This window comes from Microvirga arabica (assembly GCF_016811235.1).
Lineage (GTDB): Bacteria > Pseudomonadota > Alphaproteobacteria > Rhizobiales > Beijerinckiaceae > Microvirga > Microvirga arabica.
In genome coordinates this window covers 1-57,218 of record NZ_JAFBID010000029.1, presented here as the reverse complement: position 1 = coordinate 57,218, position 57,218 = coordinate 1, and the positions used below count along the sequence as shown (strand labels likewise).

Annotated in this window: 50 protein-coding genes, 1 tRNA gene and 4 pseudogenes (1 of these 55 running past the window's edge); 34 read left to right on the top strand and 21 right to left on the bottom strand. The window is 60.5% G+C overall.

Annotated elements, in window-relative coordinates; translation table 11 throughout:
* The 3 genes from JQC81_RS15930 to JQC81_RS15920 all read left to right on the top strand — a co-directional run.
* Positions 1–632: the 3' portion of an Ldh family oxidoreductase gene (locus tag JQC81_RS15930; protein WP_203272783.1), read on the top strand. Its footprint begins 397 nt before the window's first position; the window shows 632 of its 1,029 coding nt (coding positions 398–1,029); the start codon falls outside the window, past its left edge; the stop codon is at positions 630–632.
* A 51-nt stretch (positions 633–683) separates the two neighbouring features.
* Positions 684–1,400 carry a sulfite exporter TauE/SafE family protein gene (locus JQC81_RS15925; RefSeq protein ID WP_203272782.1) on the top strand — a complete coding sequence of 239 codons (717 nt, stop codon included), beginning with the start codon at positions 684–686 and terminating at the stop codon, positions 1,398–1,400.
* A gap of 189 nt (positions 1,401–1,589) precedes the next feature.
* The gene (locus JQC81_RS15920) at positions 1,590–2,288 is read left to right on the top strand and encodes an IS6 family transposase (RefSeq protein WP_203272781.1); all 699 of its coding nucleotides are present in this window, start codon (positions 1,590–1,592) and stop codon (positions 2,286–2,288) included.
* Positions 2,289–2,320: 32 nt separating this feature from the next.
* Here JQC81_RS15920 and JQC81_RS15915 read toward each other — a convergent pair whose 3' ends face one another.
* Entirely contained in the window at positions 2,321–3,076 is a 756-nt protein-coding gene (locus JQC81_RS15915; RefSeq protein WP_210347183.1) for a competence protein CoiA family protein, read from the bottom strand.
* A gap of 199 nt (positions 3,077–3,275) precedes the next feature.
* Here JQC81_RS15915 and JQC81_RS15910 point away from each other — a divergent pair, with 199 nt between their 5' ends.
* The gene (locus JQC81_RS15910; RefSeq protein ID WP_203272779.1) at positions 3,276–3,431 is read left to right on the top strand and encodes a hypothetical protein; all 156 of its coding nucleotides are present in this window, start codon (positions 3,276–3,278) and stop codon (positions 3,429–3,431) included.
* Positions 3,432–4,060: 629 nt separating this feature from the next.
* Here JQC81_RS15910 and JQC81_RS15905 read toward each other — a convergent pair.
* The gene (locus JQC81_RS15905; RefSeq protein ID WP_203272778.1) at positions 4,061–4,954 is read right to left on the bottom strand and encodes a LysR family transcriptional regulator; all 894 of its coding nucleotides are present in this window, start codon (positions 4,952–4,954) and stop codon (positions 4,061–4,063) included.
* A gap of 384 nt (positions 4,955–5,338) precedes the next feature.
* Here JQC81_RS15905 and JQC81_RS15900 point away from each other — a divergent pair, with 384 nt between their 5' ends.
* Positions 5,339–6,193, top strand: a complete 855-nt coding sequence (locus JQC81_RS15900) for a D-amino-acid transaminase (RefSeq protein ID WP_203272777.1) — start codon at positions 5,339–5,341, stop codon at positions 6,191–6,193.
* Positions 6,194–6,240: 47 nt separating this feature from the next.
* Here JQC81_RS15900 and JQC81_RS15895 read toward each other — a convergent pair whose 3' ends face one another.
* Together JQC81_RS15895 and JQC81_RS33170 are read right to left on the bottom strand one after the other, a co-directional pair.
* Positions 6,241–8,553, bottom strand: a complete 2,313-nt coding sequence (locus JQC81_RS15895; protein ID WP_376772413.1) for a serine hydrolase — start codon at positions 8,551–8,553, stop codon at positions 6,241–6,243.
* A pseudogene (locus tag JQC81_RS33170) lies at positions 8,550–8,666 on the bottom strand (ABC transporter ATP-binding protein); the annotation flags it as partial. The gene JQC81_RS15895 and the pseudogene JQC81_RS33170, both read right to left, overlap by 4 nt.
* 274 nt (positions 8,667–8,940) lie before the next feature.
* On the opposite strand from JQC81_RS33170, the pseudogene JQC81_RS15885 reads away from it, so the two are divergent.
* The 7 genes and pseudogenes from JQC81_RS15885 to JQC81_RS15855 all read left to right on the top strand — a co-directional run bounded on the left by JQC81_RS15885 (position 8,941) and on the right by JQC81_RS15855 (position 17,425).
* Positions 8,941–9,940: pseudogene (locus JQC81_RS15885) on the top strand (dipeptidase).
* Between the two features lie 52 nt (positions 9,941–9,992).
* On the top strand, positions 9,993–11,024 hold the full coding sequence (locus JQC81_RS15880) for an asparaginase (RefSeq protein WP_203272775.1): 1,032 nt from the start codon (positions 9,993–9,995) through the stop codon (positions 11,022–11,024).
* Between the two features lie 292 nt (positions 11,025–11,316).
* Positions 11,317–13,161 (top strand): ABC transporter ATP-binding protein, encoded by a 1,845-nt coding sequence (locus tag JQC81_RS15875; protein ID WP_203272774.1) that lies wholly within the window; start codon positions 11,317–11,319, stop codon positions 13,159–13,161.
* Positions 13,162–13,184: 23 nt separating this feature from the next.
* Positions 13,185–14,711: a glutathione ABC transporter substrate-binding protein gene (locus tag JQC81_RS15870; protein ID WP_203272773.1), complete on the top strand. Its 1,527-nt coding sequence runs from the start codon at positions 13,185–13,187 to the stop codon at positions 14,709–14,711.
* A gap of 53 nt (positions 14,712–14,764) precedes the next feature.
* The gene (gsiC, locus tag JQC81_RS15865) at positions 14,765–15,685 is read left to right on the top strand and encodes a glutathione ABC transporter permease GsiC (protein ID WP_203272772.1); all 921 of its coding nucleotides are present in this window, start codon (positions 14,765–14,767) and stop codon (positions 15,683–15,685) included.
* Positions 15,682–16,575, top strand: a complete 894-nt coding sequence (locus JQC81_RS15860; RefSeq protein ID WP_203272771.1) for an ABC transporter permease subunit — start codon at positions 15,682–15,684, stop codon at positions 16,573–16,575. The genes gsiC and JQC81_RS15860 overlap by 4 nt, the downstream gene beginning before the upstream one ends.
* A gap of 31 nt (positions 16,576–16,606) precedes the next feature.
* The gene (locus tag JQC81_RS15855) at positions 16,607–17,425 is read left to right on the top strand and encodes a M55 family metallopeptidase (RefSeq protein ID WP_203272770.1); all 819 of its coding nucleotides are present in this window, start codon (positions 16,607–16,609) and stop codon (positions 17,423–17,425) included.
* A 321-nt stretch (positions 17,426–17,746) separates the two neighbouring features.
* Here JQC81_RS15855 and JQC81_RS15850 read toward each other — a convergent pair whose 3' ends face one another.
* Genes JQC81_RS15850 through JQC81_RS15820 form a run of 7 tightly spaced genes read right to left on the bottom strand, consistent with a single transcriptional unit; the run spans position 17,747 to position 24,375 of the window.
* The gene (locus JQC81_RS15850) at positions 17,747–18,799 is read right to left on the bottom strand and encodes an ABC transporter substrate-binding protein (RefSeq protein WP_203272769.1); all 1,053 of its coding nucleotides are present in this window, start codon (positions 18,797–18,799) and stop codon (positions 17,747–17,749) included.
* Positions 18,796–19,971 (bottom strand): NAD(P)/FAD-dependent oxidoreductase, encoded by a 1,176-nt coding sequence (locus tag JQC81_RS15845; protein WP_203272768.1) that lies wholly within the window; start codon positions 19,969–19,971, stop codon positions 18,796–18,798. Before JQC81_RS15845 ends, JQC81_RS15850 begins: the two co-directional genes overlap by 4 nt.
* Complete coding sequence (locus JQC81_RS15840) at positions 19,968–21,344, bottom strand: FAD-dependent oxidoreductase (protein WP_203272767.1); 1,377 nt, start codon at positions 21,342–21,344, stop codon at positions 19,968–19,970. Before JQC81_RS15840 ends, JQC81_RS15845 begins: the two co-directional genes overlap by 4 nt.
* A complete protein-coding gene (locus JQC81_RS15835) occupies positions 21,341–21,631 on the bottom strand; it encodes a (2Fe-2S)-binding protein (protein ID WP_203272766.1) in 291 nt (96 codons plus the stop codon). The genes JQC81_RS15840 and JQC81_RS15835 overlap by 4 nt, the downstream gene beginning before the upstream one ends.
* Before the next feature lie 10 nt (positions 21,632–21,641).
* A complete protein-coding gene (locus JQC81_RS15830; RefSeq protein WP_203272765.1) occupies positions 21,642–22,436 on the bottom strand; it encodes an ABC transporter permease in 795 nt (264 codons plus the stop codon).
* A gap of 4 nt (positions 22,437–22,440) precedes the next feature.
* Positions 22,441–23,301 (bottom strand): ABC transporter permease, encoded by an 861-nt coding sequence (locus tag JQC81_RS15825; RefSeq protein WP_203272764.1) that lies wholly within the window; start codon positions 23,299–23,301, stop codon positions 22,441–22,443.
* A gap of 9 nt (positions 23,302–23,310) precedes the next feature.
* A complete protein-coding gene (locus tag JQC81_RS15820) occupies positions 23,311–24,375 on the bottom strand; it encodes an ABC transporter ATP-binding protein (RefSeq protein WP_203272763.1) in 1,065 nt (354 codons plus the stop codon).
* Positions 24,376–24,556: 181 nt separating this feature from the next.
* On the opposite strand from JQC81_RS15820, the gene JQC81_RS15815 reads away from it, so the two are divergent.
* From JQC81_RS15815 to JQC81_RS15775, 9 genes are all read left to right on the top strand, one after another.
* The gene (locus tag JQC81_RS15815; protein ID WP_203272762.1) at positions 24,557–25,369 is read left to right on the top strand and encodes an IclR family transcriptional regulator; all 813 of its coding nucleotides are present in this window, start codon (positions 24,557–24,559) and stop codon (positions 25,367–25,369) included.
* Positions 25,370–26,007: 638 nt separating this feature from the next.
* A complete protein-coding gene (locus JQC81_RS15810; RefSeq protein WP_203272793.1) occupies positions 26,008–27,300 on the top strand; it encodes an alanine racemase in 1,293 nt (430 codons plus the stop codon).
* Between the two features lie 7 nt (positions 27,301–27,307).
* Positions 27,308–27,973, top strand: coding sequence for an amino acid ABC transporter permease (locus JQC81_RS15805; RefSeq protein WP_246520453.1), 666 nt, complete (start codon positions 27,308–27,310; stop codon positions 27,971–27,973).
* A 12-nt stretch (positions 27,974–27,985) separates the two neighbouring features.
* Positions 27,986–28,636 carry an amino acid ABC transporter permease gene (locus JQC81_RS15800; RefSeq protein WP_203272761.1) on the top strand — a complete coding sequence of 217 codons (651 nt, stop codon included), beginning with the start codon at positions 27,986–27,988 and terminating at the stop codon, positions 28,634–28,636.
* Positions 28,623–29,351, top strand: coding sequence for an amino acid ABC transporter ATP-binding protein (locus JQC81_RS15795; RefSeq protein WP_203272760.1), 729 nt, complete (start codon positions 28,623–28,625; stop codon positions 29,349–29,351). The genes JQC81_RS15800 and JQC81_RS15795 overlap by 14 nt, the downstream gene beginning before the upstream one ends.
* Before the next feature lie 51 nt (positions 29,352–29,402).
* Positions 29,403–30,191 carry a transporter substrate-binding domain-containing protein gene (locus tag JQC81_RS15790; protein ID WP_203272759.1) on the top strand — a complete coding sequence of 263 codons (789 nt, stop codon included), beginning with the start codon at positions 29,403–29,405 and terminating at the stop codon, positions 30,189–30,191.
* A gap of 64 nt (positions 30,192–30,255) precedes the next feature.
* Entirely contained in the window at positions 30,256–31,290 is a 1,035-nt protein-coding gene (locus tag JQC81_RS15785) for a succinylglutamate desuccinylase/aspartoacylase family protein (RefSeq protein ID WP_203272758.1), read from the top strand.
* Positions 31,291–31,316: 26 nt separating this feature from the next.
* The gene (locus tag JQC81_RS15780) at positions 31,317–32,372 is read left to right on the top strand and encodes a LacI family DNA-binding transcriptional regulator (protein ID WP_312887529.1); all 1,056 of its coding nucleotides are present in this window, start codon (positions 31,317–31,319) and stop codon (positions 32,370–32,372) included.
* A 46-nt stretch (positions 32,373–32,418) separates the two neighbouring features.
* Positions 32,419–32,880 (top strand): RidA family protein, encoded by a 462-nt coding sequence (locus JQC81_RS15775; RefSeq protein WP_203272756.1) that lies wholly within the window; start codon positions 32,419–32,421, stop codon positions 32,878–32,880.
* A gap of 185 nt (positions 32,881–33,065) precedes the next feature.
* On the opposite strand, the gene JQC81_RS15770 is transcribed toward JQC81_RS15775, so the two are convergent.
* Positions 33,066–33,142 (bottom strand) — tRNA-Trp (locus tag JQC81_RS15770).
* Between the two features lie 512 nt (positions 33,143–33,654).
* Between JQC81_RS15770 and tnpC the strand changes: the two are divergent.
* A pseudogene (tnpC, locus tag JQC81_RS15765) lies at positions 33,655–34,922 on the top strand (IS66 family transposase).
* 361 nt (positions 34,923–35,283) lie between these two features.
* Here the strand turns inward: tnpC and JQC81_RS15760 are convergent.
* Positions 35,284–36,012 (bottom strand): TetR/AcrR family transcriptional regulator, encoded by a 729-nt coding sequence (locus tag JQC81_RS15760; protein WP_203272755.1) that lies wholly within the window; start codon positions 36,010–36,012, stop codon positions 35,284–35,286.
* A gap of 50 nt (positions 36,013–36,062) precedes the next feature.
* On the opposite strand from JQC81_RS15760, the gene JQC81_RS15755 reads away from it, so the two are divergent.
* From JQC81_RS15755 to JQC81_RS15730, 6 genes are read left to right on the top strand one after another with little or no spacing between them, the layout of a single operon-like run.
* The gene (locus JQC81_RS15755) at positions 36,063–37,157 is read left to right on the top strand and encodes an ABC transporter ATP-binding protein (RefSeq protein WP_203272754.1); all 1,095 of its coding nucleotides are present in this window, start codon (positions 36,063–36,065) and stop codon (positions 37,155–37,157) included.
* A 38-nt stretch (positions 37,158–37,195) separates the two neighbouring features.
* Positions 37,196–38,242 carry an ABC transporter substrate-binding protein gene (locus tag JQC81_RS15750; protein ID WP_203272753.1) on the top strand — a complete coding sequence of 349 codons (1,047 nt, stop codon included), beginning with the start codon at positions 37,196–37,198 and terminating at the stop codon, positions 38,240–38,242.
* 28 nt (positions 38,243–38,270) lie between these two features.
* The gene (locus JQC81_RS15745) at positions 38,271–39,107 is read left to right on the top strand and encodes an ABC transporter permease (RefSeq protein WP_203272752.1); all 837 of its coding nucleotides are present in this window, start codon (positions 38,271–38,273) and stop codon (positions 39,105–39,107) included.
* Complete coding sequence (locus JQC81_RS15740) at positions 39,104–39,913, top strand: ABC transporter permease (RefSeq protein ID WP_203272751.1); 810 nt, start codon at positions 39,104–39,106, stop codon at positions 39,911–39,913. The genes JQC81_RS15745 and JQC81_RS15740 overlap by 4 nt, the downstream gene beginning before the upstream one ends.
* Complete coding sequence (locus tag JQC81_RS15735) at positions 39,906–41,525, top strand: class I adenylate-forming enzyme family protein (RefSeq protein WP_203272750.1); 1,620 nt, start codon at positions 39,906–39,908, stop codon at positions 41,523–41,525. Before JQC81_RS15740 ends, JQC81_RS15735 begins: the two co-directional genes overlap by 8 nt.
* Positions 41,526–41,564: 39 nt before the next feature.
* Complete coding sequence (locus JQC81_RS15730; protein WP_203272749.1) at positions 41,565–42,362, top strand: enoyl-CoA hydratase/isomerase family protein; 798 nt, start codon at positions 41,565–41,567, stop codon at positions 42,360–42,362.
* Positions 42,363–42,729: 367 nt separating this feature from the next.
* Here the strand turns inward: JQC81_RS15730 and JQC81_RS15725 are convergent.
* From JQC81_RS15725 to JQC81_RS15690, 8 genes and pseudogenes are all read right to left on the bottom strand, one after another.
* Positions 42,730–43,053 (bottom strand): annotated as a pseudogene (locus JQC81_RS15725) (NAD-dependent dehydratase); the annotation flags it as partial.
* An 855-nt stretch (positions 43,054–43,908) separates the two neighbouring features.
* Positions 43,909–44,361: a lactoylglutathione lyase gene (gene gloA, locus JQC81_RS15720; RefSeq protein WP_203272748.1), complete on the bottom strand. Its 453-nt coding sequence runs from the start codon at positions 44,359–44,361 to the stop codon at positions 43,909–43,911.
* A gap of 135 nt (positions 44,362–44,496) precedes the next feature.
* Positions 44,497–45,504: a Gfo/Idh/MocA family protein gene (locus JQC81_RS15715; RefSeq protein ID WP_203272747.1), complete on the bottom strand. Its 1,008-nt coding sequence runs from the start codon at positions 45,502–45,504 to the stop codon at positions 44,497–44,499.
* A gap of 72 nt (positions 45,505–45,576) precedes the next feature.
* Entirely contained in the window at positions 45,577–45,957 is a 381-nt protein-coding gene (gene gloA2 / locus JQC81_RS15710) for an SMU1112c/YaeR family gloxylase I-like metalloprotein (RefSeq protein ID WP_203272791.1), read from the bottom strand.
* A 257-nt stretch (positions 45,958–46,214) separates the two neighbouring features.
* On the bottom strand, positions 46,215–47,534 hold the full coding sequence (locus tag JQC81_RS15705) for an NAD(P)/FAD-dependent oxidoreductase (RefSeq protein ID WP_203272746.1): 1,320 nt from the start codon (positions 47,532–47,534) through the stop codon (positions 46,215–46,217).
* 48 nt (positions 47,535–47,582) lie between these two features.
* Positions 47,583–48,011 (bottom strand): RidA family protein, encoded by a 429-nt coding sequence (locus JQC81_RS15700; RefSeq protein ID WP_203272745.1) that lies wholly within the window; start codon positions 48,009–48,011, stop codon positions 47,583–47,585.
* Positions 48,012–48,106: 95 nt separating this feature from the next.
* Positions 48,107–49,735 carry a hydantoinase B/oxoprolinase family protein gene (locus tag JQC81_RS15695; RefSeq protein ID WP_203272744.1) on the bottom strand — a complete coding sequence of 543 codons (1,629 nt, stop codon included), beginning with the start codon at positions 49,733–49,735 and terminating at the stop codon, positions 48,107–48,109.
* Complete coding sequence (locus JQC81_RS15690) at positions 49,732–51,780, bottom strand: hydantoinase/oxoprolinase family protein (protein WP_203272743.1); 2,049 nt, start codon at positions 51,778–51,780, stop codon at positions 49,732–49,734. Before JQC81_RS15690 ends, JQC81_RS15695 begins: the two co-directional genes overlap by 4 nt.
* A gap of 439 nt (positions 51,781–52,219) precedes the next feature.
* Between JQC81_RS15690 and JQC81_RS15685 the strand changes: the two genes are divergently transcribed.
* The 6 genes from JQC81_RS15685 (at position 52,220) to JQC81_RS15660 (ending at position 57,008) form a co-directional block, all read left to right on the top strand.
* Entirely contained in the window at positions 52,220–53,233 is a 1,014-nt protein-coding gene (locus JQC81_RS15685) for a TRAP transporter substrate-binding protein (protein WP_203272742.1), read from the top strand.
* A 16-nt stretch (positions 53,234–53,249) separates the two neighbouring features.
* A complete protein-coding gene (locus tag JQC81_RS15680) occupies positions 53,250–53,822 on the top strand; it encodes a TRAP transporter small permease (RefSeq protein ID WP_203272741.1) in 573 nt (190 codons plus the stop codon).
* Positions 53,823–53,845: 23 nt separating this feature from the next.
* The gene (locus tag JQC81_RS15675; protein ID WP_203272740.1) at positions 53,846–55,159 is read left to right on the top strand and encodes a TRAP transporter large permease; all 1,314 of its coding nucleotides are present in this window, start codon (positions 53,846–53,848) and stop codon (positions 55,157–55,159) included.
* A gap of 58 nt (positions 55,160–55,217) precedes the next feature.
* Positions 55,218–56,045: a DeoR/GlpR family DNA-binding transcription regulator gene (locus JQC81_RS15670; protein ID WP_203272739.1), complete on the top strand. Its 828-nt coding sequence runs from the start codon at positions 55,218–55,220 to the stop codon at positions 56,043–56,045.
* A gap of 63 nt (positions 56,046–56,108) precedes the next feature.
* A complete protein-coding gene (locus JQC81_RS15665; RefSeq protein ID WP_203272738.1) occupies positions 56,109–56,531 on the top strand; it encodes a Rid family hydrolase in 423 nt (140 codons plus the stop codon).
* Positions 56,532–56,711: 180 nt separating this feature from the next.
* Positions 56,712–57,008 (top strand): DinB/UmuC family translesion DNA polymerase, encoded by a 297-nt coding sequence (locus tag JQC81_RS15660; protein ID WP_203272790.1) that lies wholly within the window; start codon positions 56,712–56,714, stop codon positions 57,006–57,008.
* Positions 57,009–57,218: the final 210 nt, after the last annotated feature.

Genomic DNA, 57,218 nt, shown 5'->3' with positions numbered 1-57,218 from the left:
TCGTGGCGCTTTTGTTCGCCAACACGCCAGCGGCTATTGCGCCCTGGGGTGGTTCCGTCGGAGTCTTCGGTACGAACCCGATTGCATTCGCGTGCCCGCTGCCGGAGCGCGAACCAGTTGTCGTCGACCTCTCCCTGTCGAAAGTGGCCCGTGGCAATATTCTAGCGGCAAAGCAGAAGGGTGAGCGAATCCCGGATGACTGGGCGCTTGACGCCGACGGTCGTGCAACGACTGATCCCGACGCAGCGCTTAAGGGGACCATGCTGCCCCTCGGCGAGGCTAAAGGGACGGCGCTTGCTCTCATGGTGGAACTGTTGGCGGCAGGTATGACGGGGGCAAACTTCGCTGCGGACGCATCCTCGTTCCTTGATGTAGAGGGGTCCCCGCCGGGCACCGGTCAGCTCCTCCTGGCCTTCAACCCGGCTGCCCTCGGCGGCGAAAGAGTACTCGCTCATTGCGGACGCCTTGCGGCCGCGATCGAGGCTCAGCCGGGGACCCGGCTGCCAGGCTCGCGCCGCCTCGGCTTGCGCAGGAAGAGCCGGCAAGACGGGCTTGCTGTTCCCGACACATTCATCACGAGCATCGAGGAGTTATGTGGCAGTTCCGCAGCGGAGCCGGGGGTACGTAGATAGGCTCGCTAGGCGCTCCTGATGCAGACTAAACCATAAAACCCGATTATTATCATGAGCATGGCCGTCCTCCTCATTGCGGCAGTTACTGTTGCGGCGGCATCGTTCGTGCAGGGTACCATCGGGGTCGGCTTTGCTATGATTGTGGTGCCAGTTCTGGCACTCCTTGCTCCGGAAACCCTTCCAGTCTGCGTGCTCATTCTGATGATCCCACTGAACGTATACGTGGTCTGGCGCGAGCATGGTGCCCTTGATTGGCGCGGCACAGGCTGGATTACGGCCGGCCGGATTGTTGGGACATTCTTTGGACTTGCCGTGCTGCTCACGCTGGCACCGCACCATCTTGGGTTGCTTGTGGGCGCCGCAACCGTTCTAGCTGCGGCTGTGACGCTCTCCCGGCCCGCGTTTGCACCAAGTTCTCGGGCTTTCCTGACCGCAGGGCTCGTCACCGGTGTTACGGAAACCGCCACCGGTATTGGTGGGCCGCCCCTAGCTCTGGTGTATCAGCATCAACCTGGCCCAGTTATACGCGCCACAATTGCCATGTGCTTTCTGATCGGGCAGTTTGTGTCTTTAGGCGTTCTTTTAGCGGCAGGACGGATGAGTTTTAGTCAGCTGTCGAGCGCAGTTTTGCTCGTGCCGGCAGTGATTGTAGGTGCCCTCGCTAGCCATCTCGTCCACCGGCGAGTGGAGGGGGAGATGCTCCGTTTTGCCATGATGGCATTCGCTGTCGTATCAGGCGTAATTCTCGTCGTGCACGGTCTTACCTGAGAGGGTTTGAACGGATCCGCCGCAAACTCTTTGTTTCAGAATTTCAGCTACTGAGGCCGTGGTCACAGTGGCGGATGACGCGGTGTTCAAGGGCAGGCCTTTTGATCGATCCGTGATCCTGCTCTGCGTGGCTCCGTTGCATTAACCCTGGCGGTTTACAAGATGGCGGCCATCTAAGGAGCCGCTCCGTTGTCCCTGTTCAAGCGCCGCCGTTTTCCAGTCGAGATCATCCTGCTGTGCGTGCGCTGGTACTGCAAGTACGGGATCAGCTATCGTGATCTGGCCGAAATGATGCAGGAACGTCATGTCGCCGTCGACCCATCTACCATCTTCCGCTGGGTTCAACGCTATGCCCCAGAGCTTGAGAAGCGGGTGCGACCCTACCAGGGACATCGATCAGGCTCATGGCGCGTGGATGAGACCTATGTGCGAGTGGGCGGGCGCTGGTTGTACTTGTTTCGAGCGGTCGACAAACGTGGTCGTCTGATTGCCTCCATGCTGTCCGGCCGGCGAGATACCGGAGCGGCGTATCGCTTCCTGCGCAAAGCCCTGAGGGTGGTGAGCGACTATCCTCCCTCATCCATCACGACCGACAAACTGGCATCCTATCCGAAGGCCATCCGACGCTTGCAGGACGAAGGGCTGCTGCCGCAGGATGTCGAACATCGCACCTCGAAATATATGAATAACATCATTGAGGCGGATCACGGCGCGCTCAAGCGGATGATCCGGCCGACGCGAGGCTTCCAGACGATGAAAACCGCCGCCGTGACCCTCATGGGCTTCGAAACCATGCGCATGATCCGCCGCGGTCACTGGATCCAGCGAAAACGTCAGGCGACAGGCGAAGTTCGTCTCGTCAATCAGCTCTTCGGTCTAGCACCCTGAATGATCTGATCGACGGGGTTCGGTTTGAAGTTTCAAGTTACTGCAACGGTGCCCACGGTATGAGCCAAGTGACGGCCGGCGATCCGGTCGTACGCCACGCAGGTAGTCCGCATGGAGCGGACCTCCGCACAGGCTGCCAAGTAGGCTTTCCGTAAGGGAGCGGCTGCCCGGGCCAGGACCTGATCGCGCTCACAGGCTCGTCTCTCCCACTCGGCTTGGGCCGCGCGGACCTTGGGGTTGTGCAGCCATTTCCGGGGAGCCACGGTGAGGATGGCCTCTTCGAGGTCCGCGCGGGAGGTGTCCCGAGGCAATCCGGACAAGTCAATCTCGATGGCGGCCACATCCATGGCCGCAATCCTGGCGATCTTCGCCTCATCACAGGCATGCGTGACCAGAAACTCGACCAGGAGGGGACGCTCACCCTTGCGGACAATCACATCGGGAACGATCGCTCCGAGCCTGCTCTCCAGGAGGGCAGCATCGAAGCGGAAAATCCCTCCTGGGTATCCGACCCATTTGCCTGGACCCTCGCCAACCACCAAGGGCGGGAGCTCGAGCTCAAGCCGGCGGGCGAGCACCTCCTTGGCAAACTTGTGCAGAGCCGTTTCCGGCCCGGTCTGGCAGGGCCGACTATCCTCAACCCCATAGTGCCCGAAGTGATGGTCTTGCTTACCACCCTTGCGGGCCACGAGAGGGGTGCCGCATCCTGGGCAGATGCAGCTGCACTCAAGACCGGACGAGACCTCTGAGATGTGAGCCATAGTGCCGTCCGCCCGCTCGCCGAACACGAGGCTCTCCCGCCCGTCACGACAAGCGAAGCTGGTCAGAGGCAGTACCTTGGGAGACGTTGATGACTGCTCTAGGCTCATTGGGCGCGAAGCAAGCTCACAAGGCTTAAGGCGATGGACTGGAAACATAGCGATCGGCGAAACAGTGCCGGACTCTAGCTGGTGAGGGCACACGATGCCAATCGCTCAGGAGAAGCTCATGGAGGAAGCACCCGAGAGCCTGCCCTCCAGCGCCAGCAGCGTCGCACAGGTCTACCCTGACGTCTGGAAGGCCTTCGCCGCCCTCAGGCAGACCTGTTCTGAGGCAAGGCCTCGTGCTGGCATGGGTAGCCCCATCGTCAGCGAGCGTGATTAGCCACTCGCCCGCATAGGTCACCAGAGCGCCATGCTTGTCCAGAAACGCGATGAGCGTCCCTCAAGAGCAAGTCTCATTGATTTTTCGATTGGGCTTGGTCCAAGTCTAAACATCGTCAATGGCGAGATTGACGACACGACGCGGGCGACCCAACAGCCCAATCACAGATTCTCTATCACTGAGGCGTGCAAGCAGGATTCGCTCGACCCAGGCTTCAGGCAGGCACTGAACTTGAGCGCGTCGTCAAGGTCGTCCGGAATGTCAGGCCGTGCTGCCATCGGGGCGGCGGCCGCCAGAGCTGCCAGGACGGGCTCGGCCATCTCTGCGCGAACTGTCACCGAGAGGTCGTCTCAGGACGAATCCTTCAGGCCTGCCCGACGCAGCTCACGGGCGATCGCCCGTGAGCTGATTGACCGCGGAGAGGGCGAGTTGTCAGAATACTGTCCTTGCCACAAGGGCTGCTTACATGTCGTGAGCGGAAATTCATGAAAGGTATGGGATTTCTCAGTTTGACCCAGACCGGACAGTACCTTGGTAAAGCAGTATTATGATCGTTTGGATCTATCTGGCAGTTTTATTGGATAAACAAAGTCGGCCATCGTTACTGCGGATTGCTGTTTGTCGGACGATCAGGCTTCGAGCAGGTTCCAAAAGCGTCTGACGATCGGGCGGTCATTCGCAAGAAAGCGGTAAAGACGAACATCGACACTTAGATCCCAAGATGGATCTCCGGCTCGCACGATGCGCTTGGCAGCCAAGTCGTCCACGATGATGCTCTCTGGAATCCAGGCAAGACCCCAACCAGCGAGGGCCATGGCCTTCAAGCCCTCGGACATGGTGTTCTCGTAGATCGTGGTACGTTCCAGCGGACGTTGCTCGAACAGACTCGTCAGCGCGTGTCCGAAGAAGGCGCCTGGGCCATAGGCTAGGTAGCGGACCGGTTTGCTGCCCTCCTCGATCCGGTGGAGGGCGCGGCCTTCCGGATCCGGTGCTGATACGGGAATGATGTTCTCCCGGCCCAAGGTTTTGTAGGCAAATCGCGCCTCATCAATCATGATCGGTACGGCAGGGTGGGCATAGATGAGTAGGAAGTCGCTTTCCCCCTCCGTGAGCGAGTTTATGAAACCCTCCATGCTGCTGTTGTCGGCGCTCAGGCGTGTCGAGAGTGCGCCGAACCGCGGCTCGATGCCCTGGAGCCAGCGCGGGAAAAACGTGATCGAGAGGGTGTGGAGCGCTGCAAAACTGAGCGTGTTGGCTTTGATGCCCTGGCTTCCTCGAACGTCATTGCGCGTCCGGTAGAGATTGGCGACAACCTCCTGCGCGACCGGAAGGAAGTCCTGCCCCGCCTGAGTGAGATGAGCCGGAAAAGTGGCGCGGTCGACCAGGGGAACGCCCATCCAGGTTTCGAGCTGCTTGATGCGCCGGCTGAAGGCGGATTGCGTGACGTGGCGCTCTTCAGCCGCCCGCGAGAAGCTCAAGGTGCTCGCAAGGCTGATGAAGTCCTCTAGCCACTTGATTTCCATGCCTTACTCCGAGTGCGGACGATGGGTGCCTCACGGTTCACCAGGCCAGTCCGTGACGTTTCCCGGCGGAGCTGGCTGCCAGCTGCGACGGACGGTCCTGATGAGCCCCGCACACTACCTAAGTCGAACTGGCTTGCAAACGCGACAGACTCCGGCGGCAATCGAAACGTTGTAAACTGACGACCTTGAGCCTATGCGGGACCCGCATGAAGTAGTTCGCAATACGAATTGGGCAAAGTCGGAAGCAATCCTTAAAGATCCTCGCGACAAAGCCTCTCCGCTTTCAAAGGGGAGTGGTCAGCGCCTTTACGAAGAGGCGGACATTATCTGTGTGAGCACAACTCGGAACCGGGTTGACTTGGTAAAAGTGAGGAGACGGCGAACTTGAGCCGCATTGCCTATGTGAATGGAGAGTTCCTGCCACTCGACGAGGCCCGCATATCGATCCTCGATCGCGGGTTCCTATTCGCTGACGGGATCTACGAGGTTTCAGCGGTGCTCGATGGCAAGCTCGTCGACAACGAGGCGCATCTCATCCGGCTGGCCCGCTCCGTCAGGGAGATTGCCCTTCTTCTGCCGGAGACCCTGGAGCGCATCGAGGAAATCCAGAAGGAACTCATCGCCCGCAATGATCTCGTCGAAGGGGTGGTCTATCTGCAGGTAACCCGTGGCGCGGCCGACCGAGACTTCGCCTTTCCGAAGGGTGTGAAGCCGAGCCTCGTTATGTTCACCCAGGTCAAGAACATCGTCGATTCTCCGGCAGCCCAGAACGGCATTGCGGTGAAAACCCTGCCTGATATTCGCTGGGCCCGGCGCGACATCAAGAGCGTGGCTCTCCTGGCTCAGGTTCTCGCCAAGCAGGCTGCGGCGGAAGCCGGCTGTCAGGAAGCCTGGATGGTTGAGGATGGGCTGATCACGGAAGGTGGCTCGTCGACCGCCTTCATCGTGACCCGAGATGATGTGATCGTCACGCGGCCCAATTCCAACGCCATTCTGCCGGGCTGCACGCGCAAGGCCCTGATCGCCCTGGCCGAGGAGCGCCAGATCCGCATCGAGGAGAGGGCTTTCTCCGTTGAGGAGGCGCGGGCCGCCAAGGAATCCTTCATCACCAGCGCTTCGAGCTTCCTGCAGTCCGTGGTGACGATCGATGGCACTCCGGTGGGCGACGGCAAGCCGGGTCCGGTCGCAAAGCGTCTGCGGGAGATCTATATCGACTTCGCGCGCACCACCTCGCGGTGAATCAGGAAGGGAGGTCTCCGCGGCCCGGCCGAAGAGATCCCCCTTCTTCAGGCTGCCCGTTCGAACTGGATCACGCGGCTGCGGTTCAGGAACAGCCCCACACGGTTGCCCTTGAAGACGAGGCTGGAGCGTTTCGTCCAGGGGCCGTCCTTGCCGTCCATGAGAAGCCGGTTGCTGCCCAGAGATGAGAGTGGCGCGCTCGTCCGGGCTGGACCGATGCCCATCTCAAGCCTGTCGCCCCTGATCTCAAAGTCCGAGTGATAGGCCGGGCACACCCAATGCCCTTGAACACGCGACAGGCAATCGTCGGGCCGGACAAGGGCGAAGCGGTGCGCGGCATGGCCGATCTCGCCCTCGACAGCCCCGCCCGTCCAGCGCAGGCGCATCGGCATGTGAGCCGAAAGGGAAACGGACCATCCATCCTCGCCCTCATAGAGGGTCTCTCCGGCTCCAAGGAATGTCGCGGCGCCATCCTTCATCTCGAGCCAGAACGGTCCCTCCTCGGTCGCATAAAGTCCATCGGGAATGCGCGTGCTGCGCGCGGGAAGGGCCTCCCCGAGCAGCGCCGCCATCACCTGGAGGGCTAGCCCTGAGGGTAGTGTGTCCTCGCGATTTGAGACGACCGCAACGCCTGCCCGACGCTGCGGGTCGATAAGGAAGTAGTTCTTGTAGCCTGCATGGGCGCCGCCATGCCCGACCAGACGATTGCCGCCAATCTGCGACCAGGCGAGGCCGAGCCCGTACTGGGTTGGCCGTCCAGCCGTAAGGTACCGGGGGGCAGCGAGGCGCTCGAGCCAGCCTGCGTCGGGGCCTCTGTTGCCCAGGAGCGCCTGCAGCCAGATCGTAAGATCGCGCGCGCTCCCGGTCAGGCTGCCGGACGCCGAGAGATGCAGTCCGGCATTTCCGAGCTGCCAGCCATGTTCGGAGCGCCAATAACCCGGAACCAAGCCGGGCACGGGGTCGAACCACGATTCGGGAGCATGAAAGGCGATTCCGAGGGGACGGGAGATCCGCTCCTGCACCATCTCGTCGAACAGCACGCCTTTATTCTTCAGAGCGGCCTCAATGAGGCGGTAGCCCGTGTTGGAATAGGAAATCTCCTGACCTGCCGGGAAATTCAGCTCTCCGAGGCTGTCAAGAAAGTCCAGTATCGGCTGCGCCTCCGTTGCGGTGTGAACGGAAAGCCCCAGGAGCGAGAGCGTGTCGCGCACATCGGGCAGTCCGCCCGTCATGTCAAGGGCACGTCCGACGGTCACATCCGCCATGGAACCGCGCAGGCCCGGCAGGTGGGAGCCCAGTCGATCGTCAAGACCGATCTTGTCGTCATGGCGCAGGGCCATGGCGGCGAAGATGTGCTTGGTGATCGATGCGTAGCGCACCACGCTGTGGGCCGAGAACGGAACGCCTGTGGCGAGACTTTCTAGGCCGCCGCAGGATTCCACCCGGATGTCGTTCTCGTCGAAGATCACGATCGCGCCGCCGGGGCCAGCCTCCTGCCTCCAGGCATCCGCGATCTTCGCCGCCGTTTCCGCGGCCGATGACCAGTGCAATTCGAACAAAGCAAAAGACATGATTATATCCTGAACCGAAAGAGAGGGATGGCGTACGCAAGAAGCGGGCTCACGCGACCTCTTCGAGATCGACGCTGAGCGCGCGCAGCTGCGACGTGTGCGGTGATGGATCCTAGCGGCGCTCAGGTCTTCTGCGCTCAGCTGCTCGACCATTTCGCCGCTGATCATGACGCCGACCTGCGGGCAGAGATGCGTGACGACGGCAAGGTTATGGCTCACGAGGACATAGGTCAGGCGGCGCCTCTCCCGGAGATCGGCGAGGAGATTCAGGATTTCCGCCTGGACCGACACATCGAGGGCGCTGGTCGGTTCGTCGAGAAGCAGGATTTCCGGCTCGGCGATCAGCGCCCTCGCGATCGCGACGCGCTGACGCTGGCCGCCGGAGAGCTGATGCGGATAGCGGAAGCGCACGGTACTCGGCAACGCGACTTCGGCCAGAACCTCCTCGATACGTGCTTCGATCTCGCCGATCCCGTGCACGAGCAGGGGCTCGCTCAGGATGCGGTCGATGGTCAGGCGGGGGTGCAGAGAGCCGTAGGGGTCCTGAAAGACCATCTGCACCTTCCGGAAGAACGCGCGGTCGCGGCGGGGTTTCATGGTCTCGCCCTCGATCACGATGCGTCCTGACCATTCGGCATTCAGGCCGGAGATGGCACGAAGGACGGTCGACTTGCCGGAGCCACTCTCCCCGACGACGCCGAAGCTCCCCCCGGCGGGAACATGGAACGAAACGCCCTTGACCACCTCGTTGCTGCCGAAACGGACGAGCAAGCTGTCAACGTCGATCATGATTGAAGCCATGCTGCGTCGCGGCTGAGGACCGGCAGACGTGGGTTGGGATGGATGAGAGAAGGCAGGCAGTTGAGCAGGCCGCGCGTATAGGGGTGCTTTGCCTGAGCGAGGGTGTTCGGAGCCCCTCTGCCTGGGCAGGAGCCTATACGGCCCGGGTTTTGCCTGACAAATTCGGAAAATGGCATGCCTCATGCATCCTTTGCATCGCAAACCTTCGCGTCCGCCTCCTATGCAAGTCCGGTATCACTTCTGCCGGAAATTGAATTGGCCGAGAGGCCCATGTGATCCTACACGAGATGCTCTCCGGACGAGGCCTCCTGGCTTATTGTGTTGAAAAACCATGATACCTGAAACCCGCATACCGGTTTTGACGGACACAACGATGTGCCGCTTCGCCTCTGGAAGTCTGGGAATAAGGCAGACGAACTTGACTTCCTGAAAGAAGGGACATCCGGCCACCTGGATTTGCCCCGCGCGGGTCGGAGGTTTCGCGGGCGGGCTGTTTGCGATCTATATCCCATCGTCGGCCGATGGGGTGGGGAGTGACGGCAAGCCCCAGGCTCTGCCGCCATCTCTCGCGGAGGCGCAAACGGCAACCTATGAGCTGATCTCCCTCCTTGTGCGCATGGAACGAGCTTCCGAAGGCGGCATCCGCATCTGCCGAAGCGGGCGCGACATCCGTGCGGCCATGACAGACGGTGCCCTTGCCGTGGTGTTTCACGTCGAAGGGGCCGAGATGATCGACCCCGACCTGAAGATGCTTGACGTGCTGTATCAGGCGGGATTGCGCTCCATCGGGCCGGTCTGGAGTCGCTCAAACATCTTCGGCCATGGCGTGCCGTTTCGCTTCCCGTCCTCTCCCGACATCGGGCCCGGCCTGACGGATCAGGGACGAGAACTGATTCGGGCCTGCAACAAGTTGCGCATTCTCATTGACCTGTCGCATTTCAACGAGCAGGGTTTTTGGGATGTGGCCGCACTTTCGGACGCTCCGCTCGTGGCTAGCCATTCCAACGTTCATGCCTTGACGCCGCATTCGCGCAATCTGACCGATCGCCAGCTCGATGCGCTCCGGGATTCTGATGGCTTCGTCGGCGTGAATTTCGGCACGATGTTCATGCGGGCGGATGGCCGCAAGGACCCGGATACCAAGCTCGACGAACTCTTGAACCATATCGACTACCTCATCGACCGGATCGGGCTTGAACGGGTCGGCCTCGGGTCCGATTACGATGGGACTACGGTTCCGAGCGACCTGAGCGACGTCAGCCGCCTCCCGGCCCTTGTCGATCTCCTGAAGGGCAGGGGATACGACGACGCAGCGGTGCGAAAGATCTGTGCAGAGAACTGGATCAGAGTCCTCGAACGAACCTGGGGCGAGTAAATCAGTCGGCCAAAAAGTAATTTCGACGGCAGACAGGGTGGGGGAATATTCTATGATCAATCCATTCCTCGTTGAGGTGACGCGCGGGAGTCTGATCGAGTCGCGCCACCGCGGCAGCGTGGCGATCGTCGATGCCGATGGCGCGCCGGTCCTAGCTTTGGGTGATGTCGAACGCCGAGTCTATCCGCGCTCCGCCGTCAAGGCGATCCAGGCTTTACCGCTCGTGGAGAGTGGGATTTCGGACCGCTTTGGACTGTCGGACGAGGAGATCGCCCTAACCTGTGCGTCCCATTCCGGCGAGGAGAAGCATGCGGCGACGGCCGCCTCCATCCTCGCCAAGGCAGGGCGGGACGCATCCTGCCTCGAATGCGGAGCGCACTGGCCCAGCGGTGAGGCAGCCAACCGGGCTCTAGCGGCAACTGGCGGGCAACCGAGTGCGCTTCATAACAACTGCTCCGGCAAGCATTCGGGATTTATCTGTCTTTCCTGCGGATTGGACGAAGATCCGAAAGGCTATGTGACGGCGCAGCACCATGTTCAAGAAACAGTCAGGCGCGTCCTGGAGGATCTGACCGGCGCTCCTCATACGGAGGCCGAAAGAGGCACCGACGGGTGCTCGATCCCGACCTACGCCATCCCGCTCTCGGCTCTGGCTCTTGGCTTCGCACGGTTCGGCACCGGAAACGGGCTGTCTGGCGAACGCAGGATTGCTGCAGGCCGGATCCGGTGTGCGGTTGCGAAGCATCCCTTCATGGTCGCCGGGACCGACCGCTTCGATACGAAGCTGATGGAGTGCCTTCGAGAGCGCGCTTTCGTGAAATCCGGCGCGGAGGGCGTCTATTGCGCCACCTTGCCGGAGCTTGGTTACGGTATCGCGCTGAAGATCGATGATGGCACGCCGAGAGCGTCTGCCACCGTCATGGCGACCCTTATCCTGCACCTTCTGTCATTGAGCGATGGGGAGCGTATTCAGGTTGAGGCGCTGGCCCAGCCTGTCCTGAAGAATTGGAACGGGATCGAGGTAGGGCATGTCCAGCCGGTTGTCGCTCTCCTTCGGTCTCTCCCGAAGCGCCATGACTCATGACTGTCCGACCGAGGCTTTTGGAAACGAGGGATGATCGCTCGCGGCGTTCCTCTGGTTCGCGCCTATGTCGCTTCAATCCCAATAATGCAAATGATGCATAGGGAATGCCATTTTCGGAATTTGCCTCTCGAAAGAGGTGGCATGTAGTGTCGCGAACATGACGTTCCTAGAGCAGCCGCCGTTTGCTAACGGGCTGTGCCGCGAGGCGACTGGAATTGTGCGGGAACATTGTAACGGGAATCCGAAGGCTCTCGGGTTGCAGGGTTGATTTCGAACTGAGGCATTCAGAAGCATGACGGCCAGTGACGCATTGCTGTCGGTTCGCGATCTGGTGGTGGAGTTCCCTACGGAACGCGGCGCCGCGACCGTGGTCGATGGCGTCAGCTTCGACATCAGGCCACGAGAAACCCTTGCAGTGGTTGGTGAATCGGGATCCGGCAAGTCGGTCACGGCACTGAGCATCATGCGCCTGCTCGAATACGGCGGCGGCCGGATTGCCCGGGGCAACATGCTCTATCGCACCCGCGACGGTTCGGTCCGCGATCTCGTACAGGGTCCGTCCTCGGATCTCCGGCCGATACGCGGCGACGAGATCGCCATGATCTTCCAGGAGCCGATGACATCGCTCAACCCGGTCTTCACCATCGGCGACCAGATCAGCGAGGCAATCCTCCTCCATCAGGACATGGATCGTGCTGCCGCGCGCGCGGAGACGCTCCGGCTTCTGGAGAAGGTGCGGATTCCGGAGGCCAAGCGGCTTCTCGATGCCCATCCGCACCAGCTGTCGGGCGGCATGCGCCAGCGCGTGATGATCGCAATGGCGCTCTCCTGCCGGCCCGGCCTTCTCATCGCCGACGAGCCGACCACCGCCCTGGATGTGACGATTCAGGCCCAGATCCTGCAGCTGATGCAGCAGCTGCAGGAAGAGATGGGCATGGCAATGATGTTCATTACCCACGACATGGGCGTTGTGGCCGAGATCGCCGATCGCGTGGTCGTCATGTATAGGGGGAGCAAGGTCGAAGAGGGGACAACCGAGGAGATCTTCGCTTCTCCGCAGCATCCCTATACGAAATCGCTTCTGAGTGCCGTTCCCAGGCTCGGCGCGATGAAAGGGCGCAACCTGCCGGCGCGCTTCCCGCTTGTCGATCTCAGCAAGGAAGGCGAAGCTTCCGAGGTGCCGCAGGATACGGTGAAGCCGGCAGCCGAGCCGCTTCTGAGCGTGCGTGATCTCGCCACGCGGTTCGATATCCAGAAAGGGATCTTCAGCCGGGTCGTCGCGCGGGTTCATGCGGTGGAACGGGTCAGCTTCGACATCCTACCCGGCGAGACACTGTCCCTTGTTGGGGAATCGGGCTGCGGCAAATCCACGACGGGCCGCACGCTGATGCAGCTCATCGAGCCGACGAGCGGCACAATCCGGTTCGAAGGTCGCGACATCGCAGCGCTGTCCGCCGCTGAGCGCCGGGGTCTCCGTCGCAAGATCCAGTATATTTTCCAAGACCCCTATGCATCACTGAACCCGCGGCTGACGGTGGGTTTCAGCATTGCCGAACCACTCGTCACCCATGGATTGGCATCTGGGTCTGCCGTAAGGGAGCGGGTTGCCGAGCTCCTGCGCCTCGTCGGACTTCAGCCCGAGCATGCCGAGCGCTACCCGCACGAGTTCTCGGGAGGGCAGCGCCAGCGCATCTCGATTGCACGAGCCCTAGCCTCGGACCCGAAGCTTGTGATCGCGGATGAATCCGTTGCGGCCCTCGACGTCTCCATTCGGGCCCAAGTCATCAACCTGTTGATGGACCTGCAGGAGCGGCTGGGCGTCGCCTATCTTTTCATCTCGCACGACATGGCCGTGGTTGAGCGCATCAGCCACCGGGTCGCCGTGATGTATCTCGGGCAGATCGTGGAGATCGGATCGCGCCAAGATATCTTCGAGAACCCACAGCATCCCTACACCCGGCGGCTGCTGTCGGCTGTTCCGATCGCCGATCCGAAACTGCGCAGCCGGGATCGCGAGCTGATCGCCGGAGAGATTCCAAGCCCGACCCGGCGCGTCGGCGACGAGCCGATCGTCGCAAAGCTCGCCGCCGTTTCACCGACCCACTTCGTCGCCAAGCACACGGTCGGTGCGTATTAAGAGCGATGACCAGAGGAGAAAGCATGTTCAACTTCACGAAACTCGTCGTAGCGGGAGCGCTGCTGTTGTCGGTATCGACACCGGCATTGGCGGCCAAGGATCTGGTGGTCGGCGTTCCGGATAACCTGACCGGGCTTGATCCCCACAACGTCAACGATACGCTGTCGCAATCCGCGTCGCGCCTGATCCTTCAGGGCCTTTTCGGCTTCGACAAGGACATGAAGCTCGTGCCGGTTCTCGCCGAGAGCTACGAGGCCAATCCCGACGCAACTGAATTCACCATTCGCCTGCGCAAGAACGTGAAGTTCCATGACGGCACGCCATTCAACGCCCAGGCTGTGAAGATCAATTTCGAGCGCCTCGCCAATCCCGAGAACCGCTTGAGCCGCGCGAGCCTTGTGAACATGGTCTCCCAATTTACGGTGGTCGACGACTCGACCGTCAAGCTCACGCTGAAGGAGCCCTTCGGCGCCATGATCAATAATCTCGCGCATCCGGGCGCGATGATACACAGCCCGGCCGCGATCGAGAAATACGGTAAGGAAGTGAACCGCAATCCTGTCGGAACAGGTCCCTACAAGTTCGTGAGCTGGCAGGCCGATACCCTGAAGGTCGCCAAGAACGAGAACTACTGGAAGCAGGGGCTGCCGAAGGTCGACAGCGTTACCCTCCGGAGCGTTCCGGAGAACGGCTCGCGGCTTGCCATGCTACAGGCGGGAGAGGCGCAGTTCATCTATCCGCTGCCGCCGGAGATGATGTCCGTCGCCGAGAAGAGCCCAAAGCTCGATATCATCAGCAAGCCGTCCATCGTCACTTGGTACGTAGCGATGAACAACATGAAGAAGCCTTTCAACGACCTCCGGGTGCGTCAGGCGCTGAACTACGCCGTCGACAAGCGGGCCTATGCCAAGATCGTCTATAACGGCAACATGGATCCGATGGACTCGGTCGTGCCTCCTGGCCTGCCGTTCTATGTCAAGCAGGGCGAGTGGCCGTACGATGTCGCCAAGGCGAAGGAGCTTCTGAAGGAGGCCGGGTATCCCGACGGCTTCGAGACGGAGATCTTCGCCGGAAACAGCACGACTTCGATCCGCGCGATGCAGTTCCTGCAGCAGCAGCTGGCGCAAGTGAATGTGAAGCTGAAGGTTACGCCGCTCGAAGCTGGTGTCGCTGCGCAGAAGATCTGGAGCGTGTCGAAGCCGGAAGACACGACCGTTCAGCTCTATTACGGCGGCTGGTCCGCCTCGACCGGCGATACCGACTGGCAGCTTCGTCCGCTCCTGTTCGGCGAGAGCTTCCCGCCTAAGATGTTCAACGTCGCCTATTTCAGCAATCCCGAGGCTGACGCCGGGATCAAAGCCGGTATCGCGACGGCTGACAACGAGAAGCGGGCCGAGGCCTACAAGAAGGCCCAAGAAGCCGCATGGAAGAATGCTCCGTGGATCTATCTCGGAGTAGAGCGTCTCCTGGCCGCCAAGTCCAAGTCCCTGTCGGGCGCCTATTATCTTCCCGACCGCGGCATCCTGCTCGAAGAAGCAGACCTCAACTGATGAAGAATAGCCCCGGAGCCCTTTAGGCTCCGGGGCGCCCTCCGCAAAGAGCCATGTTCAGATATCTCATCAACCGATTGCTCGGCATCCTGCCGGTCCTTTTGCTAGTCTCAGTGCTCGTCTTTGCGTTCGTGCATCTTTTGCCGGGTGATCCGGCCCGTCTTGTCGCGGGCCAGGACGCGACCGACCGGGACATTGCTGCTGTCCGCGCGGCACTCGGGCTCGACCGGCCCCTATGGGAGCAGTACGTCACCTATGTGTCGAACATCCTGCACGGGGATTTCGGCATTTCGCTGAAGACGCGCCGCGCGGTCTCAGAGGAGATCGGCGAGCGCTTCTTCCCGACCTTCTGGCTTACGCTCATCAGCATGGCTTGGGCCACGCTGTTCGGCCTTGTCATCGGCGTGTCGTCCGCCGTCAGGCGGGGGCGCTGGCAGGATCATGGCGGCATGCTGGTTGCCGTATCAGGAATCTCCCTGCCGTCCTTCTGGCTCGGCCTGCTCTTGATCGACTGGTTTTCCGTGCGGCTCGGCTGGTTCCCGACCAGCGGCTACGGAACGCTCGCGCATTTTGTGCTCCCATCCATCACCCTGGGCGTAGGCGTTGCCGCTGTGATGGCCCGCTTCACGCGGTCTTCCTTCATCGAGATCGCTCGGGAGGACTACATCCGGACGGCGCGGGCCAAGGGAGCCTTCGAGCGGTTCGTCGTATGGAAGCATGTGCTGCGCAACGCCTTGATTCCTATCATCACAATGGTCGGGCTCCAGTTTGGCTTCCTTCTCGGCGGCTCGATCGTGGTGGAAACCGTTTTCGCCTGGCCGGGGCTTGGCCGTCTTCTCGTGGACTCGGTTTCGTACCGTGACTACCCGGTCATTCAGGCTGAAATCCTATTGTTCTCCCTTGAGTTCATCCTTATCAATCTCATCGTCGACGTTCTTTACGCGCTGGTGAATCCGGAGATCCGCTATAGATGACCAGCGTCGTCCTGTCCTCCACCTCTAAGCCTGCTGCCGAGAGGATCCGCACGCCCTGGTCCGAATTCTGGCGCAAATTCCGGCGACAGAGGCTGGCCGTCGCCTCGGGCGTCTTTCTGTTGCTTCTCGTTGTCGTTGCTCTCTTGGCCCCTTGGATCGCGCCCTACGATCCCGCAACTCCGGATTACGAACATATTCTTGAGGGGCCGTCGTGGCTGCATTGGGCCGGAACGGACGATTACGGCCGCGACATCCTCAGCCGCATCATTCACGGAGCGGGAATCTCACTCATGGTCGGCTTCCTGGCTGTCACGGTGGGCGGCATCGTCGGCATCGTGATGGGACTGCTCAGCGGTTTCTATGAAGGCTGGATTGATCGAATCATCATGCGGATTTGCGATGTTCTTCTCGCTTTTCCGGGCATCCTTCTCGCCATCGGCATCGTGGCGATCCTCGGGCCAGGCGTCGAGAACGTGATCTGGGCGGTGGCCGTCTTCAGCATTCCGGTCTTCGCCAGGCTGGTGCGGGGCTCGACCCTGGCGCTCAAGCGAGCCGTCTATGTGGATGCCGCGCGAGCGATCGGTGTGCGCAACATCATCCTCATGGTTCGCCACATTCTGCCCGGAGCCCTGCCAAGCGTGATCGTGTACTTCTCGATGCGCTTTGGCACCTCGATCCTGACAGCTGCGAGCCTGAGTTTCATTGGCCTTGGTGCACAACCTCCGACTCCGGAATGGGGAGCTATGCTGTCGGCCGGGCGAAGCTTCATCGGCGTCGCCGATCATCTGACGTTCTTTCCGGGATTGGCCATCTTCGTCACGGTTCTCGCCTTCAACCTTCTTGGTGACGGGCTGCGCGACGCACTGGATCCCAAGTTGAGTCAAGTCTGAGGCGCGCTAGAGAACAGGAACGGATGATCCCATGAAGATCTATATCTCGGCGGATATCGAGGGCGTGGCCGGCGTCGTGAACCCTCAGCAGGGAACGATGGGCAACGGCGAACACGAACGGGCCCGCCGGCTCATGACCCAGGAGGTGAACGCCGCTATCGAAGGCGCCTTCGCGGGTGGTGCCAGCGAGGTTCTGGTCAACGATGCCCATGGCGACATGCGCAACCTGCTGCCCGACGAGCTCGATCCACGGGCGGAGCTGATCTCCGGCAAGCCGAAACCGCTCAACATGTTCGAGGGGCTGACTCCCGATCATGCAGGCGTGATCTGCCTTGGATACCACGCCAGGGCACGGGATGCAGGTGTTCTGGCCCATACGACGAATGGCTTTGCCTTCGGCCGCATTCGGTTAAATGATGCGGAACTCGGAGAGGCCGGGCTGTATGGCGCTTATGCCGGTAGCCTTGGTATTCCGGTCATCATGCTCAGCGGCGATGATCGCCTGAAATCCGAGACGCAGCCACTTTTTCCTGACGCGCGATATGCGGCGGTGAAACAAGCCATAAGCCAGCGTGCCGCACGCAGTTTATCACCGGAGCGGGCGCGCGACCTCATTCGCCGCGAGAGCGAGGCAGCCGTCCGGCATGCACCCTCGATCCCGCCTTTCACTATCGAAGGACCGTATAGGTTAGAGGTTGAGCTTAACACGCCCGCGCTCTGCGACCTTGCATCGATCATTCCCTCTGCGACGCGGCTGGATGTCGTGACGGTAGCCTTCGCGCCTGAAAGCGTCGAGCACGCGATCCGCTGGGTCAATACGCTGTCCGCACTTTCGGCGGTGCTGCGCTGACGGCTTTGCGTTCCTCCGAGCTGATGCAATGTCAGAAGTCTGATCGTGGCACTTCTCTGAAGTAATCTGAGTGTCAGCTCTGGCAGCGAATTCCGGACGTTCCTGAAGGGCAAGGGAACTACCGTGCCTGACCCCTAGCGGACTATCCGAACGAGTGCAGAGGCCTTTCCTTCAGCCTGGAGACGTCCAAGTCAATCAGTCGGATCGGAGACGGACAGGAGCGCTAGCCACTGTGTCAGCCGAGGCTTCTGCCGCGGTTCAGGCAGTATGGCATTCGGACAAGGCGGATGCCCCGAGCATCCGCCTTGTTTCTTGAAATTATCAGCGCTCGATCGTCTTGTTCCAGCGGCTGTTCCATTCCGGCCGCTTCTCGTTGATCGTATCCCAATCAAGCGTGACGGCAGTCTTCATGTACTCGTGGAACTTCTTTAGCTTGGCTTCTGCTTCGGGTGTGGGGGCCTTCGCGTTCACATTAGATGGAACGATGTTGCCGTGTTGGAGCGCTTTACTCTGAGCCTCCGGTGAGAGGAGATAGGCGGCAAGCTTCTGAGCCAGTTCGGGTTCACTGTTATTAGCGATGACGCACTCGGTCACCATCAGCACAACGGAGCCTTCCTTAGGCTGCGCGTATTCCACCGGAATGTTCTTCTCCTGATGAGCTGACACGGCGGTGGGGGTCAACGGGAAGATTGCGGCTTCGCCCGTCTGCACCATTTCGGAGATCTTGGCCGAACTCGGAATGTATTCGAGCACGTTCGGGCCGATGGTGTCCTTGAACTTGGAGAAGCCCGGCTCGACGTTCTTCTCATTGCCGCCTTGGATACGGTTGAACATAAGAAAGGCATGCAGTCCGAAGGACGAGGCGGCAGCGGATTGGAACACGACTTTCCCCTTGTACTTCGGGTCGGCGAGATCCATCCACGACGTCGGGGGAGCCCAGCCCTTCTCCTCAAACATCTTCTTGTTGTAGGCGAGACCGGTCATGCCGAGGTCGATGCCGATCGCCATGTCATCCTTCAGCCGAGCGCCGGGAGCAAGATTGGCTAGAGCTGGCGTGTCTTTGATCTTCTCGCACAGACCTGCGCCGATGGCGCGGATCATAACGCCGTCGTCGAGAAACATCACATGCATCTGGGGATTGGACTTGGCCGCGGTGGCCTTGGCCAGAATGTCGGATGACGTACCCGGCACAACGACAACCTTCACGTCGTTCGCCTTCTCGAAGTCCGGGAAGACATGCTGCGTGAAGGTCTTCTCGAAATTGCCGCCGTTCATGCCGACATAGAGCGTCTTCGTCTGCGCCTGGACTGCGCCGGAGGCAGCGATGGCGAGCGCGGTAAAGGCCGTAGCTTGCAAAAGCGTCGTCGTTTTCATTGTGCTGTTTCCCTCGATTTTGGTTCAGGTCCGTTATCCGCCCGGGAACCTTGGGTCGTGCGGGCAAATCGATCGATGGCGAAAGCTTGAATCGGCGTGCGGCTTTCACCGTCACGGACGAGTTCGGCCAGGACTTCGCCAACTCCTGGCGCGATCTGGAATCCGGCTCCCGAGAAGCCGAAGGCGTGAATGAGGTTCGGTGTAGTCCGGCTGAAGCCGATCACCGGATTCCGGTCCGCCATCTCGCCTTCCGTACCGCTCCAGAAACGGATGGCATAGGCATGGCGCAGAGCCGGGAACAGGGCTGCGGCGCGGTTCATGATAGTCACGGCGCCTGAGCCTGTGGGGCGGGAGAAGTCGGGCTCTGCAAGCGGCTCGCCGCGCATGCCGCCGACGATGCAGTTGCCGCGCTCGACCTGACGCGCATAGATGCCCCCGCCTTCGGCCCCGATATTCACGGTCATGAAGACGTCGAGGGGCTCGGTGACGATCATGCTCGGATAGATCGCATAGAGCGGCACGGGCTCGCCGAACGCTTCCGCGAAGGGACCGGCCCAGGCGCCGGCGCTGTTGATCACGAAGCGCGCCTTGATGTCGGTGTTCGAGCTTGCCGACAGATGAAAGCCGTCGAGCGCCTTCTCGACATGGGAAACAGGGGTGTGTTCGAGAATATCCACGCCGGCGTGCCGCGCCGCATGGGCAAACGCCGCGGAGACGAGGCGTGGATTGGCATGTCCATCGCCTGCACACAGAGACGCGCCCATGACGTCTCCCGCGATCCAGGGAAAACGTTCCCGCAGCCGGTTTCCACCGATCAGCTCCAGGTCGAGCCCTAGATCCGCGACACGGGCCGCATAGGCTTCGAGCGATGCCATCTCCGCCCCGGTTCTCGCGAGCTTCAGGTGGCCTGAGCGCACGAATTCGCCATCGATGCCGATGAGGTCCTTCAGGCGTGGCCAGATGGCGTGGGCCCGTTGAGACAGAGCAATCTGTTCCGGCGGACGACCCTGACGACGCACACCGCCGTAGTTCACGCCGCTGGCCTGCGCGCCGCAGAAGCCCTTATCGAGAAGCACGACGGAGAAACCCATGCGTCGCAGGGCAAGGGCCGCGGAGCTGCCGACGAGCCCGCCACCGATGACGGCGACATCCCTGTGAAGGGTGCGGCTCATGCGGCTTCTCCCTCGGCCGCAACCTCCAGCGGAATGGGCTTGATGGGCGGCTGCGCGCGCAACCGTCCGACCGCGTCGGGCGATCGATCGCAGGCGGCGGCCAGCACTTCGACCGCTGCGCTTTCGCACATCCGTCCCTGGCACCGGCCCATCCCGACCCGCGTCAAGGCTTTGAGGCGGTTAAGTTCGAAAACACCCTGATCGCGCACGGCAGCGCGCACATCGCCGACGGCGATCTCCTCGCACCGGCACAGGGTCACGTCATCGGCAATACCGTTGGCCCAGACCGCCGGAAACGGGAATGCGGATTCGAGAACGTCACGAAACTTACTGATACAGGCGAGCTTGCGCTCCAGCACACCGATCCGCGCATGATAGACCGACATGCCTGCATCCTCGAGGAGCGCGAGGCCTGCACGTTCGCCGGAGAGTTCGGCGGCATCTGCGCCGGCAATGCCGGCGCCGTCACCCGCGATATAGACGCCGGGCATGCTGGTGCGTCCTGCACCGTCGCGTTCAGGCCGCCATGCCCGGTCCCGCTCATCGAAGATGAAGCGGCATCCCGCAAGGTCCGCGAGCTGCGTTTCGGACCGCAAGGAGAACCCATAACCCACCGCGTCGCAGGCGAGGCGATGCTCCTTGCCGCGCTCGCGCCAGACAACTCCCTCGACTCTTGCCGTGCCGTCGATCCGAAGCGGCTGAACCCCGAAACGAACGGCAACGCCGCGCGCCATGAGTTCGGCGGCATAGCGGAAACCGCGGAACACGACGGAAGGTTGTGCGAACAGCCCGCGAATGAGTTGAAGCTTGGCCGAGAATGGTGCCGTATCGAGAACGGCCACAACGCTGGCTCCGGCTTTCACATATTGCCACGCAACGAGATAGAGAAGCGGACCGGAGCCAAGAAACACAACCTCCTCGCCGATGGCGCAGCCCTGCGACTTCAGGGCGACCTGGGAGCCGCCGAGGGTGAAGACGCCCGGAAGGGTCCAGCCGGGGAAGGGGAGGACGCGGTCGGTTGCACCGGTGGCCAGGATCAGATGGCTGAATGCGATGCGGCGTGTGCGATGCCCCGTCACCGCATCCGCCGCCTTGTCGCGGAGGTTCCACACCAGGGTTTCGGGAAGATAATCGATCCTGTCGCGGATCCCCGCGAAGGTTTCGTGCAGGTTGGTGGCCTTTGCGGCCTCCGATCCGTAGAGATCTTTCGCGGAGCGCTCGTCAGGCACGAGCCTCTGGCGATAGATCTGCCCGCCGCCCGATGGCGCTTCATCGATGACGACAGGTCTGATGCCTAAGTTCACGAGGACCTGGGCGGCACGGATGCCGGCAGGGCCGGCACCGACGATCAGTGGTCGAATGGCGTCGCTCACGATCTCGGCTCCGTTATGGTTCGAAGGTTCATCCCCGGTTCGAGAACCGTGCTGCAGGCGCGGATGCGCCCACCGTCGCTTGTGAGGACCCAGCAGTCCTGGCATGCGCCCATCTGACAGAAGCCGGCCCTGGGGTTCCCTGAGAAGTCGCTGAGACGCAGCCGGTCGGACTGGGTGAGAATAGCAGTCAAGACCGTATCGCCTGCACGCCCTGAGCAGGTCTCACCGTTCAGCGTGAAGGAAACAAGGGGAAGCTCGTGTCGGGCAAGGCGCTTGAGAAGAGCCATATCCATTTCCTCAGCGCTGCCCGACGAGAATTCGGTCAAGCCCGAACGTGCGGTCCAGCACCAGCATGGCGGCGGCTGTGATGGCAATCATCAGAGCTGAAACGGCCGCCATCATCGGATCGATGGATTCTGTCGCATACATGTACATGCGGACCGGCAGCGTGACGGTTGCGGGCGAGGTGACGAAGATCGACATCGTCAGTTCGTCGAAGCTGTTGATAAAGGCAAGCAGCCAGCCGCCCGTGATGCCGGGCAGGATCATGGGAGCTGTGATGCGGCGAAACGCAGTCCATTCCCCGGCACCGAGCGTCCGCGCAGCCTGCTCGGCGCTGCGGTCGAGCCCAGATAGGGCAGCAAGCACGAGACGGAGCACATAGGGTGTCACGACAATGATGTGTGTTGCTACCAGCCAGGCAAAGCTGCCCGTGGCGCCAAGAAGCGCGAACAGTCGCAGAAAGGCCACTCCGAGAACCAGATGAGGAATGATCAGCGGCGACAGAAACAGGGCGTTGAGAAAGTCCCTGCCTGGGAACGTATAGCGGCTGATAGCAAGCGCGGCAGGTACGGCGAATGCAACAGCCAAGGTCGCGGAGAGCGTTGCCAGCCAGATGCTGTTCCAGAAGGACGCCATGAAATCTGGATGCTCAAAGACGGCCTTGAACCAGCGCAGGGATAAACCAGTCGTTGGCAGGCTCAAGGTATTCTCGGGAGTAAACGCGACGAGGCAAATGATGACGAGAGGCGCCAAAACGAACGTCAGGACGAGAACGTGAAAGATGAGAGCGACCGGACCGTTTTTCTGCATGGTGTCACCCAAGGGTCCGGCGAGCGCGGGCCTCGACCATGCGGTTGTAGGCCAGCATGATGCAAAGGTTTGCGACAAGCACGATGATCGCGATCGTAGCACCGAGGGGCCAGTTGAGCTCGTGCAGGTATTCGTCATAGACCAGCGTCGCCGCCATTTTGAGACGACGGCCACCCAGCAGAGCCGGGACGGCGAAAGCACTGGCCGAGAGCCCGAAGACAATGAGGCTGCCGGAGAGCATGCCAAGCGTTACCTGAGGCATGACCACGCGGCGGAGGGCCGTGAAGTGGGAGGCGCCGAGCGTCCAAGCTGCAGCCTCAACCATGGGATCGAGCTTCTGTAACGCCGTCCACACCGGAATCACCATGAACGGCAGCATGACGTGGACGAGCGCGATGACGATGGCGGTCTCGGTATAGAGGATCCTGACCGACGGGAATCCGAGAAGCTGGAGGGCTTGGTTCACGAGACCCTGCGAGCCAAGCAGCATGCTCCAGCCAAAGGTGCGGACCACAACGGAGACGAGCAACGGACCAATGATGACGAGAAGGAAAACCGAGCGCCATGGATCGCGCATGCGCGACAGGATGTAGGCTTCCGGAACTCCGATTGCAGCACAAATGAGCGTGGTCAGCGCCGCGATCCGCAACGTTCTCCAGAAGATCTCGAGGTAGTATCCATCGGTGACGACGGTGACATAGTGAGACAGGGTGAAGGTGTTCTGGATGCCGGTGGAATGATCATAGGCGTGAAACGACAGGATGACCGTCAGCGCCAGCGGCAGAAGCACCAGTCCAAAGAAGAACAGAGCTCCAGGGCCTGCTAGGAGCCATGGGGCCGACAGGGTGGAGGAGCGTGCGATCATCTCACCACCTCACGCTGCTGCTGCGGTGCCGGCGATGACGCGCAGGTCGGCGGGGGACCAGTCGAGGCCCACCCGAGAACCTTCCGCAGGCGGCTCGCCGCCTTGGTTGGGTGTGGAGACCGTCATGGTCCCGAGCGGGGTTTCAATTGTGAAAAGCCATTGGCTTCCCAGAAAGAAGCGGCTGACGACATGTCCTTCCAGGCGGCCTGCACCGGCATCGCGCACAAGGACCTTCTCGGGGCGGATCGACAGCGTGACAGGGGTCCCGGCGGCAATCTCCGGTGCGGACGCCTCCAGCAGGACGCCCCCGATGTCCACGGCGCTCGATGCGCCGTTGCGGCGCCAGGTACCGGCGAGAAGATTGGTCTTGCCGACGAAGGATGAGATGAAGGCGTTTGAGGGCTGCTCGTACAGCCGGTAGGGTGCATCCACCTGCGTCATTCTTCCAGCTTCCATGACGACCACGCGGTCGCTGATGGAGAGCGCTTCGGCTTGGTCGTGGGTGACCATGATGGTCGTCGTGCCGACCTTGCGCTGGATCCGGCGCAACTCGAACTGCATCTCCTCCCGCAGCTTGGCGTCGAGGTTGGAGAGGGGCTCGTCCAACAGGAGGACGGGCGGCGCGATAACGAGGGCGCGAGCGATAGCCACACGCTGCCTCTGACCACCCGAGAGCTGGCGGGGGTAACGGTCGGCAAAGGAGGAGAGCTGCACCAGCATGAGCGCCTCCCGCACGCGATCGGTCCGCTCGGCCTGCGGAACGCGTCGCATCTCGAGCCCGAACGCGACGTTCTGCGCCACCGTCATGTGAGGGAATAGGGCATAGCTCTGAAAGACGACGCCGAGGCCGCGGCGGTTGGGCTTCTCGCGAGTGATATCGCGCCCGTCGAGGGAGATCCGGCCCTCAGTGGGTTCGACGAGACCGGCGATCATCTGCAGGGTCGTTGTCTTCCCGCAGCCCGACGGGCCGAGAAGCGAAACGAATTCGCCTTTGTCGATCGTTAGGCTGACATCGCGAACGGCCGTGAACGTGCCGAATTCCTTGGAAACTCCTTCGAGTGTCAGGAATGCCATTCTGGTCTCCGATCCTTTGGCAAAGCATTCAGCCATAAGCCCGAATGCGCACGACGCCCGGATCAGCATCACGAGCGAGGCCCTAACCCAAGTCAATGTCAATGTTTCGGTATGTGAAAGTTTTTTGACATATGTTCTGGTATTTGAAATATAAGCGTCAAATTGGCGAAAGATATTCTATATGTCGGAAGATGGTGTATCTGGAACGCGGCGGGCCTTGGCGCTCCTGAAGGTTCTCGGGGCTGGGGATGCCCATGGGATGCGCCTGACTGACATCGCATCAGCCGGCGGGATCACCCAACCCAGCGCTCATCGAGCCCTGAAGGTTCTCATGGCCGAGGGCTTCGTCGAGCAGGTGGATTCGAGCCGCAAATACCGGCTGGCCCTCGACTTCTTCGTCCTGGCCGCACGAGCAGCGCAGTCGGGCGGATTGCGCAGCGCGGCCAAGCCAGCGCTTCTGCGCCTATCCTCCACATTGAGCGACAGCATCTTCCTTCTGGTGCGGAACGGGTTCGATGCAGTCTGCCTGGATCGCGTGGAGGGCCCGTTCCCGATCAGGACCTTCACGGGTGATATCGGTGGCAAGGTGCCTCTCGGCATCGGTCAGGGCAGTCTCGCTATCCTGTCGTTCCTGCCGGAGGAGGAGCGCGAAGCCGTGATCCGCTTCAACGTTCCCCGCCTGCTCGACCGGGGCGGCTTCGATGAGATCGGGTTGCGGATGCAAATCCAGAACGTCCGCAAGACGGGCTTCTGCAGCCTCAACACGGGCCTGATCCCCGGCATGGCCGGCGTGGGAGTGCCGATCCTTGACTCGGAGGGGCGGGCTGTTGCGGCCCTGAGCATAGGCACTTTGTCGGAGCGCCTAGAGGGGGATAGGCTGCCGCTGGTGGTCGATCTGATCCGAAGCGAAGCGGAAGTGATCGCCCGGCAGCTCAACCCTTTCGATCCAACCCTCCGTTACCCTACCCGAAGCCTCGGGGTGGAAGCGATATAGGCTCCCGGACAAGCGGTTTTGGCTGTGATGATCAAAGGTCCGCTGCTGGCACGAGGGGGAAGTAGATCGGTAGATCGAATGTCCGCGTAAGGAGGGAACAGCGGACGTTCCTGGCGAGTAGGGGATCGTCAGTGCGTGACCCAGAACAGAAGTTCAATAGCCAGCAGCGCGCACTCAAATCGATAGAACTCGGTACGGTCAGGAAGCGCTGACGGATATGAGGACTGCTTCTATTATCCTAATCTGGTGATCCCCATCGCAGTCATAGTGCATGGCTTCGATATATAATATCATCGATATGTGCCAAGCGGAACTAATTGCTAGCGTCGGCTAAGGCCTTGCCATCGGGATGCCATTACTGGAGATCGGTTCTTGTGGCTGCTCCAGCAGCTTTGAGGCGAGCCGCTCGGAGAAACGCCTCAGGAGTTGCCAATGATATAGGAAACGGTGTGCCCTAATCTTGGTTTCCGCCGCTGCACCTTCATTCGTACCCGTTGTGAGCTCGCCGGCGAAACTATGCGCTATAATTGTGCTGTTGCACCCTTATTAGACTAAAGACGACTAAGATTTGCGCCGATGACAACGTTGTCTTTGCCCCAGATGCCATTATGGTAACGTTGTCATTTGAGGGATGCGACATGGCGGGCCTAAGATCTCCAATCGACGAAACGATACGCGGAATACCCCCTGGAACAGGATCGGTTTCCCTCGACACCATCGCGTCTCAAGCTTGGCGGCCGGCCGATAATTCAATGCCATTGCCTGTCCTGACTTTGGACGAAGCTGCCTTTCGCGAGAATTGCAGACAGATGTTTGCCTTTGCGAGGAGCCATGGTGCGGCCCTTGCGCCGCATGCTAAGACGCCAATGTCTCCCGATATCGTCAAGCTGCTGCTTGAGCAGGGCGCTTGGGGTGCGACAACTGCCAACCTTCAGCAAACTGCCGTTCTCCTGAAAGCTGGGTGCCAGCGGCTCCTGCTCGCGAACCAGATCGGCGGTGATGCGAGTGGGAGGCGGCTGGGTGAACTGCTCAAGCAATATCCGGATGCCGACGTGCGGGTCTTCGCGGACTCGCCTCAGGCCGTCAGTGCTCTTGCAGTCGCGGGCCAATACGCCGGTCGGCCCATCCCGGTCATTATTGAGGTCGGACGCGGTCGCGCAGGTGCAAGGAATATTAACTCGGCGAGGGACGTGATCCAAAGCATCGCGTCGGCGCCCGACCGTGTGCGCTTTGCTGGGGTGGCAGCCTACGAAGGTGCAGTGGCCAGTGCTGATCCGGTGGCAACCCAGAATGCAATCGAGGAGCTATCCGAACTCGCCGCACAGACATTCCACTTGGTGCGTGAGCAGGCTCCTGCCGCTCCCCTGGTGCTGAGTGCAGGAGGATCCGCTTTTTTCGACTTGGTAGTCACGGCTTTGCAGCCGATCGTGGCGGCCGACGGAAACGCGACATTCGTTCTGCGCAGTGGCGCCATCTTCTTTCACGATCATGGTGTCTATGAGCGTGCGCTCCGCGCGGTGGATGACCGCAAGGGGTTCGTGATCGATGGTGAGATCCGTTCCGCAGTTGTTGCCTTTGCCCCGGCGCTGCGGCTGTGGGCCGAGGTGCTTTCGCGCCCGGAACCGCAACTCGCTATCTGCGGCATGGGCATGCGGGACGTCTCTTCCGATCAACACCTTCCCATTCCGCTCAACATCTACCGGAATGGTCGCCTGCTTCCTGTCGACGGCTCCGCGAATCCCCTGCGGGTTAGCAAGCTGAATGATCAGCATGCCTTTCTTAGGCTCCCGTCCGGGGCCGACCTTGCCGTCGGAGACGTTGTAGAGTTCGGAATTTCCCATCCCTGCACGTGCCTTGACCGCTGGCGCGTTTTCTACGGGTTGGATGAGGATGGGCGGGTCTGCTCCGCCTTTCAGACTTATTTCGGGTAGGCGGATCATGAATCTGAACTTCCAGCAGCTCTGGCGTTATCAGGATCAGTTCATCGAGGGTGTCATTCTCACGGTTACCCTGACGGGGATCGCGGCCGTTGCCGGCACTCTCATCGGACTCTCGGGAGCAATTCTCGGTCGTAGTGGCCCGCAGCCCGTGCGGTGGTTCATTCGAAGCTACATCGAAATTATCCGGAACACTCCCGCACTGATCCAGATCTTTTTGATCTTCTTCGTCCTGCCGACATTCGGTCTGAAGCTGCCCCCATTTGAGGCCGCAAGCGTCGCATTGAGCATCTACTTTGGGGCGTATGCGATCGAGATCATCCGTTCCGGTCTCGACACCATTCCACGCAGCCAGATCGAGGCGGGGGCGAGCCTTGGACTGTCCCGGTGGGAGGTATTCCGGCATATCGTGCTCGCACCTGCACTGCGCAATATTTATCCATCATTCACAAGTCAGTTTGTGCTCCTGCTGCTTGGAACGTCCATAGCATCCCAAATTTCAGCCGAAGAGCTGTTTCATACGGGCAGTTTTGTCGAAAGCCGTACCTATCGCAGCTTTGAGGTCTATGCAGTCGTCTGCGCGATCTACTTCGCACTTACTATGGCGTTCAAGGGTGCGTTCGCGGTCATTGGCCGTCTAGCGTTCCGTTGGCCAGTGCGGCGCTGATAAGGAGCAGACATGCGCATCTTTACTACGTCCGATCTGTTCTCGCTCTTTGCTGCCCTCCAATGGACGATTGTTCTCGTCACATTGGCTATTGCACTCGGGGCACCTTTGGCCCTCGCCCTCGCTCTCATGAGGATCAGCAAGATCGCACCACTGCGATGGATTGCAGCTGCATATCTTCAGTTGGTTCAAGGCATCCCTCTTCTAGGACTCCTGATGTTCTTCTATTTCGGCGTACCTGTGTTCCTGGGCATCCAGGTTCCTGCCATTGTCGCAGTCGGAATAGCGTTTGCCGCCTACAGCAGCGCATTCCTCGGTGAGATCTGGCGCGGTGGGATCCAAGCGGTGAAGCAAGCTCAATGGGAAGCCGCGTCTAGTCTGGGCATTACGCGGTGGCAGCAGTTTCGCTACGTGATTGCTCCACAGGCGCTACGCATCGCACTTCCCGCTACGATCGGGTTCTTGGTCCAACTTATCAAGGGGACTTCGTTGGCATCCGTTGTTGGGTTCGTTGAGCTTGCTCGGGCAGGGCAGTTGGCAAGCGCGGCGACGTTCCAGCCCTTGCTGGTCTATTCAGTCGTCGCGGCGATCTACTTTGCAATGTGTTTTCCACTCACCATCTGGTCCCGTTCCTTGGAGGCTCGTCTCAATGGCGCTCGTTGAAATCCGTGATGTGCGCAAGAGCTTTGGCGCGAATGAAGTTCTGAAGGGCGTCTCTCTCGACATCAATGAAGGCGAGATTGTCACTATTATCGGGCGGAGCGGATCCGGCAAGAGCACACTGCTTCGGTGCATCAACGCACTTGAGCAGGTCGACGGTGGAGAAATTCGGGTGGAGGGCAAAGCTGTCCGAACGGATATGCAGGATCTGCGGCAGCTTCGCCAGCGCGTTGGAATCGTGTTCCAAGCCTTCAATCTATTCCCGCATCTCACGGTCGAAAAAAACATCACCTTGGCTCCAGTTCTCACTGGCAAGAGCAATAAGCAGGAAGCCCGTCAGCTGGCGATCGATGTTCTCGAGCGGGTTGGCTTAGCGGAGAAGATCGACGCATATCCGGAGCAGCTCTCCGGTGGCCAGCAGCAGCGCGTGGCCATCGCCCGCTGCCTGGCTATGGCGCCACACCTGATGCTCTTTGACGAAGTAACATCGGCGCTCGATCCGGAACTCGTTGGCGAAGTACTCAAGGTCATGGAAGACATGGCGCGGCAGGGTATGACGATGGTTCTCGTAACGCACGAGATGGGGTTCGCGCGCGATGTCGCCTCCAAGATTGTGTTCATGCATGAAGGCAGAGTGTGGGAGCAGGGTACGCCCTCCGAACTGTTCGCGAACCCACAAACGCCGGAGCTCAAGAGTTTCATCAGCTCGATCAAGTAGCGTGCCAGAGGGGCAGTCTACGACGAGGTAAGCAGTAGGAGAGGATCACCTATGAAGAAGTTACGCAATTTGATTGCTGCTGCGGCAGCATCCGTTCTCATCGCGGTTCCCACATTGGCCAAGGCCGACAAGCTTCAGGACATTCTCAGTGCAGGAACGCTGAGGGTTGGTCTGCTCCTGGACGCTGCACCATGGGGATACAAGGATGCCAAGGGCGAAGCCACGGGTTTGGATGTTGATCTCGCCAAGCTCCTGGCGTCCGACATGGGTGTCAAGCTCGAAATCGTACCGTTGACGGGTGCCAGCCGTATCCCAAGCATTCTTGCCGACAAAGTTGATGTGCTCGTTGCCGCAATGGGTGCTACTCCGGAGCGTGCTCAACAGGTGATGTTCTCCCAGCCTTACGCGGCGGTGAATTTGGGCGTCTTCGGTCCGAAGAGCCTGCCCGTCACCAAGAATCCAGCCGATCTGAAGGGACGCTCGATTGCTGTTGCCAAGGGTAGCACCCTCGACGTCTGGCTGACGGATAATGCCAAGGATGCGAGGATCGTGCGCTTTGAAGATACACCTTCGGCCATAGCCGCATACTTGTCTGGTCAGGCGGAGACATTCGCCGAAAACAGTGCGATTGCCTTGAAGGTCGCTGAGGACAATGCCGGCAAGGAAGTTGAATTAAAATACCTGATCCGCCAGTCCCCTGCTCACATCGGAGTCAGCCAAGGAGAGCAGAACCTGTTGAACTGGATCAATACTTTCCTGTTTTACAATCGGCTGAGCGGAAAGTTGAGCGAACTCCAGCTCAAACATTTCAAGGAAGCGCAAACGCTTCCGCACATGTAAGCATCCTCGGCTTCGGTTTTCAGCGGCGGTAATTCATTACCGCCGCGCCTTTCAAGGATATTCCATGCATACGGGCGTATACCACTCGCTTGATTTCACCGCTGAGGGAAAGTCAGTAGACTTTCTCAGCATTCCCTTCTCTGTCGATCGCTCACCATACTTTCAGGTCAAGGTGCCGATGGTGCGGATCAAGCGAGGGACCGGCCCACGCGTTTTGCTGATGGCTGGCAACCATGGCGACGAGTATGAAGGTGAGCTCTCGCTGATGCGTCTCATCCGTCGTCTCGATCCGGACATGATCAAGGGTGAGATCACAATTCTGCCGCTCGCTAATGCGCCTGCAGTGATGGCCGCGCGACGGCGTTCACCTCTTGACAACGGCAATCTCAACAGAGCATTTCCGGGAGACCTCGCTGGATCGCCTACCTTCCGTATTGCCTACTTCCTTGAGCGGGAACTGTTCCCCCGCCATGACGTGATTTTCGACCTTCACTCCGGAGGGACAACAATGGCCCATCTGCCTTGTGCCCTCATTGAGCGGCAAGGGCCGCCGGACAAGTTCGCGCGGGCTTTGGACCTTATGAGGGCCACAGGCCTCGGTCACGGCTTTGTTGCCGAGAACGGCGCAACCGCTCCTACATCCATGGCCGCTGCCGCAAGGTCTGGTGCTATCGGGCTCAGCGGCGAGTTTGGCGGCGGCGGAACAGTAACCCCTGCGACTATGGCCGCGACAAGCCGGGCGATCGACAATGTACTATTGGCGCTGGGCGTAATCGACGACCCGGTGCTCGGTACGCCGAACGTTGACAATACACCCATGCAGCTGCTTGCTCTAGACAGCCATAAGCAGTCGATTTTCGCCACTCGTCGGGGTTGGTTCGAACCCGCTGTCGCTCTTGGGACTCGAGTAGAGAGAGGTGACGTTGCGGGATGGTACCACGATCTCGGTCGGATTGACGCGCCGGAAGAGACCCTTCGATTCCACGAGTCTGGGATTGTCATCGCACGTAGGCTCCCTGCAGATAGTGAAGCAGGCGACAGTCTGATCCAAGTCGCACGCCCAATTGACGATCGTGCGGTTATGAACCAGGCTTTGTGATGAAGGGGCGCCTAGGCGGAGGATCTGTGCCACCAACCTTCGATCAAGTGAAACGGATCGGAAAGTCAATCATTCCCGAAAGCGGGAGCGAACGAAGATCCGTACGCATCGAAGAAGTGGCACGTATCGCTGGGGTAGCGCCAATTACCGTCTCGCGGGCGCTGCGTCAGCCCGGTCGGGTCTCGGAGGAAAAGCGCCTCAAAATCCAACAAGCTGTCGAAGCTACGGGCTATGCATCCAACCCCCATGCGCGAGCGCTGAGGTCCGGACGCTCGAACATCGTCGCGGCATTCGTCTCGAACATTGTCAGCCAACAGTTCGGACTAGCCGTTCAAAGCTGTGCCGAGGTGCTGGAGCCCCACGGCTTTCAGCTCATGATCGGGCAAACCTCATATTCTTACGCGAGGGAAACATCGATGATCCAGTCGCTCATGGCACTGCGCCCGGCGGCTGTTTTATTCACCGGCGTGGTGGAGCTGGAAGAAAACCGGTCGTTCCTGCGCGAGCTCGGTGTCCCCGTTGTCGAGACATGGGCCTTCCCGCCCGATCCGATCGATATGCTGGTTGGGTTCTCCAACACCGACGGTGGTCGAATGGTTGCGCAACACTTTGCTGCGCAAAGATATCGCCGCGTCGCGTTTATTGGCCGGAGCGGAGGTCGCGGGCAACTGCGCCTGGGCGGATTCCGCGACGGTGCGCGCAGCTCGGGACTCGAGCTGGTGGCTGAGTTGAGCTTGGATACGGTTTCCGGTCTCTCAGACGGACAGCAGGCTCTCAACCAGCTCCTTAATGACTATGAGAAGATCGACGCTGTTTTCTGCGCCAATGATCTCATCGCGACGGGCGCACTCCTTGAAGCCTCCAGGCGTGGACTAAATATGCCAAGCGACATCGCAATTGCGGGATTTGGTGATAGCGATCTGGCTGCCGAGATCCCTCCGGGCCTAACAACCATTCGGATAAATTGTCGCCTGATTGGCAGACGCGCTGGGGAAAAGCTGCTTGCCCGCTTGAACGGAGCAACAGACGGATCGTCCAGCGAGACCGTCGCATTAGAGATCGTTAAGCGCGGAAGCACATGAACATCGCGACGACAATCACTTCATCAAACCTGACGGGGAACCTGCCATGACACCTGAAGAGAAGCTGATAGCCCTTGGTCTAACTCTGCCCGAAGCGCCGATGCCGGTCGCTAATTACGTGCCGTATCGTTGGGCGGGTAATCTGCTTTACCTATCGGGGCAGGGGCCCAAGCGTTTGGATGGAACGTATCGTCCGGGGCGCCTTGGACGAGATATTTCAATCGAAGAGGCCTATGAGGAGGCTCGTCTCACGGGCCTCAATCTCTTGGCCGTTGCAAAATCGGCGCTGGGTGAACTCAACCGGATTGAGGCTGTCGTTAAATTGCTTGGTATGGTGAACGCCGAGAATGACTTCTCCGATCATCCGAAGGTGATTAACGGATGCTCAGATCTCTTAGTGGACGTTCTGGGAGATGCCGGCCGCCATGCACGTTCTGCCGTCGGTATGGGGTCGCTGCCTAATCGAATGGCGGTCGAAATCGAGGCTATCCTCCTCGTCAGGACTTAACCCTGCAGGCAGGCATTCTTTTCAAGATTCTATTAATGATAGACGCTGCCGGCCTGCCCCGATGAGGCGATCCGAATGTGACGCTAATGTAGGGCTGGCCGCGGCGCCTGTGGCGGAGTAAGTCGGTCTCAATCCCTTACCCGGTCCATCGTGCAGATGCCTGGAGGTGTTAGGTGTCTGCGCATTGGCAGGAGTGGAGGGACTCGAACCCCCAGCCCCCGGTTTTGGAGACCGGTGCTCTAGCCGATTGAGCTACACTCCTGCGAGGTCGGTACATATGCCCTGACCAGAGGTGGGACCTTATCGGTCGAATGCTCCCGACCGTCAAGCTTCAGATCACTCCCAGCATCTGAACGTGTCAGTGGCCGAGCCCGCAATCTCTCCAGGAGACGCCTGCGCTCTGCTATGACGTGCAACTAAAGCCTCAAAGGGTAATGTGCAAAAACTACCGTTTCTGGCACTTCTCGGGAGCAAGCCGATGGTCGGCTTAGGGCAGGAACAGCGGACGTCCCTGAAAGCTGGGGATCATCGCTGTATGACCCTCAGAAGACATTCAAGATCATAACACGCATTCAACTCGGGGCAAATATCCAGACATTGCCCATGGAATATGAGAGGTGTGATAACCCTATCCCTGACTCCCACAATTGGACTCAGCGGTTAGAGCTCGTTTAGCGGGATGCTGGTTTCCGAGTACAATTTTCCGGATATGGCTGACGATCGGTAATTACCCACGCCCTTGTCAGAAGGCGCAATTCCTGAATCCATAGGGTGATGGACCGCACTGATTTGCAGCGCCTGACGAAGGAAGAGCTAATCGAGCTGGTGCTGCGGATGCAGCGTCCGCACAAGACCTCGCGCACCTCCTCAAAGCCGCCCTCCACCGATCGCAAGGAGCGTCGGGATCAGGCCAAGCCCGGCGGTGCCAAGCCGGGGCATGAAGGCCATAGCCGGATCATCAGCGCCACCCCGGATGAAGTGGTCGAGCACCGTCCTGCCCGGTGCTCGTGCTGTTCGGCTACTCTGATGGCGGACCTGCCGGGGGAGACGATCAGCATCCACGAGCAGATCGCTCTTCCGGAGATAGCGCCCCATATTACCCAGCATCGGCGCCTCACCTGCGGCAAGCGGGCCGTCGCTCCCGTGCCGAATGCTGCCAAGGGGACGCCGTTCGGACCACGCGTCCATGCCGTGACGACCTATCTTAAGACCTTCCAGGCCCTGTCCTACGAACGGCTGCAAGGCACGTTCACCGATCTCTTCGGCCTGACGCTCAGCCAGGGTGGCCTGATGTACCTGCTGCGCCGGGCGCAGGACACCTTCGCGGGCGAGCGCGACAGGCCATCATGGCGTTGCGCCAGGCCCGGGTCGTCGCTTGCGACGAGACCGGCGCGCGAATTGAGGGCAACAACGCCTACCATTGGGTATTTCGCTGCTTGGCGGCAGCGGTCCATCATGCCTCGCCGACCCGGGGTGCCATCGTGGTCTGGACGATGATGGGCGGGCACCGGCCCGAGGTCTGGTGCTCCGATCACTACAGCGCGCAACAGGGCCATGCCGACGCCCATCACACCTGCCTGGCTCACCTTGCCCGCGACGTCGCCTATGCCGATGAGGCGAGCGCTGATATCCTGCCCTCGCGTCTTAAGCTGTGGCTGCACCGGGCCTTCGCCCTGGCTGACGGGATTGGGACGCTTGCCGCCTCAACCCTCGCCCGCAAGTGCCGGGCGCTGGAGCGCAGTCTCGATGCCGTCCTGGCCACGCCGACATCATGCGACCTCGCCCGCGCCCTTCAGAGGAAGTTCCGACGCGCCCGCGATCAGCTCCTGACCTTCGCCTATTGGTCGGGACTGGTTGAGGCAACCAACAACGCCTGCGAACGCGCGCTTAGACCCGCCGTGATCCAGCGCAACACGACCAACGGCTATCGGGCTATGTGGGCGGCTGAGGGCGAAGCAGACATTCGCACCGTCGTAGACACGGCGCGCCTTGGCCCGGAAACCAATGCGTTCAAGACAATCCTTCAGACCGTGTCCGCCTGAGCCTCAGTGCAAATTGGGGCGTGGGTAATTACGATGATCGGATTCGCAACCACTCCCAAATCCGCCACCATTGTCTCGCGGCCAGTGAATGCCGAACTGCTCGCGGTCGTACCTTCCTCACTTGGTGCGATGCGATCGGTGTTGCCTTCGTGAACTGGCATTTACTCACATGACGGCTACACCGAGGCAGCTTTGAATCTTTGGCGCCAAGTTGATATTTGCTGACGGAGGTTGTGCGGGCGCTCCTCGTAGTATCCGCTAACCGGAAACGTCGAAAACGCTGACTAAACCTGAGATGCTCATGAAGCTCTTCGAGGTAATCAAGCAGTTAGACACCATCGGCTTCAATTCCCTGGCGCAATTAGGGATCACAGCCAAGTAGCGCTCTGTGCCAGCTAAGCGACAGCGAAGCAGCCAGTTCTTCATCGTCAAGACCCAACTCGAGCCCGCGGGCAAACACGTCGTGCAGGAGCTTATCGACCATTGAGATGCAACTTAGAGCTGTGGCAAGCCGGCGCGGCACAGGTTCGGCCGCAAGCCTCGGATTCTCATTTTCCGCCGCTCGTATCACCCGGCGTGCCATGGCGACGTTGGCCTCAATCGAGAGTGCGGCAAATTCATCGAGTTCATCGGCAAGTTGACTTTGGCACCTCATCAAGCCGACGTTCTGACGGTAAAGATCGATGTAGTAGAGATGGCCGACAAGCAATCTCTCGTAGAAACTTTGGCCCGCTACGCGCCGCGGCCGATGTGCACGAATCGCAGCCATAAATGTAGTCAGGACCTCGTACGCAATACCCCGGCGATCTTTCCAATGGAGGTAGAAAGTTCCATGCGCAAAGCCCGCGCGTCGGCAGACTTCCGCGACCTTAAGCCCGCCAAACCCATTCTCTTGAATGACCTCCGCTCCAGCGATCATCAGGTGACGCTTGGTTGTTTCTGAGCGAGCTAGTCCAATAGCAGCCTGAAGATCTCGCCGCATCGCGTCCGGCAGGTAGAACCCTCTAGGTGCCGAGGTGAGGGAGGTATCTGCTCCCTTGTTCAACTGTGCCCCATCCTCAACGCTCATCTCCTGATGGCTACTTGACATGCTACGACTCCAAATCACATACTGACATTGATATCAGTTTCAGGAAATCTATGCACCCTGCTTTTGCACCTGCAAGGACCTTCTCCGAAACGATCGGAGCTCCGATCTCCTTTCAGGCAATCGGAAAGCGATATGGCGGTGTCCCAGCGCTGCATGAGTTTTCACTCGACATCGCTGCTGGCGAATTCGTCACCTTCCTCGGCCCCTCCGGATCCGGCAAGACGACCGCGCTCAACATCCTTGCCGGTTTCATCGAGCCCAGTGCCGGCGACGTGCTGATCGACGGCGTCTCGATCACCCGCCTGCCGACCGAGAAGCGCAATGTCGGCATGGTCTTCCAGAGCTACTCGCTGTTTCCGCACATGGACGTCCGCGACAATGTCGCGTTTCCGCTGCGCATGCGTGGGGTGCCGAAGGCCGAGCGGCATGCGCGGGCCGAGCAGGCGCTGGCGATGGTCCGGCTCGCTGGTTACGGCGATCGCAAGCCTCAAGAGCTATCGGGCGGGCAACGTCAGCGGGTAGCATGTGCTCGCGCCGTCGTGTTCGAGCCGCGCGTTCTGCTGATGGACGAGCCGCTCGGTGCGCTCGACCTCAAGCTGCGCGAGGCGATGCAGGACGAGATCCGGGAGGTGCAGCGCCGCATCGGCTGCACCGTGATCTATGTCACGCATGACCAGGGCGAGGCACTTACAATGTCCGACCGGATCGTGGTGATGAACGAGGGGCGGATTGAGCAAATCGGTACACCGGCCGCGATCTATGACAATCCGAGCAACGCCTTCGTCGCGCAGTTCGTCGGCGAGACGAACTTCCTCACTGCGGCGCTGGCTCGGGGGCGGCTTACTTTCGCCGGCGTGGATGCGCCCGCGCCCGCCCGCTTGCCGGAGGGCTGGCGCGGGCGCATGGCGTTGCGTCCGGAGCATTTCACGCGAGTAGTCGCGGAGACCGGCGGCGCGCCAACGCTTTCCGGCCGGATCGACGACATCGCCTTCCATGGCGGCAGCTATCGTTATGTCGTCGAGACCGAAAAGGCAGGCCGCGTCATCGTGCAGGAGCAGCGGCGGCATGGCAGCGACGGTCCGGTCGTCGGTGCGCCCGTAACACTTAAGTTCAGTTTGGAAAGGGCGGCGTTTCTCGAAGGCTGACGATCACTTCAACAACGACAAAAAGGAGGAATAATACGATGACCGACATGACGAGACGTGACATGGGTCGTTTGGCCCTTGGTGGCGCGGCACTGGCCGCGATGGGGAAGAGCGCACATGCACAGGCCGTGACAATCACGGTCAACGGCTCCGGCGGCAGCCTCGCGAAGTCACTGGAGCGGATCTACGAGAAGCCATTTACGGCCGAGACCGGCATTGGCGTGCGCTCTACGGCACCCGTCTCGCTACCCAAGCTCAAGGCGATGGTCGAGACCGGCAACATGGAATGGGACCTGACCGAGATGGGCGGGGCCGACATGATCGAAGCCATTAAGAACGGCTGGCTGACCGAGATCGACTGGTCGATCGTCGATCCCGACAACAAGCTGCCGCCGATCGCGCGTCAGAAATATGGGATGGTTACCTCGACTTTCTCGACCGTGATCGCCTATCGCACCGACAAGTTCGGCGGCAAGGCACCGAAATCCTGGGCCGATTTCTGGGATGTGAAGAGCTTCCCGGGGCCGCGCGCCCTTCAGGATTCGCCGGTACAGAACCTCGAATTTGCGCTCCTGGCCGACGGCGTGCCGGCCGACAAGCTCTATCCCCTCGATGTTGAGCGTGCCTTCAAGAAGCTCGACCAGATCAAAGGCAATGTCGCGGCCTGGTGGACGACCGGTGCGCAGCAGGTCCAGCTCCTTGTCGATGGCGAGGCGGTGATGGGCACGGTCTGGAATGGGCGCGTTCCGCCGCTCAAGAAGGAAGGCAAGCCGGTCGACATTATCTGGAACGGCGGCGCGCTGCAGCTCTCCTATTGGGCGGTGCCGAAGGGTGCCAAGCATCCGCGCGAGGCGATGCTTTACATGAAGTCGCGCCTCGATCCAGACAAAGGCTTGCAGCTCCTGCAGGATTCGCCGTACCCCGGCTTCGCGCCGGGCCTGATCGAGAAGGTCGATCCCGAACTCGCAAAGACCCTGCCGATCCACCCCGACAATGTTGCGGTCCAGTACAGATTTGACCCGGATTATTGGAGCGAGCATCGGCAAAAGCTTACCGAGCGCTGGGCCGCTTGGCTGTTGACCTGACGCAGTCGACGAGATGAAGTCCAGGGTCTTGTTCAGAAAGTCGATGGTGGCGCCGCTTCTAGTCGCGCCGCTCCTGCTGCTCTTCGCGATCTTCTTTGTGGTTCCGTTCGTCGAGATCATGCGGATTTCGTTCTCGGGACAGGGTGGCGCGCTCGCGGGCGCCACCTGGCTCATGTCGTCGTCACTCTTTGCGGTGATCTTCCTCAACACACTGAAGCTCGCGCTGACGGTGACGCTGATCTGCCTCGGCCTCGGCTATCCCGCTGCGTGCTTCATCGCAGGCCAACCGGCCTCCCAGCGCGGCATCTATCTCGCGCTGGTGCTGCTGCCGTTCTGGACTAGCGTTCTCGTGCGTACCTACACATGGGCGCTAGTACTCGGACGCGAGGGCCTGCTCAACGCCTCGCTGATCTGGCTTGGCCTCTCCGACGAGCCGCAGCGCTTCATGTTCACACCGCTCGCCGTGCATCTCGGCATGGTCCAGATCCTACTGCCGGTGGCGATCTTGACACTGGTCGGCGTCATGACTGAACTCGATCCGGGGCTAGCGCGGGCTGCGCGGGTCCTTGGCGCCTCGCCCTGGCGTGCATTCTGGCATGTCTACCTGCCGATGACGAAGCCCGGCATCGTCGCCGCCGCGATGCTGCTCTTCATCCTCTCGCTCGGCTTCTACATCACGCCGGCGCTGCTGGGCGGGCCACGCCATCGCACGATTGCTAATCTGATTGACCTCCAAGTCCACCAGATGAACGACTGGACATCCGCCTCGGCCATGGCTCTCGTCCTGCTTGCGACGACGATCGTGGCGGTGGTGCTGCTGCGCTGGCTCGTGCCGGACCGCACTCTTCACGGGGGCGCCGGATGAGCCCTCGTCTCGTCCGCATCGGGCTTGGCCTCTGGTTCTGCGCCATCGTCTTGTTCCTGCTCTTCCCGCTGGTCTTCTTGATCCCGCTCTCATTCAACGAGTCGGAGATCCTGAGCTTTCCGCCAACGACCTGGTCGCTGCGCTGGTACCGCGTGCTTTTCCTAGATACGTCGTGGAGCAACGCGCTCTGGCTCAGCGTCAAGATCGGCGTTCTTGTGACGATCCTGTCCCTCTTTATCGGAACGGCGAGCGCACTCGCGATCGTGCGGCACCGACTGCCCGGTGCCGGCCTGCTCTACGGACTGTCGATCGCGCCGCTGATCGTGCCGAGCATCGTCATCGCGCTCGGCATGTTCATGCTATTCGCGCGTTTGCAATGGCTGGAAAGCCTGACGACGCTGGTCTTCGCCCATACCGTGGTCGCCGTGCCGTACGTAATTGTGGTGGTGAGCGCGGCGCTGCGCAATCTCGACGAAACGATTGAGCGCGCCGCCCGCGTCCTGGGTGCTGACCCATGGCGGACCTTCTTGCTGGTGACGCTGCCTGCACTTAGGCCCGCTATCCTCGCGGGGGCGATGTTCGCCTTCTTCGCCTCATTTGACGATCTTGTCATCACGCTCTTTGTCTCGGGAGCGATGGAGACATTGCCCCTTCGTATCTGGAATGACCTGAACCTGAGGCTTGACCCCACCGTCGCTGCAGCCTCCTGCGTGATGGTGGCGATGTCGATGATCGGGCTCGGAATCGCAGAATTTGCACGAAGCGCCGGGCTGCGCCGGCTGAGAATGGAGAATACTGATGGATGAAGAACTGCGGGCCGCTGCGGAATTGCGAGCCAGAGTTGAGGCGGAGCCATTCCCACGCAATCTCCCCGCTTTCGTCGATGCCTGTGCCGCCGAGCTCGGCGATGCTCCTGCAGCTAACTTCTTCGAGGCTGGCGTTACCCTCAGCTATCGCGAACTCGCTGCTAAGACCCGCGCTATCGCGGCAGGTCTGGCCGCGCGGGGCATCGGCTTCGGCGATCGAGTCGGTGTCATGCTGCCGAACATCGCGGCCTTCCCGCTGACCTGGCTGGCATTGGCGCGCCTGGGCGCGATTATGGTTCCCATCAACGTGCGCTATACCCCGCGCGAGGTCGCCTATGTGCTAACCGACAGTGGCGCGGAGACGATCGTTATCGCAGCTTCCGGGCTGGCAGAGATCGGCGCGGCGCCGGAGGTCCGAGATCTCGCCGCCTTCGCTCAGCCGATCGTTGTCGGCGGCACCGACGGGAGCTGGGAGGCGCTTGCCGCGACGCCGGCCGAGGACTTCGTCGCAGCACGGGGGCCCGAGCTCGATGACGTCATCAACATCCAGTACACCTCGGGCACGACCGGCTTTCCTAAGGGCTGCATGCTCAGCCATCGTTATTGGCTGACGCTTGCACGAGTCGCCGCGATGCGTGCAAACGGCATCGTCAGGAACGTCCTTGCGGCTCAACCTTTCTACTATATGGATCCGCAATGGTTGTTGCTGATGGCGATGCGGCTGAAAGGCACGCTCTTTGTGGCGACGAAGGCTTCGGGGACACATTTCCTCGACTGGGTCCGACGCTACGGCATCGAGTACTGCATCTTCCCGCAGATTGTTTTGAAGCAGCCGCCCCGGTCCGATGATCGCGACATTCCGCTCAAGATAGTCGCGGTCTTTGGCCTGCGGAAGGACATGCATGCCGAACTGGAACAACGCTTCGACGTGGTGGCGCGCGAGAGCTTCGGCATGACAGAGGTCGGATCGGCGCTGTTCACGCCTTATGGCGCCACCTCCATGGTCGGCTCCGGCACATGCGGCATCCCATCGCCGTTTCGCGAGGCTACGATCCGTGACGAGGAGGGCAGGGAGGTTCCGCCGGGCGAGGTCGGTGAATTGTGGATCCGCGGCCCTGGCATTCTCCAAGGCTACTGGAACAAGCCTGAGGCCAATGCGGATAGCTTCCGTGAGGGCGGCTGGTTCCGCACCGGTGATCTGTTTCGGCGCGATGAACGCGGCTTCCACTATATCGTCGGACGGATCAAGGACATGATTCGCCGCTCGGGAGAGAATATCGCGGCCCGCGAGGTCGAGGCAGTCATGCTGGGCTGGCACGAGGTTCTCGAGGCCGCTGCTATTCCCGTTCCTGACCCTGACCGCGGTCAGGAAGTTTTGGCCTGCCTGGTGCTGAAGCCTGGTATCACCAAGGATCAATTCGACCTAGAGGGCTTCTTCGAGCACTGCACCCAGCACTTGGCACCATTCAAGGTGCCGCGCTTCCTCGAAATCCGACAGAATCTGCCAAAGACCCCGTCTGAGAAAGTCGCCAAGCACGTCATCATAGCAGAGCGTGAGGATTTGCGTGCCGGTGTCTATGATCGTCTCACTCACAACCTGCAGCCTGCCTGACCGGCGCAGCTCTTATCGCCCTCTGAAAGGAGACCTACCTTGCCTCTTCATTACGAAAAGGACGGCGACATTGCTGTCTTCACTATCGAAAACGGTTCGGTCAACCCGACCACTCCCGCCATGCACAAAGAGCTGTTTTTCGCACTCAAGGATTTCCTCGCTGACCCGGCAATCCGCTGCGGGATTATCACGGGGGCGGGAGAGCGCGGATTCTGTGCCGGCGACGACATTAAGACCACCTATAGCAAGGGCAACACGCCACGCGGGGAGCTCGGCAACCATCTTTGGCCCCACAGCGGAGAGGGCGAAACACCGCACGATTTTGCCTGGTCCCGTGACGTTCTCGGTCTGGAGCGCTTCAAGCCAATCATTGGTGCCGTTAATGGCTGGTGCCTGGGTCAGGGGATGATCTATCTGCTCGCGCTGACTGACATTCGTATAGCCTCCACCGGGGCGAAGTTCGGCTTTCCGGAGATTGCATACGGCATGGGCGGGGCGGGCGGCACCTCGCGTCTCGGGCTGCAATTGCCACACACGGTCGCGATGTGGATGCTGCTGACCGGCGATGCGATGGATGCCGAAGAAGCCTTATCGCATCGGCTTGTCAACAAGATCGTGGCACCTGAAGATCTAATGGATGAGGCGCGTCAGGTTGCGGCGAAAATTGCCCGGCATCCACCCGAAGCTGTCAGAATCGAGATGGAAGCATATTATCGCGGGCGCGAGCTTTCAAAGGAAGACGCTCTCGCTTTCACCAAGCATCTTTACCGCCTCCAGCGCATGGGCCTGCGGGAAGAGCCGGTGCAACCGGAGCGCTTCCTCTACCGTCAAAGCTAAGCTCTCGAAAGCTAGGACATTGACCGAGGAGGTATCGAGGTGACACGCGCTCTGCGGCCCACCTCGGCTTCTTCAATGGTCATGCTAAACACAACCTCCTTTGCCGTATGTGGACCGGCACTATCCGGCAGGCGAGTAAGCGTCCCATTATTTCAGAGGATCAATCTCGCAGGGAGCCGCTGAAAGGAAATGTCAGGACCTGGCACATCCCGGAAGTAGATCGAATGTCCGCGTAGGGAGGGAACAGCGAACATTCCTGGAGGGCAGGGGATCGTCAGTGCGTGACCCGCTGCGGACCTTTGTCGTCCTTCCACCCGGCATTTCGTAGTGATTGCCACAAGATGGCCCCGAAGGATCATGGGATCAGTCAGTCAGCTCGGAGTTCCGCAAACAGGTCGAAGAAGGCATCATCGGTTGCGTGGTAGCCAGTGAAGCCCAAACGACGACTCTTCGACATGTCGGTCATCACCTCAATCGGCCGTCCGAGGTCGGTATCCGTATGGCAAAGGGAGGCGAGACGGCCAAGATCCGGCTCGGCCAAGCCCTCCCGCTCAGCAATTTGACGCCAGGTGGGAGCATCCTCCTTCATCTGCTCTTCCAGCGGCAGGATTGAGCCGCCGAAGGGTGCGGGCTCGAGGTCGAACCATTCCGCGATGCGGCCCCACATCCAGCTATGTCGCATGCTGACGCCAATGCGACCGAGTTCGTGCCCGCGATCCGGTCCCGTTCAGCTCTCGCGTTGGAGTGCCCTCCGGCCGCGCGGTCGGCTGACCGTCACGGGCACAGCACACCCGGCAAAACGTTCCATTTGTTGGGTGTCGCGGCTATGCCATCGGGGCCCAGGGAACTGCCAGAATTCCGGATCTCCAACGCTCCAGGCATCTCTTGCGGGTTGGATCACAAGGCATCATTTGATTTGCCGGGCAGGTAAAATCTGAGTTTTCTTACCTTACGAGAGATGATGCTTAGTCATTTCTCAGGGAGCCGACCTGAAGCCGTGTTCCGAAGCCCAGTCGCAAGCGGTCGCGTGTTCCCGCCCTCGGCGCTAAACGAGCTCCAATTTACAGGTGGAAGCAGCTACTCCGCAGAGGGAGAATGCTCTAGGAGGCTTGCCGCTATCGCTCGACATTCATTGATGAGAGAGCCGGTCGCCATAGGCTGGCCGGATCGCCTGTACCAATAAGCTGCGTTCGATAGATCACCTTCCTTGCGGTGAAGATAGGCATGAACCCAAGCGGATCGACGATCTGCCTCATTCAGTTGAACAAGACTGTGAGCCTTGTCCCAGTTTCCGTTCGCGTCCCACCAGAGTGCCTGCAGGGCATTGCTCCAGCCCTGAGGCGGCCTCTCATGACGGAGAGATGTCTCAAAGGTGTCGGTGCTCACGATTCCGCCTCCTGAGATTTCCTGATAGTGTGTTGTCCGCATGGAACACCATAGGACCCAATGCGGAGTAATCACAGGCTTCGTGCTTGAACGTTCGTCCACCGGATGGGCACTTCAAGGTTCAGGTCACTCACCGGTACCCTGAAGTGCCGCAAAATGGCTAGGCCACTGAACCCGCTTGAGCCTTGGCCTCTTTCATTTCCCGGATTGCCTGATCGTGCTGGATCAACTCGACCTTATATCCATCGGGGTCTTCGATGAACGCGATGACAGTTGTCCCGAACTTCACAGGGCCAGCTTCCCGGGTAACCTTGCCCCCGAGCTTGCGAACATAGTCGCAGGTGGCAGCAACGTCCTCGACGCCGATGGCGAAATGTCCGAATCCGTTGCCGATCTCGTAGCCGTCATCCTTTCCCCAGTTGTAGGTCAGCTCGATCGTCGGCTCGGTTTCCTCGTCGCCGTACCCGACGAACGCGAGGCTATATTCCCCTTCAGGAACCTCGATCCGCCTCAGCACGTTCATGCCCATGGCCTTGGTGTAGAATTCCACGCTTTTGTCCAGATCCTTCACGCGGACCATGGTGTGCATGTACCGTTGCTTTACCTCAGTCATTCGTAACCTCCTTTGACATGAGATCGGTGGTCGGCCCGATGAGGGCCGACCGGTCGGTCGCCGGTGCCGGCGGTGCTTGAGGCCTCCGGAGAAGCCTCGAGCAGTGCGCGAACACCGAGCAGGCAGGGGAGGGCTCTAGATCTCCTCCCATGTTCCAGACCGCTCAGACCGGAACAGCGCATCGATCACCCGCATGTTGGTGACTGCATCCTCGATGGGGAACTCAAGTCTGGTCCCATCGAGGATCGCTCGGGAGAAGGCATCTCCCTGCAGCCGATACTGATCGGCGGGCACGAACTCCTCCGTCTCTCGGCCACTGCCTGACAGGTCCCTGCCGTCGTCGAACACGATGCGCGTCGGATGACGGCGATCAGGATTGAAAGGAACCTCGATCTCCAGCCGCCCCCGCGTTCCGGCGATCTGCACCTTCTGCGTCGGCACCAGCTGGGTTGCGCAGGTGAACGTCAACTGGCGCCCGCCGGGAAACGCTGCGAGTCCGCTTGCCAGACGATCCGTGAGCATGGCCTCATCTCGATCGAACAGCCCGATCACCCGTTCAGGATCGGCGCCGAAGATGTACCGTGCCGTCGCGATGGCATAGCACCCGACATCGTAGAGCCCACCGCCACCGATTCCGGCTTGGTTGCGTATGTTCTCTGGATCTAGCAGGAAATAGGAGAAGAACGTTTGAACCGCTCGGACTTCACCGAGCCTGCCGCTGCGGATGATCTCACGTGCCCGCGGCCATTGCGGATGGAAGCGTACCATGAACGCCTCTGCGACCAACAGGCCGGTCTCTGCCTGGGCTGCCTCGATCCTGCGTGCCTCCTCCGCATTGAGAGCGATAGGCTTCTCGCAGAGGACATGCTTGCCCGCCTGGAGAGCCTTGATGGTCAGCGGGGCATGAAGATGGTTGGGCAGGGGATTGTAGACAGCGTCCACCTCCGGGTCGGCGAGCATCGCCTCATAGGAATCGTAGGCCTTCGGAATGCCGAAATCGGTGGCGGCTTTCCGGGCCCGCTCTCCGTCGCGGGACGCAATCGCCACGATTTCGTTCAGGTCGCTGCCTTTTAGACTGGGAATGACCTGCTCTCGGGCGATCTTCGCAGGGCTCAGAATGCCCCACTTGACGGTTTTTGACACGGATAGAACCCTTTCGCGAAGATGGATGAGCGGACGAATGGCTCGCAGGAGCGCGGAGCGGCAAACGGACCGCTAGGCTTCGTATAATTCGAGTGGAAGACCGTCAGGATCCGTGAAGAAGGTGAAACGCCTCCCCGTGTGTTCGTCGACGCGAATGGGTTCGACGACAACTTGGAAGCGGTTCAGGTGCTCTATGACAGGTTCGAGAGCCCGAACGGACAAGGCCAAGTGGCGAAGGCCGGCAGCCTCCGGGCGAGACGGCCTCGGGGGAGAGGAAGGAAAGGAGAAGAGTTCCAGCTGGGCCGATCCAAGCTGGAGGTCGCACTTCCACGATTGCCGATCCGCCCGCCAAACCTCACGGATGATCGGCAGATTCAAAACGACCGAGTAAAATTGCTTCGAGCGCTCGTAGTCCGAGCCGATGATGGCAACATGGTGGATCGCATCCAGCATCATCTCATCGTGTCCCTTGCAGGAACCGAAAGCTCTTCAATCGAGACGGCATCGTGCCATTTCATCGCTCGCTTCTCCCTTCGGTCTTCATGCGGACGGGCCACGCTTCAGGCTGCTCTGCGATTTGCAGAAGGCAGGATGTCTGGCGGATGCGCCGCATCGTTCTTGGCGGCGGAGCGGACCCGCTCCGCCGGATTGTCGTTCTGCGCAACCAGGTGGCCGCGGGTGTGCCCCGGGGGTGGCCCTTGGTCCGCGCCTCACGCGGCCTTCTTGCTCGCCCGTCTGACGAAGCGGTCGAAGCGGTAGGGCGCGGCATCCACGATCGGTTTGTCACCGGCCACGAGGTCTGCCGTCAGTCGCCCCGCGCCGGGGCCGAGGCCGAACCCGTGACCGGAAAGACCGCTTGCCAGGAAGAAGCCCGGGACAGCGGCGACTTCCGAGATGACCGGTACTGCGTCAGGTGTCACATCCACCAGGCCTGCCCAGCTTTCGGCGACCTTCATGCCCTTGAATGCTGGAAAATTGCGGGCGAGGTTCGAAGCACCTTTATTGAGGATGGCTTTGTTCGGCGCCGGATCGAGCGTGCGCACCGTCTCGAACGGCGTCGTCTCGTCCAGAGACCATCGCCGCGGGATACGCCACTCCTCGATGAAGCGGTTGTCGACCCGCAGGCGCAACTCGTGCCACTGCGTTCTCAGGGCTGGAATGAAGTCGAAGAAGAGCCGGAAGCTGTCCGGCACGATCGGCGCCTCGTTCGCGTTGCGCTGAGCGATCGTATATCCGCCGTCGAGGCGCTTGCGGAACGCGAAGTCGCCGGCGCCGACGGCGTAATCCGGCAGACCCTCGAGCGGTTCCGTGCGCATCACGGAGCTGAGGATCTTCAGTTGAGGGAAGTCGATCCCCATGTTGCCGCAGAACAGGCGCGACCAGGCTCCGCCTGCGAGCACGACGCTTTCGCACTTGATGGTGCCCCGCTCCGTCACCACGCCTGAAACGCGGCCTGCGGACGTTTCGATGCCACGGACGGCGCAGTTCGTAAAAACGTGGGCGCCCATGCGCTCAGCCGCATTTGCAATGGCCGGAGCGGCTTTCTGCGGCTCGGCGCGGCCATCGCCGGCGGTAAACAAGGCGCCCGGCCAGCGCCGCGAGGATCCCGGAAGAAGCTTGTCGACCTCGTCCGGAGTCAACAGCCTAGAGCCGATCTGATACTCCCGCACCTGCTCAAGCCAAGCTTCGTGCTTTTCGATATCGCGCTGCGTCTCGCAGAGGTAGATGATGCCGGCCTTGCGGAATCCCGTCTCGGCGCCGACGCGCGTGTTCATGCGTTCCCACATGCGCAGGCTTTCGAGAGCAAGCGGAATTTCGGCGACGTCGCGGCCCATGGTGCGGCACCAGCCCCAGTTGCGGCTGGATTGCTCGCCGGCGATCTGCCCCTTCTCACAGAGTGCCACCGAGATGCCTTTCTCCGCAAGCGACAGGGCAGTGCTCGTCCCGATGATGCCTCCGCCGACGACCACGACGTCGACGCGGTCGGGCAGCTTCTGAGTAGTGTTCACTGGATCAGGGCGCGGTGCCATGCAAGACCTTCAATCTTTTTTGAAATGCAATCTGTGATTTTCTGAGCGTCAAAGACTGATCGTCTGCCGCTTCTGCTGGGCTTGCCCGACGCCGCGATAAGCCGTCACCTCGATTTCGACCTTGAAATCTGGTGATCCGAGGGGAGAGCAGGTGACGCTGCTCGCCGGATCGATCCCACGGAACTTCTCGCCCACATAAACCATGACGGCCCTGGCGTCCTCCGGGTAGGGAATGGAGACCCGGGAGCGGACGACGTCGGCCAGACTTGCGCCGACTGAGGCTAAAGCACCTTCGATGTTTGCGAAAACCTGCTTGGCCTGCTCCACCGGATCAGTCGACATTTCCCGGGTCTTGCAATCGCGGCCGGCGGTGTTGGAGACAAAAACCCAGTCGCCCGCTGCAACGACGCGGGAGTAGCTGTCGGTCTCCTCGTAGATGCTGCCGGACTTTACTTTCGTGGCGTGGAGATCTCTCATCTCAGTTGTTCTTTCGTATGATGGTGAATAATAGGCCCGTAGGCCTGCCCTCTGTCAGGCCTGCGCTTCAGGATGGTGTGTGCCCGGATGCTGGGTCAGGCACCGTAGCCGTATACCTCGCGTGCGAAGTCCGAGGTGATCCGCTGCTCGGCGACGTCACGGGCGACGTCCGCCTTGTCGCGAGTCATGGGGAGACCATAGCCGCCGCCTCCTGGCGTCACGATTTCGACGACCTGCCCCTTCTTCAGGGCAACGGTGCCCTGAAACGAGGTGCGGCCGTCACCGAAGTCGTATTGAGATCCGGCACCGGAAAGGCCGCCGTCCAGGCCCCACGGACGGGAGTTGATGCGCGATCCCTCCAGGCTGATGCGGCAATCCGCTTCGGTGCGGTACACCCGCCGGAGCCCCATGCCGCCTCTCTGCTTACCGGCACCGCCGGATCCGTTGACCAGCTCGTAGCGGAGGAGCGTCAGGGGATATTCGAGTTCCAGCGCCTCGACAGGGAGGTTCGAAGTATTGGTCATGTGGACATGGATGCCGCTCAAGCCGTCAGCTTGCGGGCGGGCGCCGCCGCCGCCGCCGATGGTCTCCAGATAAACCCAAAGCGATCCGTCCGCTCGGGTGCCGGTGAACAGGGCGCCCGTGCACGCGCCGTTGCCTGCGGCCGTCACACGGCCCGGAAGAGCCTTTGCCAAAGCACCTTGTACAAGGTCTGCAACCCGCTGGCAGGCGGCGATGCGACCATCAACTGCGGCCGGATGCTTGCAGTTCAGCAGCGAGCCTATCGGCGCCTCCACGATAATCGGGCGGGACAAGCCGGCATTCGGCAGGATCGTCGGGTCGATCACGGCCTTAACGGCGTAGTAGCACGTGGCGAGCAGAGCCGTGTAGATGATGTTGAGGCCAGCAGGCACCTGCGGAGGAGCCTCAAATGCAAGATGCATTTCGCTGCCCTTTACGGTGATGTCGACACTGAGCTTCATCTCGCCCGGGAACTGATTGCTGTCGAAGTAGTCGGTGAAGCTGTAGATCCCGTCCGGGATCGCTGCGATTCCCGCGCGCATCTTGCGCTCGGCATAATCCTGGAGCGCGTCGCCAGCCGCCAGAACGCGATCGGCTCCGTATTTCGCGCACAGCGCCTGCATGCGCTCCACGCAGAGTCGGTTGGCGGACATCTGAGCCCGCAAGTCCGACAGCCGTTCGTGCGGAACCTGGCAGTTGAGCAGGATCATGGCCTGGATGTCTTCCTGCAGTACGCCCTCCCGGTAGAGCCGGACGGGCGGAATGCGCAGGCCCTCCTGGTAGATATGGGCATGTCCGCGATCCGCGAAGTCCGCGTGGTGCGCGGTGTTGACCGCCCACCCGACGAGTTTATCCTCGTAGAAGATGGGTTCCGCCAGGACGATGTCCGGCAGGTGGGTCGCGCCGCCCTCATAGGCGTCGTTTCCGATGAAGACGTCGCCAGGCTTGATGTCCTCGAGGGCATATCGCTTGCCGATATGGGGAATGATGCCGATGAAGCTTCCCAGGTGCATGGGAATGTGCTCTGCTTGGCAAAGGGTGTTGCCGCGCCAGTCGAAGAGCGCTGTGGAGCAGTCCCGCCGCTCCTTGATGTTCGTCGAGTAGCTGGCCCTGACCAACGCTTCGCCCATCTCTTCCACGATTGACGTGAGGGCGCTGCCGATGACCTCGACAGTGATAGGATCGACCTGAGTCACGGTCATGCCTCCAGTATAAGATTGAGATAGGGGTCGACGACGGCCTGCATGCCTGGCAGGACGACCGTTGTTGTGTCCATCTGCTCCACGATGGCTGGGCCGGTGATGCGATTGCCGGCCGCAAGACTCTCGCGGGCATAGACCGGGCAGGAGACGAACTGTCCGGCCTCAGGCATGTAGACATCGCGGGTGCCGATCTGCGCGGCGTCCGGCGACGGGCCGGCATCCGGCTGCGGGACGAATTCCGCCTTGCTGACAATGCCCGCGGCTTCGACGCGCAGGGTTACCAACTGCACGGCCTCGCCCTCGGCAATAAAGCCGAAGCGCTGCTGGTGGGCTTGGGCGAAGCCCTCTGCCAGCGCCGCGAAGGTTCCCTCGCTGATGGGACCTGCCGGGACGGGAACGGACAGTTCGTAGTTCTGCCCGATGTAGCGCATGTCGACCGTACGTGTAATGATCTGCCGGTCGGCCGCAATGCCCTCTTGCTCAAACCAGTCCAAAGCCTGCCGTTCGAGCTTCGCGAAGCCCTCCTGAACGTCGGGAAGCGCTTCCTCCGTCAACTGTGCCAGGCGGCTGATGGCGAAATCCGCCCTCAGGTCCGTGAGTAGCAGGCCCAATGCGCAGAGGGTGCCAGGAGTGCGAGGCACGATGATCTTCGAAATATCGAGTTCCTTGGCAAGCCGCGCCGCATGTAGGGGACCGGCACCACCGAAAGCCATGAGGGCGTAGTCCCGCGGATCGTGACCGCGTTGCACGCTGATCACACGGATGGCCTTGGCCATGTTGGCCGTCACCACCGAGATGATGCCCTGTGCCGTTTCCATGACCCCGAGGCCCAGACGGTCGGCCAGCCGCTGCACGGCTTCGACCGCTAGATCCCGCCGGACCTTCATGCGACCGCCCAGGATCTCGACCGGGTTCAGGGTCTGCAGGACGATATTGGCATCCGTGACCGTGGGTTCTGTATTTCCTCTGCCGTAACAGACCGGGCCAGGATCGGCTCCCGCGCTACGCGGTCCGACCTTGAGCAGGCCGCCGCTGTCCACATACGCGATCGATCCGCCGCCTGCGCCCACGGTATGAATATCGAGCATTGGAGCCTTGATGGGATATCCGTGGACGTTGGCTTCGCCGGTGAGCTTGCAGACGCCGTTCTGCAGGAGGGCCACGTCACTGCTGGTGCCGCCTACATCGAAGGTGATGAGATTGGACAATCCGGCCATGCGTCCGATCGCCTGGGCTGCGACAACGCCGGTGCTGGGACCCGACAGAACCGTTCTCACAGGCAGGTCGGCTGCGGTTTCGAACCCGATCACGCCGCCGTTAGACTGAGTGAGATGGGGCGTCGTCTTGACGCCGAGATCCTTGAGTCGCTGCTGCAGGCGGTGAATGTAGCTCTGCATGACAGGGCCAAGATAGGCGTTGACCACCGTGGTCGAGAGCCTCTCGTATTCGCGAAACTCGGGCGCCACCTCATGCGAGGTGCTCACGAACACGCCTGGGAATTCCTCCTCGATGATTCGGCGAGCCGCGGCCTCGTGTTCGGTGTTCAGGAAGCCGTAGATGAAGCAGACCGCGATGGCTTTCACGTCCGCCTCGGAAAGCCGCGACACCGCTGCGCGGACGGCCTCCTCAGAGAGCGGAGTATCGACGCTGCCGTCGCTCCTGAGCCGCTCAGGGACCTCTATACGCCGGTCGCGGCTGACCAGGATTTCAGGCTTCTCGACGTTCATGTCGTAGAGGCTCGGTCGCTTCTGGCGGCCGATTTCGAGCAGGTCGCGGAAGCCGTCCGTGACAATGAGGCCAGTCTTGACGCCACGCAACTCAATGAGCGCATTGGTGGCGACCGTCGTTCCATGGCCGAGAAACGATACCTCATCCGGGTGGCCTCCAACCGTGCTCAGGCCTTCGGCCACACCTGTGCTAATCCCCCGGGAGGGATCATCCGGAGTGGACGGAACTTTCCAGATCTCGAGGCGGCCAGTCTGATCGTCGAACAGGCACACGTCTGTGAAGGTACCACCGGAATCAACACCAATTCTCCAAGCCATTTTTCCTAAGCCTCGTTTTTTCCATCCTCTTCCCGATGCGTCGGGCGGACGACCCCATGGACCGCATCGGACAAAGCACCCTCACTTGCCACGGAAGTGGCCAGCCCGCAGAGAGACAAATGAACCTTTGCGCGTGTTTCGCCGTCAAAAGATGCTCATGTTTGCACGTTTCTGGTAGATTTGTGCCATTCAGTCAGATGTTTGGACGCTATGCAAGACACTTTGTGATCATTTTAGCCTCCCTATTATACTAAATGCTAAAAATTGCGTCAAAAGACAGAATTTTATGACTCGTCGTTGACAGGATGTGGATCAGTATGCCTGAATTCGCAGTGTAAGCAGTCAAATTGATGCAAATACGAGCATTCGCGAGCAGGTCGCCCGGTGGTTCAACCTAGCCGGGCGCTCTGGATCAGCAACGCAGCAAGAGGGAACAAGCATGACTGTAACTAGACGTTATCTGCTGAAATCGACCGCGGCGATTGCAGGTGCTTCGGCTTTTCCGGGTTGGGCGGGCAAGGCATTCGCCGCGCCCACGAAATGGGACATGTCCGACGAATACGGCAGGGTCGGCGTCACCGGACAGGCAAGCCTCTTTTTCATCGACGAGGTGAACAAGCGGATCGGCGATCAGCTGGCGATCACCTATCAGGGTGGCGGTGCCCTCGGGTACAAGTCGATCGACCACTTCGACGCGGTCCAGGACGGGGCCGTTCAGATGGCCATCTCGCTGATGACGCAGTACGGCGGCGTGGACCCCCTGTTCGATATGTCGTCTCTGCCGTTCCTCGTACAGACCCCCGATGAGGCTCTCAAGCTCTGGCGCATTGCCAAGCCGGAATACGCCAAGATCTTCGACGATCACAACATGGTTCTGCTCTGGGCCGCGCCGAATCCTCCCAGCGGGATCCATGCTAAGACACCCATCGACAGGCCTGAAGCTCTCAAGGGGCTGCGGATTCGCACCTATGACGTCAATGGGACGCAAACATTCATCGCAGCCGGCGCATCTCCCTTGCAGATCAGCTGGTCGGATCTCGTGCCGCAGCTGTCGACGGGCGGCGTCAATGCCGTCCTGAGTTCCGCCGACGGCGGCGTCCAGCTGAGCATCTGGGATTACCTGAAAAGCTTCACCGAAATCAACTATGCCATGGGTCTCTTCATGGCTCACGTGAACAAGGACGCTTACGAAAGTCTCTCGAAGGAAGCACAGCAAACGCTCCAGGATATCTGCCAGAAAGTAGACGAGTTCAGCTGGAATTTCATGAAGGCGTCGATTGAGAAGAGCTACGGCATCATGCGCGAACGTGGCATGACGATCGTGCAAAATCCTCCGCAGCCGGTATTCGTCGAGTTGAGAGCGGCGGGTGGAAAGGTGAAGGAGGCTTGGCTTAAAAAGGTCGGTGACCGAGGGGAGCGCATCCTCGCCGAGTTCGAGAAGAGCAAGGCCTAACGGGAGGAGCGAGGGCATGAGCACGATGGAGCAGAATATGGCGGCAACTCCAGTCACGAAACTTGCCCTCGTGCCCCCTTGGCTCAAAGGCCTGGCGGCGGCGTCTACGGGATTGAACAAAACGGCTGCGGCCCTCGCGGCGGTCTTGCTGGTCCTGATGACCGGGCACATTCTTCTTGAGATCGTTCTGCGGTTCTTTTCACGCTCCACCTACATGGTCGACGCACTGGTCAGCCAGGGCGTCGCCGCCATCACGTTCCTGGCGATGGCCTGGGCGTTGGAGCATGGAAGCATGATCCGGGTCGACGTGCTCACCCAGCGCCTGCCGCGCACCATGAAATGGATCGCCCAATTCTTCGCGGTGATCTCGTCGATGCTCCTCATGTACTTCTTGGCGTACTACGAGTGGAGAACCCTGACCCGGGCCTGGACCCGGGGCACGGTCAGCGAGCACTTCCTGCCAATTCCGCTCTGGATCCCAGAAGCGATCTTCTTCACCGGGCTGTTGCTGCTTCTTCTTCAGCTACTGGTCCGTCTTCTGCGCCTCCTGGTCATTGGCCATGCCGAAGAGTCGAGTCTGTCTCTGTAAACTGCCTGGAGTGAGGTGATACAATGAGCCCAGTCCTTTCCGCCGGCGTTCTTCTCGGCTTGGTGGTCCTCTTCCTCGGCGCAGGTGTTTGGATTTTCGCCGGCCTCATCCTTGTGGGCATCGGCTCGCTTTGGACGGTCCTCGGCTTTTCGCTGGACCGCATCGGATCGATCGCCACAAAGGTGATCATGTCGAGTGCGGTCTCCTGGGAGTTGGCCGCTGTCCCGATGTTCATGTGGATGGGTGACATCATCTTCCGCACGGACATTTCACAGCGACTGTTCCGCGGGATCTCGCCGCTGGTGCGGCATATTCCCGGTGGATTGCTGCATACCAACGTCCTGGGATGCACGGTGTTCGCGGCCGTAAGCGGATCGAGCACGGCGACGACGGCTACTGTCGGCAAGATCACCATCGGCGAATTGCTCAAGCGCGGCTACAGTCATGATCTTGCATCGGGATCGCTCGCAGGAGCCGGAAGCTTCGGTCTCCTGATCCCCCCATCCATTGCCATGATCGTCTACGGAGTGCTTGCCGAAGTCTCCATCGCCAAGCTGTTTGCGGCCGGGGTCCTGCCGGGGCTCATGATGGCAGCCCTTTATTCCGGCTATATCGCCCTGCAGGCCACCATCAATCCATCCGTCGCTCCACGGGACACGTCGCCGGGAAGCCTGCGTGAAATCGTTGTCGGGATCGGCAACCTCCTCCCGATCGGCATCCTGATGGTGATCGTCCTTGGGTCCATCTATTCCGGCGTCGCGACTCCATCGGAGGCCGCCGCCGTCGGCGTAGCCGGAGCCATCCTGATTGCAACCGTGACGCGTCAGCTCTCGGTCGGGATGCTTCTCGACTCCCTGTTCTCCACGATCAGGGTCTCGGCGATGATCTCGATCCTGATCGCCGCCTCGGCCTTCCTGTCGGCGGCCATTGCCTATCTTCATCTGCCAGACTCGATCTCCCAGGGCATCGCGGCGCTCCAGCTCTCGCCCTATATGCTGCTGCTCATTCTGGCACTGTTTTACATCGTGCTCGGCATGTTCCTCGACGGAACCTCGATGACCGTCATGACCGTTCCCATCGCCTTGCCGCTGGTGATGCAGGCGGGATACGACCCGATTTGGTTCGGCATCTATCTGGTCATCATGATCGAGATGAGCGCCCTGACGCCGCCCGTGGGCCTGAACCTCTACATCCTCCAGGGGCTGACCGGCCAGTCCTTCAGCAGAACGGTCTGGGCCGCCATGCCGTTCTTCCTGCTGCTGTGCCTGGGGACAGCGCTGCTCGCGATCTTCCCTGACATCGCATTGTGGTTGCCGAACCAAATGTCCGCCAAGTAGCTTCGCCGGAACTTTCAAGAAGCGACCTGAGGGTAAAGGACGATCATAAGGTGGAATCATGGATCTGAACGAAGAACAAGTAGAGGACATGCTACCCGAGCAGCGCCGCCAGCGCCTGCTGGACTGGTTTACGGACAATGTCGCGGCCTCGAGCCAGGACCTTGCCCGGATGTTCAACACCTCCTTGTCAACGATCCGCAGAGATCTCGATCAGCTAGCCTCCCAAGGTCTGGTCCGGAGGACGCATGGCGGAGCCGTACGCATCCGCCGCCGCGCCACTTTCGAGCCGAGCACGGATGTGGCGCGGCAGACAGCAACCGAGGAGAAACGGGCGATCGCAATCGAGGCCGCGCGCCGGCTCGAGCCCGATCAGAGCATCTTCGTAGATACGAGCACGACCTTGCACGAATTCGCCCACGTAGTTGCAGGTCTGACGATTCCGCTGACCGTGGTCACGATCGACATCTATGTCGCGCGAACCCTGTGTCACAAGCCGTACATCAAGCTCATCGTTCCCGGCGGCACCTGTCGGGAGGGTTCCTACGCCCTGCTTGGCGAGCCTGGCTTGTCTTTCCTGAAGGATATGCGTTGCGACCACCTGTTCCTGTCATCGCAAGCCGTCGATGTGGAATGCGTATCTGACACGTCCCTCGAGCTGGTCCAGCTCAAGCGCGCCATGATTGAAGGCGCGGAAACCACGACGCTGCTTGTCGACAGCAGCAAGTTCTCAACCCGCGCGATCTATCGCATCGCCTCGTTGGACAAGATCGATGAGATCATCACCGATGAAGGACTCAGCAAGGAGGAGCGCGAGAAATTCGGCCTGCGCGGCACCAACATCACTTATGCCCCGCTTCCGGAGAACGGCGGTGACGGAACGTTCTGACGCCGCATCATACAGCCGCCGTTTCAGGTAAATTCAGCCAACTGTCGTGGAGAAAGAAACAATATGAACGCCGTCGTACGCGTAAAAAGCGGAAGTAAGTTCGAAGATATCTATAAGTTTTCCAGACTGGTGAAAGCCGGTAACTGGATCTATTCCTCCAACACTGCAGGTCGAAACTACCAGACGCGCGAGATGTCGAGCGATGTGAGCGTTCAGGCCCATCAGTCGCTGAGCAACCTGGAGAACGCACTCGCTGCTCTTGAAGCGAAGCTTTCAGATATCGTGCGCATCCACATCTCGGTTTCGACTCCCGACGATCTCGATCCGGTCCTGACCGCCATTGCCGAACGCGTCGGCTGTAACGACCCCGCCCACACGATTGCCATCGGCCCGCTGCCGAACGAGGAGATGCGAGTCGAGCTTGCCATCATCGCCTATGTGCGCGACCCGGAAACTCCCGACATCGTGCAGCAGGTCACCGTCTAGGCTTCTGGGACTCACCACGAAACGGAGTTTGGCATGGCAGTGGATGTTGTTTATTGGCCTGGATCTGAAGGTTCAGTCGTTCGACTTCCTGCAGCAGCGGTTCGGCAAGGCCGGGACCCACTATTTCTGGATTGCCCATGCCGTTGACCATCGCCCGATCCAGCCCGACCGCATCCGCAAATCTATTGGCGCCAAAACACGTTCGAAAAGGATCTGGAGAGCTTGGAGGAGATGAAGGGTGCGCCCCAGCCAATCATGGATAAGGTCTGGCGGCATTGCGAGCACACCGGCGTACGCGGGCGGACGGTGACGCTCAAGGTGAAGTTCTCCGATTTCCACCAGATCACCCGCAGCCGCACCTTGCCCGGCAATGTTGAAAGCCGGTCGGGGCTTGACCAAGCCAGTATCGACCTCCTTCGACAATTGTTCCCACTGGAAAGAGTGTGCGCCTTTCAGGCGTGTCCCTTTCCACCCTGAACACGGACGAAGAGGCTGAAACTCCGCAGCTATCTCTCCAACTGTAGAGAGCTCCCAGGAGGTGTGCTGGGAACTCAGTGGCCAAGTTGAGCCATGGTTGGGATGGATTGGCCATAGTCGGAAACCACAGCCTCTAAATCCCGGACCGATAGACGATGTCGCCTCCGACGATTGTCATCAAGGCCTTGGTATCGCGGATCGCCTGTGGCG

Excerpts from the sequence above, each read along its gene's own strand:
- JQC81_RS15700 (WP_203272745.1), bottom strand. The coding sequence starts at position 48,011 with ATGAGAGATCTCCACGCCACGAAAGTAAAGTCCGGCAGCATCTACGAG.
- JQC81_RS15800 (WP_203272761.1), top strand. The coding sequence starts at position 27,986 with ATGCGCATCTTTACTACGTCCGATCTGTTCTCGCTCTTTGCTGCCCTC.
- JQC81_RS15740 (WP_203272751.1), top strand. The coding sequence starts at position 39,104 with ATGAGCCCTCGTCTCGTCCGCATCGGGCTTGGCCTCTGGTTCTGCGCC.
- JQC81_RS15760 (WP_203272755.1), bottom strand. The coding sequence starts at position 36,012 with ATGTCAAGTAGCCATCAGGAGATGAGCGTTGAGGATGGGGCACAGTTG.
- JQC81_RS15895 (WP_376772413.1), bottom strand. The coding sequence starts at position 8,553 with ATGATCGACGTTGACAGCTTGCTCGTCCGTTTCGGCAGCAACGAGGTG.
- JQC81_RS15805 (WP_246520453.1), top strand. The coding sequence starts at position 27,308 with ATGAATCTGAACTTCCAGCAGCTCTGGCGTTATCAGGATCAGTTCATC.
- JQC81_RS15785 (WP_203272758.1), top strand. The coding sequence starts at position 30,256 with ATGCATACGGGCGTATACCACTCGCTTGATTTCACCGCTGAGGGAAAG.
- JQC81_RS15670 (WP_203272739.1), top strand. The coding sequence starts at position 55,218 with ATGGATCTGAACGAAGAACAAGTAGAGGACATGCTACCCGAGCAGCGC.
- JQC81_RS15705 (WP_203272746.1), bottom strand. The coding sequence starts at position 47,534 with ATGGCACCGCGCCCTGATCCAGTGAACACTACTCAGAAGCTGCCCGAC.
- JQC81_RS15795 (WP_203272760.1), top strand. The coding sequence starts at position 28,623 with ATGGCGCTCGTTGAAATCCGTGATGTGCGCAAGAGCTTTGGCGCGAAT.
- JQC81_RS15775 (WP_203272756.1), top strand. The coding sequence starts at position 32,419 with ATGACACCTGAAGAGAAGCTGATAGCCCTTGGTCTAACTCTGCCCGAA.
- JQC81_RS15790 (WP_203272759.1), top strand. The coding sequence starts at position 29,403 with ATGAAGAAGTTACGCAATTTGATTGCTGCTGCGGCAGCATCCGTTCTC.
- JQC81_RS15695 (WP_203272744.1), bottom strand. The coding sequence starts at position 49,735 with ATGACCGTGACTCAGGTCGATCCTATCACTGTCGAGGTCATCGGCAGC.
- JQC81_RS15750 (WP_203272753.1), top strand. The coding sequence starts at position 37,196 with ATGACCGACATGACGAGACGTGACATGGGTCGTTTGGCCCTTGGTGGC.
- JQC81_RS15845 (WP_203272768.1), bottom strand. The coding sequence starts at position 19,971 with ATGAGCCGCACCCTTCACAGGGATGTCGCCGTCATCGGTGGCGGGCTC.
- JQC81_RS15735 (WP_203272750.1), top strand. The coding sequence starts at position 39,906 with ATGGATGAAGAACTGCGGGCCGCTGCGGAATTGCGAGCCAGAGTTGAG.
- JQC81_RS15870 (WP_203272773.1), top strand. The coding sequence starts at position 13,185 with ATGTTCAACTTCACGAAACTCGTCGTAGCGGGAGCGCTGCTGTTGTCG.
- JQC81_RS15820 (WP_203272763.1), bottom strand. The coding sequence starts at position 24,375 with ATGGCATTCCTGACACTCGAAGGAGTTTCCAAGGAATTCGGCACGTTC.
- JQC81_RS15675 (WP_203272740.1), top strand. The coding sequence starts at position 53,846 with ATGAGCCCAGTCCTTTCCGCCGGCGTTCTTCTCGGCTTGGTGGTCCTC.
- JQC81_RS15880 (WP_203272775.1), top strand. The coding sequence starts at position 9,993 with ATGATCAATCCATTCCTCGTTGAGGTGACGCGCGGGAGTCTGATCGAG.
- JQC81_RS15830 (WP_203272765.1), bottom strand. The coding sequence starts at position 22,436 with ATGCAGAAAAACGGTCCGGTCGCTCTCATCTTTCACGTTCTCGTCCTG.
- gsiC (WP_203272772.1), top strand. The coding sequence starts at position 14,765 with ATGTTCAGATATCTCATCAACCGATTGCTCGGCATCCTGCCGGTCCTT.
- JQC81_RS15855 (WP_203272770.1), top strand. The coding sequence starts at position 16,607 with ATGAAGATCTATATCTCGGCGGATATCGAGGGCGTGGCCGGCGTCGTG.
- JQC81_RS15755 (WP_203272754.1), top strand. The coding sequence starts at position 36,063 with ATGCACCCTGCTTTTGCACCTGCAAGGACCTTCTCCGAAACGATCGGA.
- JQC81_RS15825 (WP_203272764.1), bottom strand. The coding sequence starts at position 23,301 with ATGATCGCACGCTCCTCCACCCTGTCGGCCCCATGGCTCCTAGCAGGC.
- gloA (WP_203272748.1), bottom strand. The coding sequence starts at position 44,361 with ATGACTGAGGTAAAGCAACGGTACATGCACACCATGGTCCGCGTGAAG.
- JQC81_RS15665 (WP_203272738.1), top strand. The coding sequence starts at position 56,109 with ATGAACGCCGTCGTACGCGTAAAAAGCGGAAGTAAGTTCGAAGATATC.
- JQC81_RS15910 (WP_203272779.1), top strand. The coding sequence starts at position 3,276 with ATGGAGGAAGCACCCGAGAGCCTGCCCTCCAGCGCCAGCAGCGTCGCA.
- JQC81_RS15925 (WP_203272782.1), top strand. The coding sequence starts at position 684 with ATGAGCATGGCCGTCCTCCTCATTGCGGCAGTTACTGTTGCGGCGGCA.
- JQC81_RS15690 (WP_203272743.1), bottom strand. The coding sequence starts at position 51,780 with ATGGCTTGGAGAATTGGTGTTGATTCCGGTGGTACCTTCACAGACGTG.
- JQC81_RS15835 (WP_203272766.1), bottom strand. The coding sequence starts at position 21,631 with ATGGCTCTTCTCAAGCGCCTTGCCCGACACGAGCTTCCCCTTGTTTCC.
- JQC81_RS15875 (WP_203272774.1), top strand. The coding sequence starts at position 11,317 with ATGACGGCCAGTGACGCATTGCTGTCGGTTCGCGATCTGGTGGTGGAG.
- JQC81_RS15685 (WP_203272742.1), top strand. The coding sequence starts at position 52,220 with ATGACTGTAACTAGACGTTATCTGCTGAAATCGACCGCGGCGATTGCA.
- gloA2 (WP_203272791.1), bottom strand. The coding sequence starts at position 45,957 with ATGCTGGATGCGATCCACCATGTTGCCATCATCGGCTCGGACTACGAG.
- JQC81_RS15815 (WP_203272762.1), top strand. The coding sequence starts at position 24,557 with ATGTCGGAAGATGGTGTATCTGGAACGCGGCGGGCCTTGGCGCTCCTG.
- JQC81_RS15810 (WP_203272793.1), top strand. The coding sequence starts at position 26,008 with ATGGCGGGCCTAAGATCTCCAATCGACGAAACGATACGCGGAATACCC.
- JQC81_RS15860 (WP_203272771.1), top strand. The coding sequence starts at position 15,682 with ATGACCAGCGTCGTCCTGTCCTCCACCTCTAAGCCTGCTGCCGAGAGG.
- JQC81_RS15905 (WP_203272778.1), bottom strand. The coding sequence starts at position 4,954 with ATGGAAATCAAGTGGCTAGAGGACTTCATCAGCCTTGCGAGCACCTTG.
- JQC81_RS15850 (WP_203272769.1), bottom strand. The coding sequence starts at position 18,799 with ATGAAAACGACGACGCTTTTGCAAGCTACGGCCTTTACCGCGCTCGCC.
- JQC81_RS15680 (WP_203272741.1), top strand. The coding sequence starts at position 53,250 with ATGAGCACGATGGAGCAGAATATGGCGGCAACTCCAGTCACGAAACTT.